The organism is Brasilonema angustatum (assembly GCF_059505445.1).
This window is the reverse complement of record NZ_JCACKO010000132.1, coordinates 1-55255: the sequence shown is the minus strand read 5'-3', so window position 1 is coordinate 55255 and position 55255 is coordinate 1. Positions and strand designations below refer to the sequence as shown.

At 42.6% G+C, this 55255-nt stretch carries 45 protein-coding genes and 2 pseudogenes; 27 read left to right on the top strand and 20 right to left on the bottom strand.

The features are described from left to right. Positions 1–206 (bottom strand): annotated as a pseudogene (locus tag AC5JM2_RS22955) (hypothetical protein); the annotation flags it as partial. A gap of 234 nt (positions 207–440) precedes the next feature. Between AC5JM2_RS22955 and leuB the strand changes: the two are divergent. The 4 genes from leuB (at position 441) to accD (ending at position 5048) form a co-directional block, all read left to right on the top strand. Continuing rightward, entirely contained in the window at positions 441–1529 is a 1089-nt protein-coding gene (leuB, locus tag AC5JM2_RS22950; RefSeq protein WP_495837134.1) for a 3-isopropylmalate dehydrogenase, read from the top strand. A 91-nt stretch (positions 1530–1620) separates the two neighbouring features. Beyond that, positions 1621–1881, top strand: coding sequence for a hypothetical protein (locus tag AC5JM2_RS22945; protein WP_495837229.1), 261 nt, complete (start codon positions 1621–1623; stop codon positions 1879–1881). A 244-nt stretch (positions 1882–2125) separates the two neighbouring features. After that, positions 2126–2971, top strand: coding sequence for a prepilin peptidase (locus AC5JM2_RS22940; protein ID WP_495837133.1), 846 nt, complete (start codon positions 2126–2128; stop codon positions 2969–2971). A 1117-nt stretch (positions 2972–4088) separates the two neighbouring features. Continuing rightward, a complete protein-coding gene (gene accD / locus AC5JM2_RS22935; RefSeq protein WP_495837132.1) occupies positions 4089–5048 on the top strand; it encodes an acetyl-CoA carboxylase, carboxyltransferase subunit beta in 960 nt (319 codons plus the stop codon). 513 nt (positions 5049–5561) lie between these two features. Here the strand turns inward: accD and AC5JM2_RS22930 are convergent. Continuing rightward, complete coding sequence (locus AC5JM2_RS22930; protein ID WP_495837131.1) at positions 5562–6926, bottom strand: pentapeptide repeat-containing protein; 1365 nt, start codon at positions 6924–6926, stop codon at positions 5562–5564. Positions 6927–7722: 796 nt separating this feature from the next. On the opposite strand from AC5JM2_RS22930, the gene AC5JM2_RS22925 reads away from it, so the two are divergent. From AC5JM2_RS22925 to AC5JM2_RS22915, 3 genes are all read left to right on the top strand, one after another. Further along, positions 7723–8040 (top strand): zinc ribbon domain-containing protein, encoded by a 318-nt coding sequence (locus tag AC5JM2_RS22925; RefSeq protein WP_495837130.1) that lies wholly within the window; start codon positions 7723–7725, stop codon positions 8038–8040. A 229-nt stretch (positions 8041–8269) separates the two neighbouring features. Next, the gene (gene ssuE / locus AC5JM2_RS22920) at positions 8270–8836 is read left to right on the top strand and encodes an NADPH-dependent FMN reductase (RefSeq protein WP_495837129.1); all 567 of its coding nucleotides are present in this window, start codon (positions 8270–8272) and stop codon (positions 8834–8836) included. Positions 8837–9206: 370 nt separating this feature from the next. Continuing rightward, positions 9207–9800, top strand: a complete 594-nt coding sequence (locus AC5JM2_RS22915; protein WP_495837128.1) for a beta-class carbonic anhydrase — start codon at positions 9207–9209, stop codon at positions 9798–9800. A 564-nt stretch (positions 9801–10364) separates the two neighbouring features. On the opposite strand, the gene AC5JM2_RS22910 is transcribed toward AC5JM2_RS22915, so the two are convergent. Both AC5JM2_RS22910 and AC5JM2_RS22905 read right to left on the bottom strand, forming a co-directional pair. Next, a complete protein-coding gene (locus AC5JM2_RS22910; RefSeq protein ID WP_495837127.1) occupies positions 10365–11519 on the bottom strand; it encodes a sulfate ABC transporter substrate-binding protein in 1155 nt (384 codons plus the stop codon). A 1287-nt stretch (positions 11520–12806) separates the two neighbouring features. Continuing rightward, on the bottom strand, positions 12807–12941 hold the full coding sequence (locus AC5JM2_RS22905) for a hypothetical protein (RefSeq protein ID WP_495837126.1): 135 nt from the start codon (positions 12939–12941) through the stop codon (positions 12807–12809). A 33-nt stretch (positions 12942–12974) separates the two neighbouring features. Here AC5JM2_RS22905 and AC5JM2_RS22900 point away from each other — a divergent pair, with 33 nt between their 5' ends. The 4 genes from AC5JM2_RS22900 (at position 12975) to pstB (ending at position 16816) form a co-directional block, all read left to right on the top strand. After that, positions 12975–13964 (top strand): PstS family phosphate ABC transporter substrate-binding protein, encoded by a 990-nt coding sequence (locus AC5JM2_RS22900; protein ID WP_495837125.1) that lies wholly within the window; start codon positions 12975–12977, stop codon positions 13962–13964. Between the two features lie 113 nt (positions 13965–14077). Then, positions 14078–15019: a phosphate ABC transporter permease subunit PstC gene (gene pstC, locus AC5JM2_RS22895; protein WP_495837228.1), complete on the top strand. Its 942-nt coding sequence runs from the start codon at positions 14078–14080 to the stop codon at positions 15017–15019. 5 nt (positions 15020–15024) lie between these two features. Then, positions 15025–15927 carry a phosphate ABC transporter permease PstA gene (pstA, locus tag AC5JM2_RS22890; protein WP_495837124.1) on the top strand — a complete coding sequence of 301 codons (903 nt, stop codon included), beginning with the start codon at positions 15025–15027 and terminating at the stop codon, positions 15925–15927. Positions 15928–15985: 58 nt separating this feature from the next. Continuing rightward, entirely contained in the window at positions 15986–16816 is an 831-nt protein-coding gene (gene pstB / locus AC5JM2_RS22885) for a phosphate ABC transporter ATP-binding protein PstB (protein ID WP_495837123.1), read from the top strand. A 136-nt stretch (positions 16817–16952) separates the two neighbouring features. Here the strand turns inward: pstB and AC5JM2_RS22880 are convergent, their stop codons facing one another. Both AC5JM2_RS22880 and AC5JM2_RS22875 read right to left on the bottom strand, forming a co-directional pair. Beyond that, positions 16953–18014: an NAD(P)/FAD-dependent oxidoreductase gene (locus tag AC5JM2_RS22880; protein WP_495837122.1), complete on the bottom strand. Its 1062-nt coding sequence runs from the start codon at positions 18012–18014 to the stop codon at positions 16953–16955. Next, on the bottom strand, positions 17995–20232 hold the full coding sequence (locus AC5JM2_RS22875; RefSeq protein ID WP_495837121.1) for a hypothetical protein: 2238 nt from the start codon (positions 20230–20232) through the stop codon (positions 17995–17997). The genes AC5JM2_RS22880 and AC5JM2_RS22875 overlap by 20 nt, the downstream gene beginning before the upstream one ends. Positions 20233–20681: 449 nt before the next feature. Here AC5JM2_RS22875 and AC5JM2_RS22870 point away from each other — a divergent pair, with 449 nt between their 5' ends. The 4 genes from AC5JM2_RS22870 to AC5JM2_RS22855 all read left to right on the top strand — a co-directional run bounded on the left by AC5JM2_RS22870 (position 20682) and on the right by AC5JM2_RS22855 (position 23515). Next, the gene (locus tag AC5JM2_RS22870; protein WP_495837120.1) at positions 20682–21239 is read left to right on the top strand and encodes a 1,2-dihydroxy-3-keto-5-methylthiopentene dioxygenase; all 558 of its coding nucleotides are present in this window, start codon (positions 20682–20684) and stop codon (positions 21237–21239) included. A gap of 11 nt (positions 21240–21250) precedes the next feature. Continuing rightward, positions 21251–21919 (top strand): methylthioribulose 1-phosphate dehydratase, encoded by a 669-nt coding sequence (gene mtnB, locus AC5JM2_RS22865; protein WP_495837119.1) that lies wholly within the window; start codon positions 21251–21253, stop codon positions 21917–21919. Between the two features lie 130 nt (positions 21920–22049). Then, positions 22050–22349, top strand: coding sequence for a putative quinol monooxygenase (locus AC5JM2_RS22860; RefSeq protein ID WP_495837118.1), 300 nt, complete (start codon positions 22050–22052; stop codon positions 22347–22349). A gap of 128 nt (positions 22350–22477) precedes the next feature. Beyond that, positions 22478–23515, top strand: a complete 1038-nt coding sequence (locus tag AC5JM2_RS22855; protein WP_495837117.1) for a zinc-dependent alcohol dehydrogenase family protein — start codon at positions 22478–22480, stop codon at positions 23513–23515. Between the two features lie 106 nt (positions 23516–23621). Here the strand turns inward: AC5JM2_RS22855 and AC5JM2_RS22850 are convergent, their stop codons facing one another. Together AC5JM2_RS22850 and AC5JM2_RS22845 are read right to left on the bottom strand one after the other, a co-directional pair. Next, the gene (locus tag AC5JM2_RS22850) at positions 23622–25325 is read right to left on the bottom strand and encodes a tetratricopeptide repeat protein (protein WP_495837116.1); all 1704 of its coding nucleotides are present in this window, start codon (positions 25323–25325) and stop codon (positions 23622–23624) included. Positions 25326–25478: 153 nt separating this feature from the next. Beyond that, positions 25479–26879, bottom strand: coding sequence for a PPC domain-containing protein (locus AC5JM2_RS22845; protein WP_495837115.1), 1401 nt, complete (start codon positions 26877–26879; stop codon positions 25479–25481). Positions 26880–27700: 821 nt separating this feature from the next. Here AC5JM2_RS22845 and AC5JM2_RS22840 point away from each other — a divergent pair. The 4 genes from AC5JM2_RS22840 to AC5JM2_RS22825 all read left to right on the top strand — a co-directional run bounded on the left by AC5JM2_RS22840 (position 27701) and on the right by AC5JM2_RS22825 (position 33324). Continuing rightward, on the top strand, positions 27701–29740 hold the full coding sequence (locus AC5JM2_RS22840; RefSeq protein ID WP_495837114.1) for a protein kinase domain-containing protein: 2040 nt from the start codon (positions 27701–27703) through the stop codon (positions 29738–29740). A gap of 72 nt (positions 29741–29812) precedes the next feature. After that, positions 29813–30094, top strand: a complete 282-nt coding sequence (locus AC5JM2_RS22835; protein WP_495837113.1) for a 4a-hydroxytetrahydrobiopterin dehydratase — start codon at positions 29813–29815, stop codon at positions 30092–30094. 707 nt (positions 30095–30801) lie between these two features. After that, on the top strand, positions 30802–32613 hold the full coding sequence (locus AC5JM2_RS22830) for an iron uptake porin (protein WP_495837112.1): 1812 nt from the start codon (positions 30802–30804) through the stop codon (positions 32611–32613). A 135-nt stretch (positions 32614–32748) separates the two neighbouring features. Then, positions 32749–33324: a 2'-5' RNA ligase family protein gene (locus AC5JM2_RS22825; protein ID WP_495837111.1), complete on the top strand. Its 576-nt coding sequence runs from the start codon at positions 32749–32751 to the stop codon at positions 33322–33324. A gap of 122 nt (positions 33325–33446) precedes the next feature. On the opposite strand, the gene AC5JM2_RS22820 is transcribed toward AC5JM2_RS22825, so the two are convergent. From AC5JM2_RS22820 to AC5JM2_RS22795, 6 genes are all read right to left on the bottom strand, one after another. Continuing rightward, positions 33447–34349, bottom strand: coding sequence for an MBL fold metallo-hydrolase (locus tag AC5JM2_RS22820; RefSeq protein ID WP_495837110.1), 903 nt, complete (start codon positions 34347–34349; stop codon positions 33447–33449). A gap of 12 nt (positions 34350–34361) precedes the next feature. Further along, positions 34362–34745 (bottom strand): aspartate 1-decarboxylase, encoded by a 384-nt coding sequence (gene panD / locus AC5JM2_RS22815; protein ID WP_169266591.1) that lies wholly within the window; start codon positions 34743–34745, stop codon positions 34362–34364. Positions 34746–35187: 442 nt separating this feature from the next. Then, positions 35188–35706 carry an inorganic diphosphatase gene (locus AC5JM2_RS22810; RefSeq protein WP_495837109.1) on the bottom strand — a complete coding sequence of 173 codons (519 nt, stop codon included), beginning with the start codon at positions 35704–35706 and terminating at the stop codon, positions 35188–35190. A 745-nt stretch (positions 35707–36451) separates the two neighbouring features. After that, positions 36452–36640: a TLTLP motif-containing protein gene (locus tag AC5JM2_RS22805; RefSeq protein ID WP_495837108.1), complete on the bottom strand. Its 189-nt coding sequence runs from the start codon at positions 36638–36640 to the stop codon at positions 36452–36454. 1200 nt (positions 36641–37840) lie between these two features. Beyond that, positions 37841–38812, bottom strand: a complete 972-nt coding sequence (locus AC5JM2_RS22800; protein ID WP_495837107.1) for an Npun_F2552 family protein — start codon at positions 38810–38812, stop codon at positions 37841–37843. A 71-nt stretch (positions 38813–38883) separates the two neighbouring features. Continuing rightward, entirely contained in the window at positions 38884–40320 is a 1437-nt protein-coding gene (locus AC5JM2_RS22795; RefSeq protein ID WP_495837106.1) for an aspartate ammonia-lyase, read from the bottom strand. 165 nt (positions 40321–40485) lie between these two features. On the opposite strand from AC5JM2_RS22795, the gene pgsA reads away from it, so the two are divergent. After that, on the top strand, positions 40486–41007 hold the full coding sequence (gene pgsA, locus AC5JM2_RS22790; protein ID WP_495837105.1) for a CDP-diacylglycerol--glycerol-3-phosphate 3-phosphatidyltransferase: 522 nt from the start codon (positions 40486–40488) through the stop codon (positions 41005–41007). Positions 41008–41036: 29 nt separating this feature from the next. Here the strand turns inward: pgsA and AC5JM2_RS22785 are convergent, their stop codons facing one another. Together AC5JM2_RS22785 and AC5JM2_RS22780 are read right to left on the bottom strand one after the other, a co-directional pair. Continuing rightward, positions 41037–41528, bottom strand: coding sequence for a DinB family protein (locus tag AC5JM2_RS22785; RefSeq protein ID WP_495837104.1), 492 nt, complete (start codon positions 41526–41528; stop codon positions 41037–41039). A gap of 280 nt (positions 41529–41808) precedes the next feature. Beyond that, entirely contained in the window at positions 41809–43146 is a 1338-nt protein-coding gene (locus AC5JM2_RS22780) for a MurT ligase domain-containing protein (RefSeq protein WP_495837103.1), read from the bottom strand. 105 nt (positions 43147–43251) lie between these two features. On the opposite strand from AC5JM2_RS22780, the gene AC5JM2_RS22775 reads away from it, so the two are divergent. Together AC5JM2_RS22775 and AC5JM2_RS22770 are read left to right on the top strand one after the other, a co-directional pair. Next, a complete protein-coding gene (locus AC5JM2_RS22775) occupies positions 43252–43473 on the top strand; it encodes an element excision factor XisI family protein (protein WP_495837102.1) in 222 nt (73 codons plus the stop codon). Next, positions 43395–43559 carry an element excision factor XisI family protein gene (locus AC5JM2_RS22770; RefSeq protein WP_495837227.1) on the top strand — a complete coding sequence of 55 codons (165 nt, stop codon included), beginning with the start codon at positions 43395–43397 and terminating at the stop codon, positions 43557–43559. Before AC5JM2_RS22775 ends, AC5JM2_RS22770 begins: the two co-directional genes overlap by 79 nt. An 83-nt stretch (positions 43560–43642) precedes the next feature. Here AC5JM2_RS22770 and AC5JM2_RS22765 read toward each other — a convergent pair whose 3' ends face one another. From AC5JM2_RS22765 to AC5JM2_RS22750, 4 genes are all read right to left on the bottom strand, one after another. Further along, positions 43643–45097, bottom strand: coding sequence for a hypothetical protein (locus AC5JM2_RS22765; protein ID WP_495837101.1), 1455 nt, complete (start codon positions 45095–45097; stop codon positions 43643–43645). A gap of 261 nt (positions 45098–45358) precedes the next feature. Then, entirely contained in the window at positions 45359–46276 is a 918-nt protein-coding gene (locus tag AC5JM2_RS22760) for a methylenetetrahydrofolate reductase (RefSeq protein WP_495837100.1), read from the bottom strand. Positions 46277–46338: 62 nt separating this feature from the next. Beyond that, positions 46339–47349, bottom strand: a complete 1011-nt coding sequence (trpS, locus tag AC5JM2_RS22755) for a tryptophan--tRNA ligase (protein ID WP_495837099.1) — start codon at positions 47347–47349, stop codon at positions 46339–46341. 142 nt (positions 47350–47491) lie between these two features. Beyond that, positions 47492–48712 (bottom strand): RNA-guided endonuclease InsQ/TnpB family protein, encoded by a 1221-nt coding sequence (locus tag AC5JM2_RS22750; RefSeq protein WP_495837098.1) that lies wholly within the window; start codon positions 48710–48712, stop codon positions 47492–47494. A gap of 291 nt (positions 48713–49003) precedes the next feature. Here AC5JM2_RS22750 and AC5JM2_RS22745 point away from each other — a divergent pair, with 291 nt between their 5' ends. The 5 genes and pseudogenes from AC5JM2_RS22745 to AC5JM2_RS22725 all read left to right on the top strand — a co-directional run bounded on the left by AC5JM2_RS22745 (position 49004) and on the right by AC5JM2_RS22725 (position 55096). Next, a complete protein-coding gene (locus AC5JM2_RS22745) occupies positions 49004–49753 on the top strand; it encodes an SDR family NAD(P)-dependent oxidoreductase (RefSeq protein ID WP_495837097.1) in 750 nt (249 codons plus the stop codon). A gap of 64 nt (positions 49754–49817) precedes the next feature. Continuing rightward, positions 49818–50046 (top strand): annotated as a pseudogene (locus tag AC5JM2_RS22740) (IS701 family transposase); the annotation flags it as partial. 24 nt (positions 50047–50070) lie between these two features. Beyond that, a complete protein-coding gene (rppA, locus tag AC5JM2_RS22735; RefSeq protein WP_495837226.1) occupies positions 50071–50760 on the top strand; it encodes a two-component system response regulator RppA in 690 nt (229 codons plus the stop codon). Further along, positions 50761–52149 (top strand): two-component system sensor histidine kinase RppB, encoded by a 1389-nt coding sequence (gene rppB, locus AC5JM2_RS22730; protein ID WP_495837096.1) that lies wholly within the window; start codon positions 50761–50763, stop codon positions 52147–52149. It begins immediately after the preceding gene. A 355-nt stretch (positions 52150–52504) separates the two neighbouring features. Further along, a complete protein-coding gene (locus AC5JM2_RS22725; RefSeq protein ID WP_495837095.1) occupies positions 52505–55096 on the top strand; it encodes a chloride channel protein in 2592 nt (863 codons plus the stop codon). Positions 55097–55255: the final 159 nt, after the last annotated feature.

Here is a 55255-nt window from a genome sequence, read left to right as displayed (position 1 = left end):
TCTTCTGCAGCTTCTCGGCTCTTCTCTTGTAACTGCCTATCTTCTTCAAAAGACTGCCGCTGCTCCTCTGAGGTTTGCCGCTGCTCCTCTGAGATTTGCCGTTGCTCCTCCTGAGCCTGTTGTCGAGCCTGTTCTTTCCACTGCGCCGCCTCCTGTTGCCTCTTTTGCTCGGGCGAGTCCAGCTTATCACCCAGGTGTTCACTCATTTCCTTGGCGTTCCTTAATTTTTTATATCAAGTTCTTTGAATCACATAATAATAAAATTACCGCACGCCGCTTTGCGGCGTGCGGTGTAACGGATGTCAACACCAAATAAGGATTACAGGCTTTACCCAGTTTTTTGCTCGATTGCTACTCATGGGCGTACACTTGCTAGGTATGATATTTAATCTGCAAGAAATTCTGCGCGATTAAACATTTACCTACCACCAAAACGAACTATGACCCAGAACTACCGGATTACCCTACTCCCTGGCGATGGCATCGGACCCGAAATTATGGCAGTTGCGGTAGACGTGCTGAAAGTCGTAGGGAAAAAGTTTGATATTCAGTTTCAATTCACTGAAGCACTCATCGGTGGTGCTGCAATTGATGCTACAGGCGAACCCCTACCAGCGTTCAGCTTAGATACGTGTCGCAATAGCGATGCTGTTTTACTAGCAGCCATTGGCGGTTATAAATGGGACACCCTACCATCCCATTTACGTCCAGAAGCAGGTTTGTTAGGACTGCGTGCAGGGTTGGGATTATTTGCCAATTTGCGCCCAGCGAAAATATTGCCTCAGTTGATTGATGCTTCTTCCTTGAAACGGGAGGTTGTGGAAGGTGTTGATATTTTGGTAGTCCGCGAACTCACCGGAGGAATTTACTTTGGCAAGCCCAAAGGAATTTTTGAAACAGAAACGGGTGAAAAGCGCGGTGTCAATACGATGGCTTACACCGAATCAGAAATTGAGCGCATTGGGCGGGTGGCGTTTGAAGCTGCACGTAAACGCGGAGGGAAACTCTGTTCGGTGGATAAGGCGAATGTGTTGGAAGTTTCTCAACTGTGGCGCGATCGCATCACCAAACTTGCCCAAGAGTATCCGGATGTGGAACTCTCTCACATGTATGTAGATAATGCAGCCATGCAGTTGTTACGCGCTCCCAAGCAGTTTGACACTATTGTCACAGGCAACTTGTTTGGTGATATTCTTTCAGATGCAGCTGCTATGCTAACTGGCAGCATCGGAATGTTACCCTCTGCAAGTTTGGGTGCTTCTAATCCAGGAGTTTTTGAACCCGTCCACGGTTCTGCCCCAGATATAGCAGGGCAAGATAAAGCAAATCCTTTAGCACAGGTTTTAAGTGCTGCTATGATGCTTCGTTATGGTTTAAATGAATCAACCGCAGCAGATGAGATTGAACAAGGAGTGTTAGAAGTGTTACAAAGAGGCGATCGCACAGGAGATATAATTTCCCCAGGTATGAACCTTTTGGGTTGTCGCGCTATGGGCGAAGCACTTATCCAAGTTCTGGAAGCAAAATGAGTGCATATGCTTAAAGTGGAAATTTTGGCAACTTTAAAGAAAATTTTCGGATAAACTATTAACACAAACCTACAACAATACTTCGCGAGTGGTGTACGCTTTAAAAAAAGGACAGGAAAACTATACCAATCAGAAGAGCCAGCCAGCTTTGATTGATCCAACCGTCATCAGAGCTGCTGGGCAAATCTACCACACTTACTGTGAGGTACATCCCGAAATCACTGGACAAGCTTCAGGAGTCGCAATTAATCGGTCTAATCACCGAGGTAAAGTGATATTTACTCACCAACCAATTCTCTTACCTGAAGAATGCTTCGTTCCTTTGAATCAGATTGAGTCGTATATGTATTAAGCCATAAAGACTGGTCATGAGTCATCAGTCATGAGTTAAGGTTATAACTTTTGAGCAAATGGCAAAAACCCTCTGGGTGAATCCTTCGGGTATGACCTTTGGTCACGCTGCGATAGCCCAATGGCGTAGCCGTTCCCACTAGAGCGCAATCGCCGTGAGAGTGGGAGAGCCTCCTGCATAGCCCTGTCTCACCAGCTGTTCATGGGGAAAGCCCAAACACCCAACTAACTCACAATTGACTTGAATGTTCATCTTGATCATAGTCCAGACAAGTTTGATCGTCTTTGCTTTAGGCACATCTATTGGCAGCTTTATTAATGTAATAGTCTATCGGTTACCAATTGGACTTTCGATTCTTTTTCCACCCTCTCATTGTCCCCATTGCTTAAACCAACTCAAACCCTACGAGAATGTACCAGTGTTGGGATGGCTATGGTTAAAAGGGCGCTGTCGCAATTGTAAAAGAAAAATTTCTATCCGTTATCCTGTGGTAGAGGGGGTAACGGGTTTTATTTTTTTGTTCGTTTTTTGGATACTGAAATTTTCACTCTCTACAGTAGGGTACTGGGCGTTTTGCAGTTGGTTATTGGCACTATCGCTGATTGATTTAGATACAATGACACTACCAAACTCACTGACTAAATCAGGTTTGTTAGTAGGAATTGTTTTTCACATAATTTGTGGCTTTCTACCAGAAGCGAGTTGGATCGGATTGGTAGATCATCTGAAAATGGCGATAGGAGGAGCAGTGCTGGGCTTATGGCTATTTGATGCGATCGCCATAATTGGTTCAATTGTCTTTGGCAAAACTGCTATGGGTAGAGGAGACACCAAATTAGCAGCCATGATCGGAGCATGGCTAGGATGGAAGTATTTGTTGCTTGCTAGTTTTCTTGCAAGTCTTATTGGAGTAATAGTCGCTGGCGGCAAAATCATACTATCACAGCACAGCAGTCGCACAGCGCTGTCTCAAAAATGGGGGCAAAAGATACCTTTTGGTCCTTTTCTTGCTTGTGGAGCAATCATTGCTCTATTTGGCGGCGAGGCGATTTTGTCTTTTTATTTACGATTATTTTTTCCAATCAATTGAATAACTGAATTTGAGCAAGCCCCTCCGGGGCGGGTGTAGGGGAGGACAGTGCCCTATGGCTGATGACCTGAGCCCTATGGCTAACGCCTATCGGGCACGGCCCCGTGCCGAACGGTCACGCTAGCCCCTAAGGGGGCCGGAGCTAACGCGCTCCGCAGTCGCCGTGAGAGCGGGAGATCCTCCAAAGAGCGCTGTCTCACCGTGGGCGGGTCTCCCGACTTGAGGCACCTGTCCGCCCTTGCCAGTACTGGTGTATCAGGCATATCGTGAAATGGTATTACCCCCGCACCCGTTGGGGCATTGACACTCTCTACTTGGAGATACACTATAATTGTAGATTTCATCACCCTATCTATCTTTAAGCTTTTGATAACATCATCTTGTGAATTCAGCCCTGCAGCCTGGTTTTCCACACCCTGCACACTGGTATTCACCACTCAAAGCAGCGTGTCCGTATTTCCTGCACAACACGCTTGTTTGTTGGCGGAAGCTTCCAGAGAACTTGGGGGCGATAAGCCCGCTTGCTTGACGCTTTGCGTATCGCGTAGCACGCCCTAGCCCCCAACCGTTCCTTCAGAACGCTTGCTCCGTCTCTAAAAGAGACGGGCTATACGGGCGATCGCCATAGGTGTGCGTACCTCTTTCAAAGAGACTGCGCGTGCGCTGTCACAAAAGCTGTAGCCTTAGCCACAGACAAACCCTAAGGGTGAGTTGGATGATCCTCTTAATAACGGGTACCCTTTTGACAAGCAAAATTGATGCAACAACTGCTTGGTTCTCATAACATACCAACAAATATTATTGATTTAGGGGGTGAAATCTTATTTGGGGCAGCTTTGTAGGTACGTTTACAAAAGAAATGGACTGCTTTGCTACTTTTTAAGTTTCTCAGAAGGCGAGCAACAGACTTGAATTGGTTTACGTATTTTCGTTAAGCTGGCAACCAAAGATCTAAAATATGGTCTTTTACAGCTTACAAGACAATTTTGAATATGTTGTCATTAGTTATGAGTCATTCATCCTTAATATGGACAAAGGAATGATGATAAAAAACTAAGACAAAGACAGCATCGGTTTGATCTTTTTTCAACATACTATCGACTTAGATAAGATACAAATGGCGAACAACGAAGAATCACGCGGTTTAAAGTCTTTATTAGATTGGTTTGCAAATCGACGGAAATCAGGATCTACTATCCTAGAACGCCAAGAGCGTGAGATTGCTGATGGACTGTGGCATAAATGTTCTAACTGTGGTGTGTTGACATATGCCAAAGATTTAAGAGCAAACCAAATGGTTTGTGTTGAGTGTGGACATCATAATCGGGTTGATAGTGATGAGCGCATCCGTCAATTAATTGATGTGAACAGTTGGAGATCGATAGATGAGCATTTGTGTCCCACCGATCCACTGCAGTTTCGCGATCGCAAACCTTATATTGATCGCCTGCGGGAAACCCAGGACAAACTGAAGTTAATAGACGCAGTTAAAACTGGTTTTGGTCAAATAAATGGTTTATCCATTGCTCTTGGCGTTATGGACTTCCGGTTTATGGGAGGAAGTATGGGTTCGGTTGTCGGAGAAAAACTGACGCGCCTGATTGAGCAAGCCACTCAACGACGATATCCTGTGGTTATTGTTTGCACCTCTGGTGGAGCGAGGATGCAAGAAGGAATGCTTTCGCTCATGCAGATGGCGAAAATTTCTGCCGCTTTGCAGCGTCATCAAGAAGCGCGGTTGCTGTACATTCCCGTTTTGACAAATCCCACCACTGGTGGTGTGACTGCTAGCTTTGCCATGTTGGGCGATATTATCATAGCAGAACCAAAGGCTACTATTGGTTTTGCTGGGCGGCGAGTGATCGAACAAACCTTACGGGAAAAACTTCCAGAGGAGTTTCAAACTGCGGAAGATTTACTCAAGCACGGCTTTGTGGATGATATTGTTCCTCGTACTCAGCTAAAAGGAACATTAGCACAGTTGATTGCCTTACACCAGCCACCTGCACCAACGTCCACTCATAATAATATGGTTGTTTGGGAGACAAGGACTTTGAGTTCTACCGCTGTTGAGTAATCATTGTTTCTCGGACACTAAACTTCTTGCAAAAACAGGGTAAGCGCATCTAAATAAGTGTTGACAAAAACATGTGTTTGTGTTTTAAGGAATGATCACAGTTTCTCGTTTTGTATGTTTCCCAAGGGTCAAAGCGATACGTCTTCCCGCAGCATGCGCTTTGCGCTGAGGCGTGTGTTGCTTTTTTGCAATCGCCAAAAATATTATCAATAAGCAAGAATTACTGCGACGATTTTCGGCTTGATTGACTCTGAGACGTTCTGATTGACAAGATGCGCTTACCCTGCTTGCAAAAATCGAAAATTTGGATTTCCCTATGGAGTGTGGTGATTAAGTCTTTAACCCGACACGATATAATTGGTAGCTGCAAAAGAATTTTAGTCAGGTCAGTCAGTTTGGGTGTATTGAAAAGTAGGGACGCACCCTGTTTGCATATGAAATGTAAATGAATTATCAGTCAGTTAATTGTGCTTCCAACTTGCTGTTAGTTAATTAATCGGCGTGCGATCCTCGCTATGATGGAACATTATCTGTCAGGTGAGTTCCAACATCGTCTTGTGTAAATGTCACTTGATGCAGTTTCAGGTTTTTGGCTCCTGTTAAAATTGCCCCTTCCAGTTTTACATGGCTTAGATTTGTCATGTTAAGGTTGGCTCCCATGAGGTTTGCCCCACAGAGGTTTGCTTCATGGAGAATTGCCATTTGTAGGTTGGTTCCCATAAGGTTTGCTCCGCAGAGGTCAGTTTCTCTAAGGCTTGCTTCAGAAAAATTAGCAAAAAACATTTCTGTGTTTTGCAGTTTGGCTGCATTCAGGTTTGCTTGTTGCAGGTTTGCCCCATTCAGGTTTGCTTGTTGCAAATTTGCTCCAATCAAACCTGTTCCTTGCAAGTTGGCTTTACCCAACTTTGCTCCTTGCAAATTAGCTAAAAACAGCTTTGCCTCTTGTAAGTTCGCAGCTTTTAAATTAGACCCTTGCAAATTGGCTTTGTATAAATTGGCTCTTCGTAGATTGACTCCACGCAAACTTGCTCCTGTAAGATTTGCTGCACGTAAATTTGCCCCAGAGGCTTGAGCACAATTAAGGTTTGCTCCAGAAAGGTTCGCATCAGTTAAGTTAGTTGATTGCAAGTTGGCCTCATATAGAATTGACCCAGAAAGTTTAGCACCTTCCAAATTTGCCTCACACAAGTTAGCTCCCTGTAAATTGGCTTGACAGAGGTTAGCTCCCCGCAAATCTGCTTGCTGGAAGTTGGCTTTATGCAAGTCTGCTGTGCTCATATCAGCATATCGCAAATCAATTTTCTGATTTGGCTGGTCTTTTTGGATCTGACGTCTGGCGATGACATTCAAGGCTGCTTGAATATCTGTAGGAGTTCTTGCAGTTTCTTGAGTTTGCTCATTTTGCGGTTTTCCAGCAGCATTCTCTCGCACAAAAGCTGTCAGAATTTCCATGATTGTCCAGTATTGCTGAGGAGAATCTTGAGCAATTCTTTCCAAAGAATAAATTGCACCGGTCCGTGTCGCAGCACTTTCATGCCCAAGCTGGGTAATTGCAGTCATAAAGCGTTCTGTAATCAACCTTTCTTGGGCGATACGGACATTCTTAATTGCAATCTCATTACTCTTGTGCGCTGCGATCGCACTTTCTTCAAGAGCTTGGGCGCGTTTTGCTGCCACGTATGCATGAATCATCACTGCTAATCCTAACAAAAGGGTAGCAGTTGTTGAAAATACTTGAGTTCTATTTTCGATTTTTGGTTGATTTGACCACTCCTCCATTTTGGAAAATGTGAAGAAAAATACTATTGGTGATAAAATAGACGTGAGTGCTACTACTATCAACCAATTTTTGAGTACGTCTGTCTTTTTCGCAGACATAATGGTTGTGTCCCTCAAAACACACAAATTTTAAGTAGATTACAGAAAAAAAGAGTATAGCATTTGTCTGGTAAATTTGAACATCTGACGAGAATGAGGTAGATGCAGTAGCTTGTTATTAAAAATTAATGGCAGCCTATAGTGGTTCCATTTTTTAACAAACAGTTGTTTGATGACTATCCCTGAAGTTGGTTTAAAATACTTATTATTAATTTAGTTTGATAAAGAATACAACCCTCTCAAGAGAGAGTTTTTTATCCCTATTTTCACTTATTTTAATGTTTTTCCTTACTCTATAGGTGAAGCGAGAATTGCAAATCAGGTCTTGAATAAGTAAGTAGTAATCCTTGATACTTTGATACAAGTATATGCTTTTGATATAATTTTCAATTATAAAGATTGTATAAAAATAGCAATTGTATCTCATTTTTAAACTTGACTTTTTTGGCGAAAAAGGCGGAAAGACGAAAGTATAGAAAAAGTTAGGAACTCATATGAGATTGGAGTATTTTTTTACGGCTTGGGACTCACAGTTGGTGCATTTTGGGTGAGGGTTCAGTCCCACTTGCTATGCTCAAATGACGCATTCAAAATATGGCGTACTCGTACGCACTTAACAAAGTTCAAATAACTAAAGCTGAATAAGTAGGTCGGTACAAATAAAGTTAACTAGTTTTGGCAGTCATTAGTCATTGGTCATTAGTCATTAGTAAGGGTTTGAGGCATTTTTACATTTCTTAACATAGTTCTGTTTATTTCCACCTATCTACTTATCAAAGGGCTTGCTAAATCAAAATTGGCAAAATGGGTAAATGACGCTGGATGGGGTCAATTCCTGCAAATTCTCTCAATCAAGGCTCAAAGAGCCGGATTGCTGACAAGAGCGGTGAATCCAAACGGCACTTCTCAAAACTGCTCTGGATGCGGTACGAAAGTCTTGAAACAACTGAAGGATACGCTTCATGTCTGTCCTGAATGCGGACTGACGCTTGAGCGTGACCATAATGCAGCAATCAATATCAAACATTTGGCGGTAGGGCATTCCGTCAATAAAGCTCATCTAACGTCCGAAGCAATAGCTGGAGTCGATGAGAAGCCCGCTCTGTATACGTAAGAAGCATCACAGTCGGGAGTATGTCACATACAAACCTCTTTTTCAGAAAAGAGTCTTGCTAGACTTGATAGGACGTGCAGCAATTTTATCTTAAAATTCCATAAATAACGGTTTTTTGATATAATTGCCGTAGTATAAATACGAGATACGCAGTTTCTTCGCTGAAGATAACTCTCAGCTTATATGTTTGTTAACAAACGCGATTCCCAAAAGTATCGGTTCAAAAAATATGGCTAACATCATAGCAATTGCTGGCAGTCCATCTCATCCTTCCAGAACCTACACCCTTCTGGAACACTCCACTAAAATTTTGCAGCAAGAGGGATTCCAAACGGATATTATCTCTGTTCGTGATATCCCTGCTGAAGTTTTAGCCTATGGACGTTACGATAGCCCAGATCTAGAACAACCAAAAGCACTCATAGAAAAGGCAGATGGTATTATTATTGCCACTCCGATTTACAAAGCAGCCTACACGGGAGTTCTCAAAGCGTTTTTAGACTTGCTACCTCAAAGAGCGTTGTCAGGGAAAGTCGTGTTACCTATCGCGACTGGTGGGACTCTAGCTCATTTGTTGGCAATTGATTATGCCCTCAAACCCGTCTTGTCAGAGTTAAAAGCACGATTCATCTTGGGCGGTGTTTATGCAGTAGATAAACAACTGCAAATACAACAAGATGGCAGTCTTCAATTTGATGAGGAAATTGATCAGAGATTGAAAGAAGCTCTCAATGATTTTGCACAATCTGTGAAGAGTTTGCAACCCAATGTCAAAGAATTGGCTTCCGCAAATTAATTTATATCCTCCCCAACTTAGGCTGCCGTTGAGGTTGGGGATTCCTAGAGTCGCTTCTTTGACTTACTGCTCTATCCCCTAGAATCAATGTAATGTTGAAAATTCATTATTTGAGCTACAAAAGGAAAAAAAGAAAAGTCAAGACTCGAACAGAGTGCCGCAAAAATAAAGATTAGAGCAATATTAGGATATCCCAAGTTTGCCGACAGTGCTTGTACAGAGCCTTTTAGGTAGATGAGCAAAGTACAGTAATTGTATTGTTTAACCGTGGTATTCTTTTAACAGAATGGCTGACTGCTAGAAAATAACATTCCTTGCTCAGCAAGCTATCGGACGATACATCGTATTTATTGTTAGAGGTAAGAAATTCATGAGCCAAGTTGTCAATGAAGTCTTAGCAGCCAATACTGCTTACGCTGCAACCTTTGGTGACAAAGCGAACCTTGCGATACCTCCAGCTAAACACTTTGCAATTCTCACTTGCATGGACGCTCGACTCGACCCTGCTAAATATGCAGGACTGTCTGAAGGGGATGCTCATGTGATTCGTAATGCTGGTGGACGTCTGAGTGATGATGCGATTCGTTCGCTGGTGATCTCCCACAAACTACTCGGTACTCAGGAGTGGTTTGTGATTCACCACACCAATTGTGGCATGGAATTCTTCACAGACGACATCATCAGTAAATTGCTGGGGAATGATCTCGATACCGCAACTCTGAATGCAGACGGTACTTTTACTCCTGCAGGGCAATCAGGAACGGGATCAACCGAAGGATACTTCATGAAATGGTTGACTATCAGTAACCAGGAAGAAAGTGTTGCAACAGACGTCAGACGGATTCGATTCCACCCATTGGTACCGGGCTACATTGCTATCTATGGCTACATCTACGATGTCAAGACTGGGAAATTAAATGAGGTTCATAGAGCAACGGAAATTGGCAAACCAATACGACGGTGAGTGCGTCTGTTTTTAGCTGTCACATAACGGTCATGGCAAAGATGAAAAGAAACCTTAATTGGTCTTCCAAACTGATTTTTCCTGGTCTTCCTGGTTTCAGTTTCTTAGAATTTAGCGATCTTAGAAGTGAGTTCCGAACTTAAAATTTTTCTTTTGAAAAATTCAGAACTTAAAATGACAAACGAACTATAGCGTCAAATCTCTACAAGTGAGTACTGGCAAGCATTGGCAATTGACCTCGGATATTTGAGATCCTCTGTGCTCCAGGCACACAGCAAAATTCGCTGGATTAGCAGTAAAAATACTCATTAATCCGGCGATACGCGGAGCGTGACGCCTGGATGCGTATCGCACTTGTGACGCAGCATGGGTAGGAAGTGCCAGACTTGCGGACTACCGAGAATATTGATCGAATATCAGATGAAGATGATAAATCTGAATAATTCTCTACCAATTGCAATCTTGCAAGAACTCCTTGGCTTTTGTGCCAAAGAATAAATTCAATTTATGCTTTGGCTGCCCCATTTGTGCAATATTAAGAAATATGCGGGCAATGTATAGCTATCACGTCTTTTTGTTGGCACTCTGAATATTGTCAAAAATCGCCCCATCGGCAAAAAACTTCTTCTGGATATTATCCCAGCCCCCCAGATATTGAGCATTGAAAATATTTTGAATTTGAGGATACTTCGACGCCATCTCTACTGCCAAGTAGGGGTTAACCGGACGGTATCCTAATTGCGCAAATTCTCGCTGGGCTTCTGGTGTGTAAAGATAATTGACAAACGCTTCTGCTATTTTTCTAGTGCCATGCTGATCAACGTTTTTGTCCACAACAACGACAGGGTTGTCGATGGAAATGTTAATCTCGGGTACTACATAAGACAGTTTCTGACCATTCTGAGCGGCCAGAATTACCTCGTTTTCGTAGTTGATTAAGACATCTCCCTGATTTTTCTGGAAAAATAAATCGGTAGCTGCACGCGCACTTTCAGGTAGCACGGGGGCGTTTTGATAAACTTTGCTAGCCAACTCCTGTGCTTGCGTCTGCTCACCCCCTTTTACTATTACAGAACCCCAAATTCCAAGGAAGTTCCACCTCGCACCGCCAGAGGTTTTGGGGTTCGCTGTAATTACGCTCACGCCATTATTAGCCAGATCTGCCCAAGTCTTTATACCTTTGGGATTGCCAGGACGAGTAACAAAAGCTACTACAGATCTAGTGAGAATGCCACCAAGGGGAGCTTTTAATTCCCAATCCGGTTTAATGAAACCTGCTTGTTCAATTTTATTGACGTCAATGCCAAGTGATAGGTGTACCACATCTGCCTGTAAACCCTTAATCACAGCATCTGCTTGGGAACCAGATGCACCATAGCTTTGAGTGAAAGTGACGTTTTGGTTATGTTCTTTCTTCCACTTTTGGACAAATTTAGGAATAATCCGCTCGTAAGCTGCTTTAGTTACCGAAAAAGAAACCAGCGTTAGCTTGACATCACCCTGAGAAACTGAATTGCTTGCTGAGCAGGCGACGATCACTACGCTCAAGCTCACTCCTACTAAAAATAGGGATGCTTTGCCCCTGATGGAACTGAAACTCGGCCAACTTTTTATTGTTTGGCACCACTGTGTAATAAGCTGTAAAACCTGAACAATATATGTTTGAACTTGCTTAATCAAATGTGCCCCAGGTTTGTTTGTATTTTGCCACTTACTCATCAAAATCCCCCCGATGAATCTTTGGTATCTTGAGCGAAATACAGTAGTAAAAGGATATTATAGGGCAATAGCAAACAAAACATAATCTTTTGTTAACCTAAACTTAAACAAACTTTTGCACGTTAAGCGTTCTTCTAAAACAACTCATTAGCCAACATATTGCTGATTTCACCTTGCATGCCGGTGCGGGGATCATCGTATATTGTCAAAGTTTCCAGCTTCGCGTGACGACTTAACTTTTATCGCTATTGCTAGTATCGAGTGCAGTGGTGATGCTTGAGTGCCGCAGTCGCTTATTTTCTTTGTAATTCCGAATGCCTTACAGTACTTTTCGACTAATTTTGATACTATTAGGACTTACGCACTCGTGAAAAATAAGGCTTTGCGATGCTCCAGCAGGGAGCCACCCAAAGGGTGATCGCTTCCTTTTGGTCGCAATAACAACAATTGCGTTATTTTTGCATAAGTCCTAACTATGTCTCCCGTCACGCTATGCCGGAAATTGTGGAAGTCTAGCCTTTTTTGCAGTGACGTGTACTTAGCTACTTTTGGCAAAGTTTCAGATCTCGTAAGTTAGAAATATAGCAACTGACGCACAAAATACGGCAGAATAATATTTTTAAAGAACTAGAGAAATTTTATAGATTTTAAATAAGATATATTACACAATCTTAATACTTACTAATTAATAGTATCAAGTATATCTTTTTTTCTTAAGTACAGGCAAAAAAATGATCAGCAATGCACTTGTCGTGACATTAGAATCTTTGCATTTCTGTGCAGAAGAGCAAAGAGCTTTGCTGTATCAAGTTTAGATGTTTGTCATCAAAATATAACAAAAGTTATATTTTATATAGTAAAACTATGATAATCTATAATATAAATTAATAACTACGGTAAACGGACAAGAAACTAGTACAATTTTTTAAGTGAGATAGAAAAGCTATTTTCCTAAAGATTTTATATGAGGAAATCGTTGTCTCAATAATTTGAGGAAACTCATCCATTTGCTTATCGCTAATAGTCACAATCCTCTGCACAGATATTCTTTTAAGATTGTGATTCATTCATTGTACTAAATTCGACTGGCTAACTGAAATGCATTGTTATTTATTATGGTCTGTTTGATAAATATATTTTATGATAATCCAAATATGAAAATGCTAAAATTCTTACAGGCTAATTTTTTCCAAATAAGTAACTCAACCTAATTAAACATCAAATCTCATCACGTAAGCGCAAAGCGTGTTGCTGTTCGCTACGCACAGCTTCCCTGAAAGGCATAGATCACGAAGCAAAATCAGCGGTGTACCGAGGTTTACCCACACAGAGAATGATATCTTCAGTTGAAATCTCCCGTTGAGTGAAGCAAAGTAATCGCCAAAACTCTATGTTACGTTTTTCAAAGTTGACGTACTTCATGGTGCTATTTTTTTAAATTTAGTTTTTGGAAAAATGCTAGAGCGTAATCAAGTTATTCCAACATTACTATTAGTTATTGCCTGGAGCCTGACTTCATGCAGCAGTGCTGAAGAGAAGAAGAGGCAGGTGAGTATCGATGGTGGAGTTGTGGGTTATCCTCTCCATCAAGCAGTTGCAGAGGAATTTAAAAAGGTTAAAAGTGATGCTCAAATTAGTGTTGCTGCTAGTGGCACTGGTGGTGGAATGAGTAAGTTTTGTTCAGGTCAAATTGATATTGCTGGTGCTTCACGCCCCATCAAGAAAGAAGAAATTAAAGCTTGTAAGAAGAGCAAAATTGATTTTGTCGAGATACCTATTGCTCTTGACGGAATTGCTGTTATAGCTAACCGTAAAAATAACTTTGCTAGCTGTTTATCTATTAAGGAATTAAACAAAGTTTGGAGTCCAAAATCAACTAATAAAGTCAGAAACTGGAATCAAGTGAACTCCAAATTTCCCAACAAACCTCTGAGTCTTTATGCCCCGGCATCTGATACTGGAACGTTTGACTATTTCACACAAGCAGTCAATAAAAAAGGCAAAGCTAGCCGTACAGACTACACTGCTACTCAGAATCAAAACGTTCTTGTGAATGGAATTGCAGGTGATGATGCTGCATTAGGATATGTGGGAATTTCTTATTACTTAGCAAACAAGGATAAGCTGCAACTGGTTGGTGTACAAACTCCTGAAGGAAAATGTGAAACGCCAGATCCGCCGGAGAAAGTTGCTAACAACATCTACAAACCTTTGTCTCGTCCTCTGTTGATTTATGTTAACAAGACGGATTTAGATAGCAAGCCAGCAGTGAAGGATTTTGTTAGTTTCTACTTAGACAATTCCAAAAAGTGGGTGAGACAATCTGGCTATGTTGAACTAACCGATGAGGCTTATGCTAAGGCTAAACAAAGATTTGTTTCTGAGAAAACGGGTTCTAAGTTCAAAGATGCAAAACCAGGCGAACCAGTGACAAAGTATCTCTAAAAAAATTTGGATTTAGGAAATTCCTCCTGAGAAATTCGGAAAATCCAAAAAATGCAAAGAAGCCTGCAAATAGGCTTGATGACAAACCCTTGATAGACCTGTTTATAGTTATTATGCAGAGTGGGAATTATCAGAACGGTTTCAATCAGGAACCCAGAGAAACGCTGGAAAGACAAGCATCTGACGATATCCAAGACAAAATCGTCGAAGTGATTTTATTTTGCTGTGCTTTGGTTTCTATCCTGACGACGATTGGAATTGTCTTCATTATCTTTCAAGTGACGTTTGAGTTTTTCCAAGAAGTTTCGTTTGCTCAGTTCTTTCTCGATACTCAGTGGACTCCTTTGTTTGCAGAGCGACATTTTGGAATTTGGCCCCTTATAAATGGCACTTTTATGACTACGGCGATCGCCATGTCTGTTGCCATTCCTCTGGGTTTATGTTCTGCCATCTACTTGAGCGAATACGCTCAACCTAAGGTAGCATCAATTTTACGTCCAGCAGTGGAATTACTAGCGGGAGTGCCTACGGTTGTTTACGGTTACTTTGCACTTTTATTTGTCACACCGTTGCTGCGCAATATTCTTCCACTGGAAATCTTCAACGCTTTGAGTGCTGGTTTGATGATGGGAGTGATGATTACCCCCACTGTTGGCTCTATTAGTCTGGATGCCATACAAGCTGTACCACGTTCTTTGCGAGAAGGAGCTTCTGCATTGGGATTAACTAAACTCGAAGCTATATTTCGAGTTGTTCTGCCTGCTGCTCTTTCTGGAATTATCGCCTCGATTATTTTGGGAATTTCTCGAGCTGTTGGTGAAACAATGACTGTCCTCATCGCTGCAGGACAACAACCAAGACTGACTGTTAATATTATGCAGTCAGTAGAAACAATGACAGCTTACATGGCTCAGATTTCTGGTGGAGATAGTCCTCGTGGCAGTCTCAACTACAAGACTTTGTACGCTGTGGGAGCAGTTCTATTTTTGATAACTTTGGCTTTAAACATTTTTAGTAATTGGATTGCTAAACGCTTCAAAGAAAAGTACGAGTAATAGATATGGCTACTTCGATTGATGCCGATGATTTTCGACAAGAAAATGAAGAATTTACTGACAATATAGACGCAAGGGAAAAACGTGGCAAAATTTTTGAAATCATCTTTTTACTTGGATTGCTCGTTGGTTTATTCGTCCTCGGACTTCTGGTTTTTGACATTTGTAAAGACGGATTAGTCAGATTTTTTACACCTGGTTTTATTACGGAAACACCTTCCCGTTTTCCTAATGAAGGTGGCATCCTTCCTGCTATTGTCAGCAGCCTTATGTTAGGACTCATCACAATTTTGGTTTCCGTACCAATCGGCGTAGGAGCAGCTTTGTATCTCGAAGAATATGCACCAAAAAACTGGTGGGCTGATCTGATTGAGATTAACATTAGCAATCTCGCTGGAGTCCCTTCTATTGTCTATGGATTGCTGGGTTTAGGAGTTTTCAATTATTTTTTGGGCTTCGGTTCAGCTTTAATTTCTGGAGGGCTAACTTTGTCCTTGCTGTCTTTACCAGTGATTATTGTCACATCTAGAGAAGCAATTCGAGCAGTTCCAGATTCTCTAAGAAATGCTTCTTACGGCTTAGGCATAACCAAGTGGCAAACCATCAGTAATCATGTTTTACCTTATGCCATCCCTGGTATTCTCACAGGAGTGATTATTTCAGTCTCTCGTGCCATTGGTGATGCAGCGTGTCTGATTGTAGTTGGTGCTGTTAGTTTCTTAACATTTAACCCTGGTTTGTTTCAACGATTCATGGCATTGCCTATCCAAATTTACTCCTACATCTCTCGTCCAGAGCCAGGTTTTTCCAATGCAGCAGCAGCGACAATTATTGTCTTACTTCTTTTAATTTTGGCTCTGAATGGCGTGGCAATTTACATTAGACAACGCTTCTCGCTATCTAAATAAAAGAGTTTCCAAAATTTCAACAAACATTTACAGTAAATCACAGATTGGAAAAACTAAAATGACTTATAACAACGCCAAAGGAAAATTCAGTAGCGCCACCCAAAGTGAACATGACAGTACCGTTTTCAATGTTGAAGGGGTTAAGGTTTACTACAATGGATTGATCGCGCTTCAAGATGTTTATATAGAAATTCCTGAAAAGAAAATTGTTGCTTTTATTGGACCTTCAGGCTGTGGCAAAAGTACCCTGCTACGCTGCTTTAATCGTATGAACGATTTAATTCCAGGAGCGAAGGTTGAAGGTCGCCTGCATTACCGCAATAAAAATATTTATGATCCTAAAATTAATTCAGTAAAATTGCGGCGTCAAGTAGGAATGGTTTTCCAAAGACCAAATCCTTTTCCAAAGTCTATTTACGAAAACATCTCCTTTGCACCACGTACGAACGGTTATAAAGGTAATATTGATGAACTCGTAGAGCAATCATTACGACAAGCTGCTCTTTGGAATGAGGTGAAAGACAAACTCAAGGACAAAGGTACAGCATTATCTGGAGGACAACAGCAACGTCTTTGCATTGCAAGGGCCATCGCCATGAAGCCAGATGTCCTATTGATGGATGAACCCTGCTCTGCATTAGACCCTATTTCCACTCGTCAAGTTGAAGAACTTTGCCTGCAACTCAAAGAGCAATACACCATCATTATGGTAACCCACAATATGCAGCAGGCTTCGCGAGTTGCAGACTGGACTGCTTTCTTCAACACCGAAATCAGCGAGCATGGTAAACGCAGAGGAAGATTAGTCGAATTCAGTCCTACCGAAGAAATGTTTAGCACTCCTGCAACTCAGGAAGCAGCAGAGTACATTAGCGGACGTTTTGGGTGAACTACCTACACTCCCCTTACAGGTGGGTGTAGGCTTCTGGCACGTCTTAACGTTTCCAGAACTTCCTTAGAGTCACCCACTACTGGATTTTGTTTACGGCGTTTTATCATTGGGGACAATTCCAGCCCAACGCGCTTTACGTTGATAGGGGTGTTAACGTCGCTATCAACCCAAAGCTATTCTTTGGCAGGATGGCATAGAGTTTGCTCAGGTTCTCTACATCGTGCTCAAACCAATTATTAATCCACTGACAATAATGCTGAGTCGCTTGTGCGGGAATAAGATCACCCAATAGTTCAGCTGCTATCAAATGCCCTGCCATGATCCCAGACATGATTGCTTTGAGCACCCCATGACTTGATGCGGGATCAAGAACCATCGCCGCATCCCCAACCATGAAATAACCAGAACCCGCAGGTTGCGAAACAATGCGCCAAGTGACATCAGCCGCCTGCATTTTGCCATGAATATTGAGTCCGTGGAATTCATCCGGGAGCCAGTCTTTTGGGATTTTCTGATCAACTAATGATAGGCGCGTCCACTGGTAAAGTTGAGGTTGCACTCTAGCAGTCCAGGTCCAGCCACCAGAGTCCGCAACTATCGCAGGAGCATCATCCCGCATTGGACATTCTCCAAAAGCGTAGCCATAGTATACAATTCTACGCGGAGAATGATAGTTGATTTGCAGTTGCAATTGTCGAGCTAACCAATGATGACTTCCTGTTGCATCAACCACTTTAGATGCCCTGAAAGTTCCAAGGCTTGTCTCAACACCAACCACTCTATCCCCATCCACAAGTACACGCAAAGCTTGGCATGGCTGCAAAACCTCAACACCCAAAGTTTTTGCCCGATTCAGCAAAATGGTATCAAAATCGGCTCTCCACGCTTGAAATCCCAGCCATGCCCCCGAATCGTCTTCTCCAAAGGGGACAAAATACCTCTCGGCTTCCCACTGCACCCAGTTTCCAGTGTGGCGTAGGAAGCCAGCGGCTAGCACTGGCTCGATCATACCTAACTGCTTCAAAAGTGGCTCTATACCTGGGTGCAGAGTTTCGCCGGGGTGGTAGCGTGGAAATTGATCGCGCTCAATCAGGACAACTCGTAAACCTTTTTGAGCGGATGCAATCGCAGCAGCAGACCCTGCAGGTCCGCTACCTATAATCAGTACATCACAATTAGACACGTGTCCAAGCATTATTGTTACGTTTCAACAAAATGTTGAGGGGTGTGACAAAAAGCGTTGCGGTTTCTTGAATTGGAACCAATTGTTTGCGAAAATCATCTGGATTTGGCAAAGAATTTCCAGGACGATAGATTTCAAACCGATAAATGCTGCTAACAAGTGTAGTTCCTGTTTGAGTTTGTGCCTGTTTCAATTCTGAATCAGTTGGCTGCACTTGACGGAATGAAAATACGCTCCACTCTCCTCTCTGGTCAGGAGTGATGTTTAAAACTCGATAAACATTTGCCATTGCCAAAACTCTGGCTTCATATTCACGCACATCAACTTTACCTGTTAGCGACAACGAGAATTTCTTTTGCAAAGAACTTTCTACATAATCCCCATGAGCAAAATCTGCATATTCTATGAAGTCTTTACCATTCCTCGTCACTCTTTTTGGACCGGGGATACCATCCCAAGGTAAGTTACCACTCTGACCAATTTCTTCATCTGTCAAAGGACTGACAGTGGGCCATAAGGGATTTGGCTGAAATGTCCGTGCTGCATCGGGAGCGACTGCGGGCCAAAATGTACTCAGTGCAGCACACAGTTTGGAGTCTTCTGGAAAAGGACTGCCTAACCCATAAGCTGCTAAATGATCAACTCCATTAGCGCGATCACGACTGACATCCCAACCAGGGGCAAACACTCCAGCTGCCCCATCTGGAAGATAGGCATGTCGCATTGTTGGGGAACCGCTCAACGGCATTTGTCTTACCGAACCATTTAGGGATAAACAGACAATTGCAGTTACGGTTTTATCTTCTGGACGGAAATTAGCGTTCTTTAACTGAAGGTTAGGAGCTAAGCGAGTGTCAGATAACGTTTCTGGGGGAACTTCCCAAAGATTCTGTCTCAGTGCGGTAGGTACCGACTGCTGAGTCCATTCCAATAGCTCTCGCTGATCGCAGTTGGGAAAGAAATCCGGTGCTGTTACAAGGGAATAAGCAGGAACACGGCGCGGAATTGCCACTGCTAACTGTGGACACACTGCTTCAATCGATCCATCACCTGTGAAGTCAACGTAGTGAAGGGCATCATAACCACCTTTTTGTACAGTTTGTGTGACATTTGAGAGATTATTGAGATTTTCGATTTGACCATTGGATAGTTTGTGACGGGCGTGAACATATTCTGGTGCGCGTCTTGCCTCTGTATTTGCAGGAATGCTTAGGCTGGAGGATAGAGTTTCACTGTTTGGTGGAACTTTAAAAGTGAGTGGTTTTCCTTGATAAGTCGCAGCTTCAACTAGATTCTTCTGAACGACTGGAACTAGAAGTCCTGTGCCAAATTCTGGCTTAGTTGTCAATTCAGCAATCCCATCTGAAAAAATGAATGGCGGATTACTAATGTCTGGTTCACCCCATCCTGCGTTTTTCAAAACTAAGTGAATCCGCCGCAGTTTTTCATTGATATGGCGAGCATTCAGTGTCAGCTGTAAATCTAAATTGCGGATACATTCTTTGCCGTTGAACAGCTTGTGCAGAGGAACCCAGAAAAGTCTGCTATCATCTCCCGCTCGTGTTCTGTCATCTCCTTGTGGAACATTATTATTTTGAACCTGAAAACGCATGGGAACAAAGGTGCTTTGATCACCTTTACGTTGAACAGCTATATAGGCAGAATAGCGAGCTGGTAAAACCCGAAAAGCTTGTGAATCTTCCTTAACAAAGGGTAAAAATCCACGAAGTTTCCCGTCATACAGTGCTTGGGCTGTTCCTACACGCGCCACACCAGTACGCGAAAAACATAAATCAGCATGCTTGCGCTGAACAGTTTCAGATGCAGGACGATACTCACTAGCAAATACAACAATCGCTAAAAGTTCCCCTTGTGCCCGAGCTCGCAAATCTTCCAATGAAGGGGGCTGGACGCCGTAAACATAATTTTCTATAACTTCAATTTCCGCTAGCGTCGGATATTCCTTCAGGTTTTCACTTACAACATTGGGTGAAGCAAAAGCATGAAAAAGTAAACTCCGAGCCGGATTTCCTGACTCTATTGCCCTTTTTCCTTCAAAAGCAAAATCTTCAAATCCTTTAATAGTTCTGTTGATATTTGGCAGTTCCTTTGCTAATTCTTGCTGAAGATTGGCTGCAGTGATATCAAGTCCATGAGCCAGAAGTAAGTCGCGCCACCCAAGAGGAGCCAGGCGATCGCACACTTTTTTGACATCTTCAATTAAGGACATAACTTAAATAAACTCCTTGTTTTCAGATATGGCGAGGACTTAGGTATTGACAAAAATTTCATTACCTGCGCTAGTCCTACTTGATTTATGGAAGAAAAGTTAACCAGGGAAAACTTTGCTTTGACTTATTAGATGTAAACAAAATCAACTTATGCACTTTCGAATAGAAATAAGAAAAACGCCAGAAAAATTGCAAAGATAAGTAATTCTTAGGGATTTTAAAGGTGAAGCTCCAATTTTTACAGATAAACTATCTTGGCAACACAGTTAAACATGAATGCAAGTTTATTGGCGATACGCGAAGCGTCAAGCCTCCGGCTTATCGCCTTATTCGCCTGGAGAGTTTTCTGGAGAAAAACCCTCTCACAAATCGAATATTTAGGGCAAACGGACGCGCTCCGTCCCTCGATAAGATACCCTAGAATATATATCTTTGCGCGAGGTGAGATATGGCGATTCTACAATTAGAAGATGGGACACGATACACTGATTTGCAAGATATTTCCCGCGAACTAGCACCCCTAAATATTCAACTTAATCGCTGGGCTGTTGGAGAAAGTCAACAGTTGCATGAACTATTATCACAAGATAGCCTCAATGAAGATGAAAAAGAACAAGTCTTAAAATCTCTGGATAGATATTTCCAGCAACTGCAACAAACAGCAGGCTATCAAACCCGCGATTTAATTGTCCTGCATCCAGGAATGCCGAACCTTGATGCCATGATGACAAAGTTTGACAAAATCCATACCCATTCAGAAGACGAAGTTCGTTACATCATTGATGGAGAAGCCATTTTTGGTTTTGTCCGACCAGATGGTAGCCAAGTAGAACTCACAATACAACCCCAAGAGTACATCAATGTGCCTGCGAGGACTGAACACTGGTTTTATCTAACTCCAGCACGGCGAGTTAAAGCAGTGCGTTATTTCACAGCAACTGAGGGTTGGACTCCCGAATATACGGGTAAGGAAATTCACACTCGCCAGGTTATCAGTAAAGTATAAATGAAGACGCAATGAATAGCCCAAAGCTGATTGATCCTCGTCTTGAACTGATCTGTGCTGCCCGTCATTTCTACCAACAAGGATGGATGGTGGGGACTGCGGGAAATCTCTCAGTTCGTTTACCTGATGACAGCTTTTGGATTACAGCTAGTGGTCGGTGTAAAGGAGAATTAGAACTTGCTGATTTTGTACGTATCTATCCAAATGGCAAGGTAGAAAAATCCTCGCCTGATGTCAAGCCTTCAGCTGAAACTGCCATTCACCAAGTTCTTTATACTCTATTCCCTGAAGCTACAAGCTGCTATCATGTTCACTCAGTAGAAGCAAATTTGGTTTCTCGTTTTGTAAAAGCAGATACCTTGCCCCTACCACCGTTGGAGATACTCAAAGGACTGGGAGTCTGGGAAGAGAATCCTGATTGCGCTATGTCGATCTTTGACAATCATTCACAGGTTTCCTGCATTGCAGATCAGATTAAAGAGCGCTTTACAACAATTCCTCCACAATTAAGCGCTTTACTTATCCGTGACCACGGTGTTACTATTTGGGCACCTTCTGCCAAAACTGCCCGCAATTATATTGAGTTAGTGGAATACATTTTCCGCTATATGGTCGCAGCCAGAGGTGTGGGTGTTTGGAGTGTAAGTGAGCCAGTACTTGATGAGGGTTTCCCTCCGTAGGTATCTGGTGAGACCAGCGCTGCAGGAGGGTTTCCCTCCGTAGGCGACGGGCGTTCCCGATAGCCGTAAGGCGTGGCGTTAGCCATAGGGCGTGAGAACAGAGAGTGGGCAAAGTAGAGGAAGAAAAAAAATGACTAATCAAAATATTCGCGTTGTTGCCCGGATTATTGCTTTACCTGAAAAAGTAGAAGCTGTGAAAGCTGTGCTGTTGGGGATTATTGAGCCAACTCGACAGGAAGCAGGGTGTATCAGGTATGAATTGCTGCAAAATGAGTCTGATCCCACAGACTTCACTTTTGTAGAAGAATGGGCTTCTGATGATGCTCTTGATACCCATTTAGCGACACCCCACTTCAAGGAAGTAGGCGCTAAACTGGCGGGTTTGCTTGCTGCAGATCCTGATATCCGTCGCTATAGTGTTTTGGCTTAGCGGATTACAGGATGCGGAATGTGGCTTAACTATAGACTTAAGTCTGAAGATGCATATCAAATTGGGCAAGCCTTCACTAAAATTTGGAGTGTCTTGAGCAATAAAAAATAATTTCCAAGGAGTTTCTCATGCGAGCAACCATTTATCAGGGAATTGGTGATGTGCGAGTCGAGAACGTTCCCGACGCGAAAATTCAGCAGCCAACTGATGCGGTTGTGCGGATTACCCATGCCTGTATCTGTGGTTCTGATTTGTGGTTTTATCGTGGGTTAGATAACTGGAAATCTGGCTGGCGCACTGGTCACGAGTGGATGGGTATAGTTGAGGAAGTTGGTTCCGAAGTCCGCAATATCAAAAAAGGCGATCGCGTACTTGCTCCCTTCGCTTTTTCTGACGGTAGCTGCGAATTCTGCGGCAAGAATTTGCAGACTTCCTGTGTTCAGGGCGGTTTTTGGGGTGGAGAGTCCAATGACGGCGGACAGGCGGAAGCTGTGCGTGCACCATTTGCTGACGGTACTCTCGTCACCATTCCCAAGGAAGTTGAGAATGACGATGCGATGCTCACGAAAATTCTACCGCTTACCGATGTCATGTCAACCGGTCATCACGCGGCGGTTTCGGCAGGAGTACAGCAAGGAGGTACAGCAGCAGTCATTGGCGATGGTGCTGTTGGGCTATGTGGCGTACTGGCGGCAAAGCGATTGGGAGCAGAACGCATTATCATCCTTGGTCGTCACCAGAACCGTTTGGAAATTGCGCGGCGCTTCGGGGCTACCGACGTGGTGACGAGCAAAGATCAGCAGGCGGTAGATGAAGTGTTAGAGATGACCAAAGGCGGCGCAGAGTCTGTGCTTGAATGTGTTGGTAATGAATCATCTATGGATACGGCGATCTCAATCACTCGTCCTGGTGGAGCGATCGGTTATGTCGGAGTACCCCACGGTAGCGAAACCATTAATCTGTCGCGGATGTTCTTCTCCAATATTACGTTACGCGGCGGAGTTGCACCAGCCCGTGCCTACATTCCCGAACTACTTACCGACGTAGTGGCGGGTAAAATTGATCCTTCCCCCGTTCTGGATCTCACTGTTGATCTCAATGGTGTCCCCTCTGGCTATGCAGCGATGGATAAAAGGGAAGCGATTAAGGTGATGGTGCGACCATAATATCGGTGTTGCTGATCTCGTATGAAAATAATTTTTTGATTTGGTAGTCTTCAATCAGTAATGAGTTAAAATCTCCTACTGATTGCTTCTGACTTTTGAATTCTCTTCAAAAGTTTAAAATATCTAAGGATTCTTCTATTTCTAAATCTAAAATTCTTTCCCGTGTATTTTTCTGCTCCTCTAACTTACCTTCTTTGCGATAAAGATCTGCTGCTTTTTGAAAATCATCAACAACTCCCTGCCTATCTCCTAGCTTATAACGAGCATGACCACGGTTGTAATATGCGTCTGCATCGTTGGGATTTGTCTTAATCACCTGTGTGTAATCTTCAATCGCCCCCTGATAATCTCCTAAGTCACAACGAGCCTGACCACGGTTATAATATGCATCAATATCATGAGAACTTTTTTTAATCACGTGTGTGTAATCTTCAATTGCTCCCTGATAATCTCCTAAATCAAAACGATAATCTCCACGATTTTTGTAACCATTTATGTCATTAGGTTTCACTTCTCTTGACTGAATAAAAAGCTCAATAGCTTCTTTTGAGTTTACCAAAAGAGAACTATTTGGATTAATTTTGAGTGCCTGATTATAATCCTCAATTGCACCCTGATAATCTCCTAACTGATAACGAATATCAGCACGACTTTTGTAAGCCACTGCATCATTAGGATTCATTTTAATTGCCTGAGTATAATCTGCAATTGCTCCCTCGTAGTCTCCCTGCTGATATCGAGCTAAGCCAAGTTTAGTGTAAACTTTACCGTAATAAGGATTAATTTGTATTGCTTGAGCGTAATCAGCAATTGCTGCCTTGTAATCTCCTATATGATAACGAGCAAAACCACGCTTATAAAAAGTTTCAGCATCTTGAGAGTTCAGCTTTAAAGCTTGATTGTAGTTATTAATGGCAGCGTTGTACTGTTCTTTTTCAAAGCTTTCATCACCCAGTTTGATAGAAAGCAGACTCATATCTCCATTATGGAAGCGGAGATAATCATTTTGCTCCGGAGAAAAGTTACTTTTGATAGACTGTTTTTGATGTTGCGGATAGCTAGGTTGCTGTTGTTGAGAAGGAAAGTTTGTTTTAGCCAAGTTTTGCTTTTCTTGCTGATAGCTGTGTTCCTGCTTAAGGTTATATTTACCTAGTTGAGATGTTTGATGAGAGTTTACTGGTGTTTGATGAGAGTTTACTGGTGTTAAAGATTCTAACTGTTCTAAATAGCACCGTAAACCACTGCCATACAGTAATTGTTCTATCCCAAATGAAATCTTTCCAGTCTTCAGCTTAATCATTTGGGTGGGAAGAAAACCAGCAAAGAAGAGGTTATATTCAGGTTGTGCCTCATTGACTTCTTCCTGAATAAATATGCAGACAACAACGGCATTTTTTTGAACTTCTTCTGAATTAATTGACCATCTAACTTTATTCAGACTGCCATGACGTGATTTAACGGCAATGCCAACGGATGGATCAAAAGTTAGCGTAAAATCCACTTTGCCATCGCCAATGCCAAATCGTTTTTCATAATCTACTTCAGTCACGAAAGCAGCCAAACGTTCTTTGACAACTTCTTCACCTAATTTGCCTTTCAAATTACTGATAAAAACATCACGGACTGGTGAAGTGCGCTTATATTTCTCAGCCATCTGCCAGCAAAATTCCCGTAGTGCTTTTAACCTCTCGCCTGAGATGACTGTTAACTCGCTATATTGCCCTTCTGTTTCACAATGCAGCAGACAACCAGATGTTAACCTCTTGATGAAATCAGATTGTAGCGATCGCAGTAGGGTAATCCAGTCCATTTATAATTCTGCGAATCTTTTTGTTTATTGTATTAAAATAGCAAATCAGGGAAAACTTGTCGAAGTTGTATATAATGCAACATACAGTTATAGAACCTCAGCCCCAACCCCCTTCTCTATAGCCGCCTCTATTTACGCCAGTTTAAAATCCTGCTAGAAAACTGTCAATCGGTATGTCCCGCGTTCCTGTGCATTAGCTGAAATCACCACTATATAGTATGTGTCATCTGCAGGCAGTTTAGCGCGATCAATCAGCGCACTGTACCTACCATCTTTGTCACTATCTGAAGCAACGATTTGTCCCTTGGAATTGAGCAAAACAACATAAGGAGAAAATTCCTCAAAAATACTATCCGCACGGATACTAACCAGTTGGTCTTTCTTACCTTGAAACTTAGAAACATTGTAAGGGCTTTTATTTTGTCTCAGGGTCGAGTTCTTTAGTGTCAATTCACTAGATTGATCTAAACTGTAGCTGGCTCTATCATTCCTGAGAGCTAGGCTGTAGCGACCTTTCTCCCTTGGATTTTGACTAGTGACTGCAATTGTATAAGTACCTTTGGCTGGTAATCTTACAAATATAAATGCATCTTTGACTCCGCGACTATCTGCAGCTCCGCCTGTACCTCTTTTTAAAAGAACTTGATTATTAGGGTCAAGTAGAAACAAGAAGGGGTTTAGACTTAAATTGTTTGAGCGACGTTGATCTGCACTACCTGTAAGTCTGATTTGAATCAGTTGGTTTTCTCTGCCTTCAAATTGATAGAAATGAAAAGATCTACCTTGCGACTGATAGTCAGATGGAGCAAGAACACCGAACGCAATATCTACAAAATCAATCTTTCTAAAACTAGGTGTTATGGAAGTAGAAATAGGGGAACCTCCAGTGACTGGCTGACGAGTTCTTTGGCGTCCAGAAGTAGAGAGACGATCTGAAGATTTCGGTGTGGGAGTGATTCTAGTTGCTGTGGGTGCTGGCGTGGTTCTAGTTATTGTAGGTGTAGAAGGAGTCGTCGCAGGTTTCGGCGTGGGAGTGGTTGTGCCTGTTGCTGTGGATGTAGAAGGAGTCGTCGCAGGTTTCGGTGCTGGGGTTGTACCTGTTGCTGTGGGTGTAGAAGGAGTCGTCGCAGGTTTACGTGTGGGAGTGGTTGTGCCTGTTGCTGTGGGTGTAGAAGGAGTCGTCGCAGGTTTACGTGTGGGAGTGGTTGTACCTGTTGCTGTGGATGTAGAAGGAGTCGTCGCAGGTTTGGGCGTGGGAGTGGTTGTGCCTGTTGCTGTGGGTGTAGTAACAGGCGGTAAAGGTGACTCAATAGGTTCTTTGCGTTGTTGAGATACAGGGGGTTGAGCTACAGGGATTTGCTCGATTCCTTTTTCTACTGCTTCTGGTTGTCTCTCATCTGGTGTTTTGGCAATGATGAAGTGTCTAGAATGTAGGGGACTTGCCAAAATACTAATAGGCAGAGCATAACTCGTTATTAATAAACTACTGCTCATACAAGAAATTAAAATCAAGTCTAATTTCTTCTTGTAGTGTTTATTATTTTTTCTTGCCATAATTCACTCCTCATTTTTTATTTCTCAATTCAATTTAATGGTAGATGTACATTTTCTACCTGACTGGTGTATTCCGATCTGCTTATCTGCTTGTTGTTTCTTAAACTAAACTAAATATTTGCTTAAGTAGGTCAACATCGAAAAAGGTAAAATAGAGTCGTTGCGATTACTTGGCTTCACGGAAATTACCCTTTGAGCAAGCGCATTGGATTTTGATCGTAATGAGATTTTACATTTCCCGAATTTGAGCTACTTTTCTGTATAAATTTTACTTAAGGTGCTGGAATATTACCGTTATATTTGCTAGAAAAAAATAATATTTCAGTACGCTTTATAGATATAATATGACAAAAAATACAAAATTATTGCTATTTACATCAGCAGGGGAAATGTTCCATAAGTTGTTGAAGTTATCAAAGGCTGACTTCAATTTTAAAAATTCGTGCGTAAATTTTAACGAATACAGGTGTTGCATTTATGACTTATACCTCAGCTTGCCTACACGACCCCTCTTTTCACTACCACCACCAGACAATGGGGGGTGAGGTGATTGACCCGCAACTAGGTATAAATCTAAGAATCCGGAGAACAGGCAAATTAAGATGAAATAGGTAACTGGTATAATTCATACTCACAAAAAAATCTCAACGTATTGTTCAAGCTGAATCCCCTAAAATCACTTAAATTATAAGATAGCTAATTAAGAACTAAGTACTAGGTTGATAAAACATGACAAGATTACTCACTCACACAGCAGATCGTAAAAATATACGCGATCGCATAATTTTAAGATACACTCAAGCTGCAAATTGATTCCCAGTATGTTGTGCTGCCTGAATCCCGATTGTCCAAATCCTGTAAATCCAGACGAGAACGAATTCTGCTCAAGTTGCAGTACACCATTAATTCCTTTTTTGAGGGGTCGTTATCGTGTTATCAAGCTACTATCTAATGAAGGAGGATTTGGCAGAACTTATTTAGCAGAGGATATAGACAAGTTAAATGAACCTTGCGTTGTCAAGCAATTAGCACCCAAAGTCCATGAAACATTAGCTTTAAAAAAGGCAGTTGAACTGTTTAAAGAAGAGGCAAAACAATTACAACAACTGGGACAACACCATCAAATCCCCACGCTTTTGGCTTACTTTGAGCAGAATAATTATCTTTTTTTGGTGCAGCAATATATAGATGGCCAGAATTTACTACAAGAATTGCATCAACAGGGAATTTACAGTGAAAGTAAAATACGAGTTTTTTTGCTAGATTTACTGCCTGTTCTTGAGTTTATTCACAAACGTGGAGTTATTCATCGAGATATCAAGCCCCAGAATATTATCCGCCGTAATAGTGATGGGCAATTAGTGCTGATTGATTTTGGAGCTTCAAAGCAGCTCAGTGCCACAGTACAGACTAAAATTGGTACGAGTATTGGTTCGCACGGTTACACGCCAATGGAACAGATGCAGGATGGAAAAGCTTATCCAGCTAGTGATTTATTTAGCTTGGGTGCGACTTGTTTTCATCTGCTGACTGGGATTCCCCCGTCTAAACTATGGATGCAACATGGCTATAGTTGGGTGACTGATTGGCGGCGATATTTGAATCAACAAGGTCAGGGTGGAACAATTCCAGACCGTCAAAAATTGGGTAAAGTCTTAGATAAGCTGTTAAAAATTGATGTCCAACAGCGTTATCAATCTGTTCATGAAGTTCTCAAGGATATATCGCCTCAGTCCTCACAATCATTATCCTCAACGATTATTTCAGTCGCCTCATCATCTCAGTTCTCACTTCCATTATTACTAGATCGTCCGCTCAAGAAACATCTATTAGCTAGCGCTGGTATTGTACTCTTAGGATTGGGAGGAGTTTGGTATTCATACTTTGCTGGTCGATTCATTACCAAGCCTTCCAACCTGAGTCAGCCTACAAACACAACCTCAGAAGATTCTTATTCACCCAACACCTTAAAGGGGCATTCCAGTGATGTGAATTCTGTCGCCTTCTCAGTTGATAGCAGAACTCTTGCTAGTGGCAGTGATGATCAGACTATCAAAATATGGAATTTGGCGAATCAAGAAGAAATTCGTACTTTGAAGGGGCATTCGGGATGGGTTTGGGCTGTCGCCTTCTCTGCGGATGGCAAAACTCTTGCCAGTGGTAGTGCAGACAAAACTATTAAACTGTGGAATCTAGAAACAGGACAGGAAATTGCCACTCTGATTGGGCATAATGCTGGAGTCTCTTCTATCGCCTTTAGTCCAGATGGCAAAACTCTTGCCAGTGGAAGTTTGGATCACACGATTAAACTTTGGAACCTGGAAACGGGTAAGGAAATTTACACCTTCAAAGGACATTCCAAAGCAGTTGCCTCTATTGCCTTCAGTCCAGATGGCAAAACTCTTGCCAGTGGAAGTTGGGACAAAACGATTAAACTTTGGAACTTAGCTACACAACAAGACATTCGCACCTTTGTAGGACATTCTTCTATGGTTCTTTCTGTCGCTTTCAGTCCTGATAATGTCACTGTTGCTAGTAGCAGTAAAGACAAGACAATTAAACTTTGGAATCTGGTGACAGGAGAAGCTACCCACACGCTGAAGGGACATTCTGACAAAGTGAACTCGATCAAATATCTGCCAACCACAGGTAACGATAACACTTCCAATAAAGTCATTCTTGTCAGTGGTAGCAATGACAACACAATAAAACTTTGGAACCCGGTAACAGGAGGCGAAATTCGCACCCTAAAAAGGGATTCAGGCTATATTTATTCTGTCAGCGTTAGTCCAGATGGAAAGATGATTGCTAGTGGCGGCAGTGCTGATAATATAATCAAGATTTGGCAAGTGCCTCGTTAAGTGGTGGCACCTGAGAGCCAATCAACGACTGAACCTTAGATTACTATTGAAATCAATTTGAGATTTGTTAATATGACACAGCTACTTACTGAGGAAGAAATTCAACAAAAAGCAAGCCATTTGCAAAATTGGACAGTGGAAGCGTCAACGTTAAAATGTACACGCAAATTTAAAGACTTTATCCAGGCTATAGAATTTGTAAATAAGCTTGTTGAACCTGCTGAGTCAGCACAACATCATCCAGATATTGAAATTTCTTACAACAAAGTCAATATTTCACTCACAACCCATGACGCAGGTGGGTTAACACAAAAAGACTTTGATTTAGCAAAGGTCATTTCGGAAATTAATTAAGTTAACCGATTTGCTTCTATAGCTATTTTGATAAAAAAATGACTAAAGAAGTAGTCATGAACCACGATTGAGAATGGTGAGTGTGCAAGTAATATACTTCGTGGCAGTTGTCGGGAAAAGGGGAAGGCGGGGTTCCCTATGGGGAAAAGAGGAAGGTGGGGTTCCCTATGGGGATAAGGGGCAGGGTGGAAAAGGAAATTTTGGTTTTTTCCCTTTCCCGTTTAACCTTTAACCTTTTCCCACCAATGCACAAAAAGCACTTTTGCGCATTGAATGAACCAGTACTACTAGGTATAGCAGGGAGCAGGGAACGCTTAACAGGAAACAGGGAACAGGGTTGAAAGTCTCGTGGTGTCCATATTTTCTCATTAGTTCATGTCCTGATCTACCGGGCAACTGCTATATATAATACTCAGAGCTGCGTCTCCTAGTGAGACAATGAGATGTGTGACAGTTTAGAAGGCGATCGCTTCGACCTTGTCATCTATTTTTCCTAAATTACAATTGCAAGTAAATAGAAATATGTTTTTGCATAAGTTAATTGGATTATTTATTTAGCTAAAACTAACTGTTTATTTAGCTTGGCAAAAACTAAGGCAGTGTATTGGGCAAGTTTGTCTAATCCACAAGTCTCAATAAAACTTGCAACTTTGAGAATAGTTGCAGCAAAAAGTGATCTATACAAAGGTGTGAGGAGAACAGGAAAGATGTCTAATATCTTGCGGAAATCTTTAGTCATCAGTCCAGCAGTTTTGGGAGCAACGTTGTTGGTATCTACAGCGGCGATCGCAGCTCCAAACAACATCAACAATCAAGTTGTGACAACAGAAGTTTCACAAACAAGCAATAATCAACAAGCTTCTAGTTCAGTCTCAACAACTTCAACGACAACTGCTACTGAAGTTTCCCCTAAGCCAGAGACGTTAACTCAAGTACAACAAACAGATGTTAACGTTCTGCAGCAAGTGAACAGCTACACGAACGATGGGAAAAATAATTCTCAGTCGCAAGTGACATCGGTTTCCCAGTTCTCCGACGTACAGCCAACTGATTGGGCTTTCCAAGCGCTACAGTCTTTAGTTGAGCGTTATGGTTGTATTGCTGGTTATCCCAATGGGACGTACCGTGGTAACCGTGCTTTGACTCGTTATGAATTTGCTGCAGGTTTAAATGCATGTCTGGATCGAGTTAACGAACTGATTGCGACAGCAACATCTGACTTAGTAAGAAAAGAAGATCTGGCTACTCTACAGCGCTTACAAGAAGAATTTTCTGCAGAATTGGCAACTCTACGTGGTCGTGTAGATACATTAGAAGCGCGCACTGCAGAATTGGAAGCCAACCAATTCTCAACAACTACCAAACTCGTTGGCGAAGCAATCTTCGCCCTCAGTGATGCTTTCGGCGATACAGCAGGCAGAAACAATAACACTGTCTTCCAAAACAGAGTACGTTTAGACTTGCAAACCAGTTTCACAGGTAAAGATGTTCTGCATACGCGTTTGGCGACTGGTAACGCCAGAAGATTAAACACAGGTGGTAATGTAGACGTCAATAGAAATGGAACTATAGACGCCTCAGAGCAAAGTGCTGGAGGGTTTCAAACGTTTAACCTTAGTGGAGATAGTAGCAACAGCAATGACGTTATCCTTGATTGGTTGGGTTACTACGTCCCTGTAGGACCTGCCCAACTTTACGTTGTAGCTACTGGTGGTATTCACAGCGATTATGCTGCTACCAATAATCCCTACTTTGAAGACTATGATGGCGGTAACGGCGCTTTGACTACCTTCGCTTCTGAAAACCCCATTTATCGGATTGGTGGGGGTGCAGGTGCAGCGCTCAATATTCCTTTTGGTAAGGGTGGTGGGGTCCTCAAACCAAGTTCGTTAACTGTGGGCTACTTGGGATCTGAACCGAATGATCCAGGTATCGGTTCAGGTATATTCAACGGTAACTATGCTGCCCTAGGACAGTTGAACTTTAATCTTGGTCAACGGTTTGCATTAGCAGCCACCTACGTTCACGGATATCACGGTGCTGGTGGTGCATTATTTGATGCTGGTGGATTCCAGGGAGCAAACACCCCTGTTGTAGGTACTTCACAAGCTAACGCTCTGAGTTCGACCAATGCATCTTCCAGTAACTCCTACGGTTTGTCAGCAGCGTTTAGACCGAGTGACAAACTCTCTGTTAGTGGCTTCGTTTCTTATCACGACGTCACAGGCTTTGGTAGAAATGATGACTATGAAGCTTGGAGTTACGGACTCGGAGTTGCCTTACCTGACTTTGGAAAGAAAGGTAACGTCTTGGGTGTTTTCGGAGGCGCTCAACCTTATGCCCTTGGCAGAGTAGCTGGCGCTAACGCTATCCCATATCAAATCGAGGGTTTTTACAAGTATCGCGTAAGTGATAATGTCTCCATCACTCCTGGCGTTATCTATCAGATGTCTCCTGGTCAGAATAGCAATAACGCTGATGCGTTTATTGGAACCTTAAGAACAACGTTCACCTTCTAGATAGTTGACAATACTTAGGATACTCTGTATCCATAAGAATTGCTCCGCAGATTGCAGCGGGGCTTTTTATATTTTTAGCTTAATCGGGCATTGATCTGATCACTAATCGCTTGCAAAAGGCTATCTTTTTCATAAATGCTGCAATCACACAGACTTTATTTTATAGCCCTCCTACCACCACAGGAAATTCAAGACTACGCCAACCAAATTAAGCAATACTTTGCGGATAAATATGCCAGTCGTCACGCGCAAAAATCTCCACCGCACATCACTCTCCAACCGCCCTTTAAATGGGCAGATGCTGACGTACCAAGACTAGAAAAATTCCTTGGAGATTTTGCCAGTTGTCGAGAGTCCGTGCCTATTACACTGAGTGAGTTTGGTGCTTTTGCCCCTCGTGTAATATACATCAATGTCGTCAGAAGTTTAGAACTGCTGACTTTGCATACTGATTTGATGCTGCATTTGGAAAGTAACTTGGGAATTATTGACAAGGTTGGGAAAACTCGTCCCTTTGCTCCCCATATGACAGTTGCATTTAAAGACTTAACAAGGCAAAATTTTAAGGCAGCTTGGTCTGAATTTGAGAAGCAACAGTTGCACTTTGAGTTTACTGCTTCTTACTTGAAACTGTTGCTGCACGATGGCAGGCGGTGGAATGTCAAGTCAGAATTTTTGCTACAAAAAGCGTACCTGCGGGGAGCTCCTTAACTGAAGTATCTGTCGCATTCTTTTGGTAAAATCGATATCAGTTTTAAAAAGATAAGTTTTGTGTATAGTTTTCTGTGTTGTTACATAAATTGAGATAAATTTTTATTTAGATAAATAACTAACTACACAACAGGTAAAACTAAATTTTCTTTAGCTAGTAATGTTTTCGGAAAGACAGATTTTACTTCAATCTGAACTTGGTCGAGAAAATCATCGTGGTCATCTGGACGATGATGAGAAATAACTAACTGGTTCACCTTAGCAGTTTTAGCCAAATTGACAGCAGTGCCCCAGTGAAAGTCAGGCTCGTTATGATTGGGTGCTGCGGGAGTTGTATAAGTGGCATTAGCAATTAGCAAATTAACGTTTTTTGCAAGCTGGGCTACGCATTTTCGATCCACTTCATTTGCGATCTTAGATAAATCTGTTAGATAGGCAACACTGTAGTCTTTCCAACTCACTCTATAACCTATTGATTTTTGCTCGTGATTAATGATTGCCGCTGTGATGGTAACATCATCTATCCTCACCACCTTACCTGATGTCAAATTATGGAAGTGTAATTCAGATTGCATGAACTGTAAAGGGTAAGGAAAGTGAGGCTGAAGCATTTGATCACACAAACATTGCTTAATGGATGCTCCATTTAAAGCGGCTGTTCCATAAATATGGAAGCAATTTTCGCTCTTGAATGCGGGAGCAAAAAAAGGAAATCCTTGGATACGATTTGATTGGGAGTTGGTAAAAAATAAATGGGCATTTAAGGGTGATTGCAGTTGCAGCCAATTTTTCCCAAGTAGGCGTAAACCAGTACCGCCATCAAAAACCAAGCGTTTTCCACCTATTTGCATTTCCACACAAGCAGTATTACCACCATAGTGGATGGTGTGGTTATCTGGTGTGGGAATTAAACCCCGTACACCCCAAAATTGCACTACAAATTCTAACCCTTGACTTAGAATCTGGGGTAGCAGTGGCTCTGGAGTTAGCTGCTTGTGGGAAGGCGACTGCTTAAAATTTGACATATTTGCTCGAAACTAGGTCTGACTAAGCAGGTCATCGTAGCGCCGCACTTCTAACAGTTGGTTTTTGCTGTCCACAATGACAACTGTGGGAGAGTATATTTTCAACTCTTCCGAATTAAACTGTGCGTAAGACATTATAATCAAGCGATCGCCACTTATACCTAGACGTGCTGCTGCCCCATTCAGTTCAATTGCTCCTGAATTGGGTGGAGCTGGAATTGTATAAGTGATAAACCGCTCGCCATTGGAAACATTCACTACGTGCACCTGCTCATACCATAAGATACCCGCTTTATCCAACAGAACTTGGTCTACGCTGATACTTCCTACATAGTTAATATTTGTTGCTGTGAGCGTGCAGTTATGAATTTTTGCCAAAAGAAGCGTGCGCTGCATTGGGTTTCAGTTATCAGTTATCAGTGAGACAGTAATCTTGAAAAGCTCTCCCTCCCTAGACCACTGGCGAGACTGGCGTTCGAGTGAGGTGAGACCAGTGCTGCGGGAGGGTTTCCCGACAGCCAGGCATTTGGCGTTAGCGTTAGCTCCGGCCCCCTTAGGGACTAGCGGAACCGGAGGTTCTCCCCGAAGGGGTTTACTGACACAGGCAACTGGCGTTAGTGTAAGCGCAAAGTGGATCGCAGGCATACAAAGCAGGGTTCCCTTTGCGACAAGCGCGTCTGGTGGATCTCCTCCGAAGACGCGCTCGTTGTGACCGCAAGCCTCCTGTTGAACTTGGGATTACCAGTTATGAGTTGAAACAATAACCAACGGATTGCTGTTCATGGTTGACTAGCTCTGGAGTCTTGGAAATGTTTCAAGTTACTTGTGAATCTGAGTCTTAACTTTTTCCCCTACCCGCTCTAATACACTTTTCTACTAAAGGCAACACCTGATCAACATCTTGCCACCCGAGAATTTCCGTCACTTTTTTTTCTAAATTTTTATATGTGCGGAAAAATTCAGCTATTTCTTGAAGTCGATGTGGTGCAAGGTCTTTTAAGGATTTTACCGAAGTGTAACGTGGGTCTTTATCAGGAACACAAAGGATTTTCTCATCGCGATCGCCACCGTCTATCATCTCTAGCATACCGATTGGTCTTGCTGCAATGACACATCCTGGGAAGCTTGGCTCATCTATAATGACCATACCATCCAAAGGATCCCCGTCATCAGCCAAGGTGTTTGGTACAAAGCCGTAGTCGTATGGATATTGTACCGACGAGTATAGTACCCTATCTAGGGCGAAAGCTTGAAGTTCTTTATCGTATTCGTATTTGTTTTTACTCCCGCCTGGAATTTCAATCAGAACGTTAATCAGACCTGGTTTAGGTTGGGCAGGAATACGGGATAAATCCACAACAAAACTCCTCAGCTAACAGTGAATTAGGGGTACTCTATGCTTAGCTCCCAGTGTATAATTTTAGATTAAAATGGGCTACGTTCTTTCACATTTTCACCGCTAAAAGCGAATGAGATTTTTGGTAAGCCCTGAGTGCACACTAATTTTAACATCGCGAGAGCCAGAATTTCCCATACTATCACTCAAACATTCAAATTTCACTCATTAGAAATTCAAAATTAATTTTGAATTTCTAAATGCTTGATAAAAATGATTGGGTCTTTAATTCTTTCCCCCTGCTAAGAGCCGAGTGCTCGGGTGCTCCCCATTTGTATCAACCTTAAAGTGACACGACATGAGCTAGCACAGTGACTTCAACACTGTGCTAGTTCATACCTGAAGGCAAGGTGAGTGGACATAAGCACAAAGCGGATGCCTAGGGTCTCATGCAGGAGAAACCCTTCGTTGAAGGGTTTCCCGTGCTTAGCGACTAACTGGTGTAAGTGCAAAGCGTGCCATAGGCATACGCCTATGTCTTAGAGAGAAACTTCGGATTCTTGAGCGTGTCGCAAAGTGACTCAGCATGTCTAAAAGATATACCCGGAGGGAGGTGACCTCCGTTGTTGTACATGGTATTGCTTTGTGTTTTTCATATTCCTTATTCTTTATCCCTCCAGGGAATCCCAAAGCCCTCTTGTGAAGTGCAAACTGCCGACGGCTCTGCCAACAGTCATGCAACTACCATTCAAGAGTCAAGTTTTCTCTAATCTACATCTGTCTTTATATTGTAGGTAATTGGTTGCTGGTGATCCTGAGCACTGTTTGAAGAGTAGTGACCAATAACAAACAAGGGTAAAGTTAGAGTCAAAAGACCGATCACAGTTCCTACAATATCTGCCAACGTATGGGAATATGTACTGGCAGGGTCAGCAGATTGGGTATTTGAATGCATAAAAAGTTGAAGTTTTTTACACTTATTATTTTGTGTTGACTCTTTGTAAAGAGTCTTACTTGTATTATAGCTATTTTTCAATATTATACTATCTATCAATAAATAATATCAATCATTTGTTAAGGTATCTATACTTGTTTTTGTAAATCAAACACTTGAGACAAAATGGAAGTTAAAATATGTACGTTTTACTTGGTCATTAATTTCACAGGCTAATTTAACTTAATTTCGTAAAAAGTTTAGGAATACACTGAAAAAAGTATTCAAAGTTACGTTATTTTGGTATTTCCTATCTCTTATACCTATAGCAGTCCTAAATGAGATTGTAAATTGTCCCATGAGGGCAGGGAACGCTTAACGCTTAACGCTTAACAGGAATTGTTTATAAATGATTTAGAATTGCTATATGATCCGTCTGCGTTGTATACGCTTTACGCTGACGTCAATCCCTAGAAAGTGGGAAAATCATTATTTTTCACATCCATATTCACCTTACGACTGACTCGTCTTGGCGGTATAAGTTTCTGGCGCACGCAGTCGCATATGCCTGCGACACTTGGCTTGGGCGAACGTTAAATAAGTGGTGGGACAGGAATATAGCGCTTCTCAGTTGCGTGCAATACACAGCTGTAGAGACGTAGCATGCTACGTCTCTACATTATTCGTGGTGGTGTATGTGATTCAAATGAGAACCGCTATAACCCTCTTCTGTCACTCTCCGAAATCAAAAATCAAAGGCAATGTTTAAACCTTAGACTAGGGTTGGGTTTGTGGCTTTCTTTTCTAATATGATAAACATCACCATCGCTTTAGACTAAAACTCTTGTGTAGCAAGGATTTCATGTTTTCATCTGGGGAAAGTGACAGAAGAGGGATAATTATTCACTACGCAAACATTTATGAGTTAATCATAGGACAATTTTTTTGTGTAAAAGTACTGTGTATAAGGAAAATGTAATAATTTCTTCTAGTTATCTTAATTTCAACCCAAAGAATGATTCCAAATTCAAACACAACTGAAAATGTGTTATTTCAAAGTGCTTGACTTGTGATAACGAATCCCTAAGCAATAAAAAAACCGCCACTTAATGAGGGCGGTTTGGTTAAGCAATCGGAGGGTATTTACAGCTTACTCTGCCAATGCATGAAATTGTTGTAACAGAATTGGCACTTGTTCTTTACAAGATGCGCGAAATGCAACTACCGTTTGGCATATGCATTCATAGGTTCTTTGATAAATCTTATGTAAAGATGTTTGAACGTAGATTTGAGGACGCGGGGCATTCCAAAATCGATGGGTATGAACTTGTCTGGTAGCCGCCAATCATCTATTTTTAGTAAGTCGGGATCTAGGTGAGGAAAGTTGATGTTGTTCAGTTCACCAACGAACCCCAGCCGGATTGATGCAGCGACAGTGGGTACTTGATCTGGTGGAACATTGAGGATTTCCACCATTGCACGATCTAAGGCAAAGACATCTGGTGATGCGGCTAAAATGCCCAGTGGACGGGGTTCACCACCACTTGGACCATTGCCTTCATGAGCAATCACGCCATCAAGTATAGTCAAGTCAGGATTAATTGTCCTGGCGGTTTCCACCAACATTTGAGCAAAACGATTTGCGTCTTTTCCCGCTTCCATGTGCCACCAAGCTTTCATCTTGCCTGGAACACAACCAAACAGGTTTTTGACTCCCAAAGTTAGTACCAATTGGGCATGGGATTTTACTTTGGGTAGGTTAATCACAACATCCGCTTCCATCGCCTCTTTGCACAGTAGCAGATGATCAAAGTCTTCGCTGACGGTTTGGTAGCGCTTGCCCTGAAAATCGACGATCGCAAGGTTCAGTTCTTCTAAAATAGGCTGATAACCATTTGCGAGTGCAACTCCCTTGGCGCTACCAAAAGCGGGACTATCCCCCAAAAATGGTTTACCCCCTGCTTCTATAACCATCTGGGCGACTGCATAAACCAGTTCTGGACGAGTTGTACATTCTTTGCCGGGACGTGCGCCTGTTAGCAGGTTGGGTTTCAGTAAGACGCGGTTTCCACTTTTGACAAACGCCGCCATTCCTCCTAAAGGTTCCAGCAGTGTTTCTAAAGATTCCCGGAGTGCTTCCTGTTCGTAGGAAGTGGCGCGAATTAAGCTGACGGATGGTGTTTGAGTCTGCATAGTTAAATCAAGAACGAATAAGAAAAACTAAAGAAGGAAGAGTTGTTTCTTTTATCTTCCTTCTTTGTTCTCTAATCCGATGTGCCGTCTAGTATATTTAGAGGCATAATTGCACTCATTTGTTCCAAGTTTAATACTTGGGCTAATTCTGCTTCACTCATGAAACCGCGTTCGGTGACAATCTGCCGCAAAGACTTACCAGTTTCTAAAGATTCTTTCGCCACAGCAGCTGCATTCAAATAACCGATGTGAGGATTTAATGCTGTCACTAAAGCTAAACTGCCTTCGGCGTATGCTAAACAACGTTCCTGATTGGCAGTAATGCCCTTGATGCAGCGTTCGGTGAGTGCGGCGATGGTGTTACCAAGAATTTCGATGCTGTGAATCAGGTTATAAGCAATCAGAGGCATCATCACATTTAGTTCTAATTGTCCGGCTTGTGCAGCAAGGACGATCGCACTATCGTAACCCATCACCTGGAAACACACCATTGATGTCATTTCTGCCATGACTGGGTTGTACTTTCCTGGCATAATCGAGGAACCCGGTTGCACTGGTGGTAGTTGAATTTCTTTTAAACCAGTTTTTGGTCCCGAATCCATCAGACGCAAATCATGAGATATTTTAACTAGGTCTTGAGCTAGGTTGCGTAAAGCACCAGAAACATGAACGAATGGTGCCATACTCTGCATTGCAGCCATCAGGTGAGGTGCTGGTTCCAAAGGGAGATTTATCAAATCTGATATCGTATCTACCACACGGGCACGATACTGAGGATGAGTATTCAACCCTGTACCCGCTGCACTTCCTCCCAAACCAAGCACCATCAAATCAGAAGAGGCGGTGTAGATGCGGTTTTGATGTTCAGTCAGAATGTATGCCCAAGCGTGAAAATTCTCACCCAAACGCACCGGTACAGCATCTTGCATGTGGGTTCTGCCAGATCTGACGACATCTTGAAATTCTTCGGCTTTTTCTTCTAATGCTGCAATTGCCTTTTCTAAAGCCGGATGTAGCGTTTTTGATAATGCCAATAAGCCACCAATACGAATTGCTGTCGGAATCACATCATTGGTAGACTGTCCGTAATTGACGTGGTCGTTGGGACTAACGCACTTGTAATTGCCTTTTTCTTCACCGAGAATTTCTAAAGCGCGATTTGCTAAGACTTCGTTAAGATTCATATGGTGAGAAGTTCCCGCACCAGCCTGGTAGACATCTACCACAAATTGGTTGCGAAACTTTCCAGCAAGCACTTCATCTGCAGCTTGTATAATTGCTTTGCTAATATCTTGGGAAATACAACCGAGTTCACCATTGACAATTGCTGTCGCTTTTTTAAGAATAATGCCAGCATCTACGTAAGTAGCTAAAGGTTTAATACCGCTAATAGGAAAGTTTTCTGTGGCTCGTAGTGTTTGAATTCCGTAGTAATTGGTACTAAGTAATTGGCGATCGCCCATCGAGTCGCGTTCTATTCTCACTTGAGAATCTATTTGTTGAGTCATATTATTTTTTAGAATTAGTCATCACTCAAGAGTGTATATTCTCCTAATCCCCTTGTCCCCTTATCCCCCTCATCTCATCTATCGCGGTTACACCTGTAGTTAGCAACTAGACGGATTATCAGCATAATCGTTTCCTAATTTTGAATTTTTAATTTTGAATTGTTTATGACTTTACCTAACTGGATTACCTTCTCTCGCCTTCTAGGGATACCATTTCTACTTTATGGCTTGTATAACCCCACACCTCAAGCCAGATGGATTTGTTTAGCAATTTTTCTTGTCGCCTCCCTGACTGATTGGTTAGACGGCTATTTGGCGCGGAAGCTTAACCAAATCAGCGACTTGGGTAAATTTCTTGACCCCTTAGTTGATAAATTGCTGGTACTTGCGCCGTTACTAGCTTTAATTGAACTAGGAAAAGTCCCTGCTTGGGGAGTGTTTCTAATCTTGGGACGAGAGTTGGCTATTGCAGGTTGGCGCGTCAGTCAAACCAAGGTTACGGGGGCGAATATTTGGGGGAAACTTAAAACAGTTAGTCAAATTGTGGCGATCGCACTTTTGATCGCGCCTCTACCCCAAGTATGGCAATTACCTTCCATAATTGCTTTCTGGATTTCTGTTGTTTTCACAATCATTTCTGGAGTAATATACCTTTTACCGGAAAAAGATAGCCAAATTACTCAATAACTTTCATAAGAATTCATCGTTTTCCTGTACTACGGTCGGAGAATCCGGTGCATATCCAAAACTGGTGGAGCAATTTCGGTTTGGGTTAGCATATCGTGAATTTGACCGCGATGGTGTGTTTGGTGGTTAAAAAAATGTGCTAGCAATAAGTTAGGCGGATCAGTATAAAGCTTACCCTGACTATTCACGTAGCTGATAGTTTTGGTCAAGAAATCCTGACTTAACTTAGACATGAAAGCTTCTATGCGCTCATCTTCTAAGACACGAACTGAGCGCAACTCATCAAAGTCCCCATACAGGATAGCATCGAGATTGGTAGAGGGCATTTGTTTGCCTTCAAAGCGTCCCATCCAGATGCGATCGCCCACCATAATATGATTCAGCGTCCCATGAATACTTTTGAAAAAAGCTTGTCTAATTCGCTTGCGTTCTACATCCGAAAGTTGGGAACAAACTTCATAGACTTTTCGGTTTGCTAAAGTGTTGTAATTTGCAAGCATTTGAAAGTGTTGAATAAGCATAGAAAAAATTCCCTCAAGGACTACGTCTGGCTACGCTAACAAAATTCAAAATGATAATAGGTTCGTAGTAAGGGGAGCATCCCAATTTGGCAAAAATACCTCTGTTTGTCATTCTGAACGTAACGAAGTGAAGCGAAGAATCTGGCGAGATGCTTCACTACGCTACCCTTCGGGAAGCCGCCTTCGGCGTCTACGCTTCGTTCAGCATGACAGTAAACTTGCACATTTGGGATGCTCCCGTAGTAAGTGCTTAAGTACTCACTACAAGCCTATAACCAATTTAGAGAATTTTTCTGCCTGTTAGCACTTCTCGCACTTCCAGCATGGCAGAATAGGTGGGTAATATATGCAAGGTTTCATTTTCTGGTGTGTGTTCTAACGCCGTTGCAATTGCTTGCCGTAAATCTTCTTCGACAATTAAATTGAAGTCACTTTCAGGAGTCTTTTCGCTGTAACGCAGACGTAGCGCCATGTCATAGAGACGATCGCCACTCACAACTAAAGTCCCTCCCCGTTCTACCAATTTCTCTGTATCGACATCCCAAATCCAAGATACATCAGTTCCATCGGGTGTTCTGTCATTCAACACAAGCAGCGTCGTTTTGTCAAGACTTTGAGTCACAACGCGAATTGTTTCATTCGTCCCCACAGGATTTTTTGATAACAAAATTCTTACCCGTTTACCATTAACTTCTAATTCTTCAGCCCGACCAAATGCAGCTTGAAAGTTGTTAATCGTATCCAGAATAGTCGCTTCATCAACTCCTAATTCTATCGCAGCGGTAACGGCTGCCAAAGTATTATATTTGTTGTATAAACCTACAAGTATTTGTGGAAATTCGCGGCTATCAAGCGCGGGTTGACTTCTATTAAAGCCACACTTAGGACAGTGAAAATCTCCTAAATGAGACAAGTAAACACCTTTGTAATCTAGCGAGTGTCCGCAATTAGGACAAAATATAGAATCAACAGCGTGAGGAATTTCATCTAAATAATTTTCTGGCTCATTCAAGCCAAAGAATAACACCCGTTGGGGTAACTGTTGACCAAGATAAGATAAAGTTGGATCATCAGCATTCGGAATGACTACTGTTTCTGTTGGAAGGGTAGAAATAACTTTTGTCCAACGCTTACTAATTGTGTCAACTTCTCCATACCTATCGAGTTGATCGCGGAACAGGTTTAAACAGAGGATTATCTTAGGTTGAATTGGTGCGAGAATCTTCGGTAGAATATTTTCATCGACTTCTAAAATCGCGTAATCAACATCTAGTCCGCCGACTAAGTTAGTGTTTTCCAGCAGTGCTGTCATCAAGCCATTTTCTAGATTTGCGCCTGTAGAGTTGTGAGCAACACGATACCCTTTGCGTTCTAGAATTGAGCATAGGAGCAGCGATGTGGTTGTTTTGCCATTAGTACCAGCAATTAAAATGACTCCGTTTTTGACTTGTTGAGTTAATAACTGCAACAATCGGGGTTCAATGCGACGCGCCAGAGAACCTGGTAAAACACTCGCCGCACCCAAGCGCAGCGATCGCACTCCAAAAGTAACGCTTTTTGCGACTGACACAGCAAAAGCCAGTCGTATCCTGTCTATCAGTTGAATTTTGTTTCCCACATCAGTACCCTAGTTAAGTGTTGCTGGTTTGCAGCCCTGAGTCTCAAATTTAATCATGTGAGTTTAACTAATTCTTGCCAAAATAGCCAGTTCCGGAAATGATAGGTGATATGTGCTGCTGTTCCTTACGCTTACGGTGAGATTCAAACCGAAGTCGTCTTTGATCGCAAGAACGACCGATATTTACTGGTGAATGTGGGATGGCGAATGCCTGCGGCACGCTGCGCTAACGCCGAGTTCACGGCTGTATTATTCACATCGACATTATCAACAACAAACTCTGGATTCAGCGGGATGGTACTGAACACGGTATTGCCAAAGATTTGACAGAAGCTGGAATCCCTGAGATTCACATTGTCTTAGGATTTCGAGAACCGGAACTGAGACAGTATACGGGATATGCTGTGGCGTAGTCTTGATGTATGAAGTTAAGTTTTGCCGCTTCCTCAGTAACTTGTTTAGTACAAACAATGAAAGCTGTGAGTGAGCAAACTTACTAACTTAAATCACGTAAACTTAGGTCATAACGGGGAAGTGTAGATGACTCCCACTGTTGTGTACGATCCAAGTATTTGCCGCTATAACCTAATCGCCATAGCAAAACTTCATCAATCCATTGAATTGCTTGTTTTATAAACTTCCAGCGCTGTTCAATTGTCATGCTGCCAACTCTAGGGTGAACTGCATCATTTCGCACTTCAAGAAACGAAGGTACATCGTCTATGTCGTTATATCCTTTACTCTTAGTTAAACCTATGCGTTCGAGTAACAATCTTAGACGTTTGCCAGTTACAGTAATATTCTCCTGTCCCAGATTTTTACCCAAATTCCAGCGTCGTTGTGCCTCTTGACGTTGTTTGTTTTCTGTAGCAAAGAGTAACTCGCAATCAGTCTTTCTTGCGGCATTAGTTTCTTCCTCAACCAGAATGATATAACTTAACCGCTCAAGGGCAGCCCCTACAGCACTTGCTACAACTTGCCAACGCATTCCTGGTCGCGTTGCTTGAAAATACTGAGTGAGTGTAAAGTCAATAGTTTCTCTCCATGTTAGGTTTTGCATCATGCGCTCAAAAGCCGGGAAGCACTCCATGTACACTTTCAAGTCGCTGTCTACAGTCACCCATGAATAACACAATTGTTTTAGTGGAGTCGTTTGAAATGTCAGAGCAACTGCACAAGAAGTTTGAATGGGATGTGATCGGTTTTGAGTATACTCGTAACCTTCAATCAAAAGAGGATCAATATAGCCGCCGTTGGGATAAGACACAAACAAGCAAAGATGTTTGAGCTGCTCTAAAGCATTGCTGAGTGTAATAGTTTGAAGTTCAGATAAGGTTTCAGGTTCTATCGACTTATCTTTTGGTTGGTAAAGAGTTCCAACTGTAGTAATGAGGCTACCTGTGTTCCGATTTTGGGGGTTAAGCCAATTTAGTGCATCAGTCCGTATATCTAAGCGAATACTCCAAATATTATCTATAGCTGATTGTACGTACCTACCTCCGTTATCCCAACCAACTTCTGTATCACTGCCAACCTCTTTTAGGGTTTTTATTAATATTTCTTGGCGGACACTCTTGTACTGAAAGCGAGTATTAGGCAGGTAAAAGATAAATTTATGTGCTGTATCCTCCATGTCACCATAAACAGCCTGAGTCGTATTACCCCTTATAGCTCTGAGTGGTCCAACAGCATTCCAAGAGTCGTCAGTACATATCGGCTGTTCTATGGAAAAACAGTGTCCAATCAACGGATTTTTTGTGTTTGAGTCAAGTGAGAGTGAAGGAAAATTACACTGAACATTGCCAAGGATTTCAAATTCCCAAATAATGCGTGGCGTGGGATAAATTTCCAATGATGCCAGTAGGCGACCTTCACAGTCGTTTATCTTGGCAATATTGTTATACAGTTTTACTTTTTCTTTGAGGATAAAATCTTTCTCTTTAGGAAGCATTTTTTAGCTATTTATAAAAACTTAGTTTACATTTTTTTCCTCGTTCCTTGGCTGGAGGCAGGGAATGCATAACTTGAGGCAGAGCCTCAATATAATCATTGGGAGACGGAACTTCCTTCCTTTGAGGCATTCCCATGAGTCGCATGGAAACGAGGAACCTGGAAGGTGATGTCAAGAATGTATTTTGCTCGTATTATCTCCCCAAGTTGTAGAGACGCGAAATCTCGCGTCTCTACCAAGCGTCTACTCCGGCTTAGACTATCATTTGTTCACTACCCCAACACCCGCCATATCCAAAATTGGCACAATCAAATCTTCACGCTTCACTGCCATCATGTGCACACCTTGACACAATTGACGTGCGATTTGGACTTGTTCAGCAGCAATTTTCATTCCTTCTTCAAGTGGATCTTTTGCTTGCGCTAACCTATCAATTATGTGGTCAGGAATATTCACACCTGGTACACACCGATTGATAAACTGAGCATTTTTCGCTGATTTCAACAGAAAAATTCCTGCCAAAATTGGTTTATCACAGCCTGCAGCTATTTTGTCCATAAACTTTTCTAGCCGCTCAAAGTCTGTAATCAATTGACTTTGAAAAAACTGCGCCCCCGCTGCTAATTTGCGCTCAAATCGACTTTGTAAACCAGACCAACTTGCACATTGCGGATCGACTGCTGCACCTGGAAATAAATCCAGCGCACCATCAGTCAGAGGTTTTTCGTTGCAGTCAATGCCTTGATTGAGTTTGTGAATCAGTTGCAGCAGCCGCACTCCTTCCAAGTCGAACACGCCTTTAGCGTCGGGATGGTCACCTGCCTTCACAGGATCGCCAGTCAAAGCTAGGATGTTATAAATACCTAGAGCATGAGCGCCCATAAGGTCGGCTTGTAAGCCAATACGGTTGCGATCGCGACAAGCAATCTGACAAATCGGCTCAACGCCATTTTGTAACAAAATTGCCGATGCGGCTAATGAACACATCCGTAATACTGCGCGGCTACCATCAGTAATATTGACGGCATGAACCCTCCCCTTAAGAGTCGCCGCCATTTGGATCATGTGTTCTGGATTACCGCCTTTGGGTGGTGTCACCTCGGCGGTAATCAGGAATTTACCTGTTTTCGCAGCTGTACGAAAAGAAGTTAAAGCTGTTGGAGTTATCGTATCCAGCATAAAAAACGACCATTTCTGTCTAATGGTACAGCTATAACACAAGACAACCTGATGAGAAAACCTTATAGGGGTATAGAGTAACCCATCGCAGCTTTGACTTCATTGAGAGTTTGGTTGGCGATCGCCTCTGCTTTTTGCTTTCCATCCCGCAACACAGACTCCAGATAACCTTTGTCGTTCATCACCGCCTGATACTTTTCTTGGATGGGTTTGAGGGCTTCAATCGTCGTATCCGTTAACAAAGGTTTAAATTGCCCCCAGCCCATATCCTGACACTCAGCCGCTACCTCTTGCTTCGTTTTTCCAGAAAGCAGCATATACAGAGTTAACAAATTGTTACTTTCTGGACGTTCTGGATTGTCAAACTCCAAACCGCGAATCGGATCAGTTTTGCAGCGCTTAATCTTTTTTGTAATCTCATCAGGTGAATCTAGCAAGTTGATCCGACTCAACTCAGACGGATCGGACTTCGACATTTTCTTAGTACCATCCGTTAAACTCATCACCCTTGCACCTTCTTTACGAATCAAAGGTTCTGGTAACTTGAGCACAGGTTGCTTCGGTTTGGCAAAGAAGTGATTAAACCTGTTGACGATATCCCGCGTCAGTTCCAAATGTTGCTTTTGATCTTCACCAACTGGCACTTTATCTGGTTTATAAAGCAAAATATCAGATGCCATCAGCACTGGGTAGTCCAACAAGCCAACATTCACATTTTCTCCTTGTTTGACTGCTTTTTCCTTGAACTGGATCATGTCTTGCAGCCAATTGAGGGGCGTGATGCAGTTAAACAACCAAGTCAGTTCACTGTGGGCAGAAACATGAGATTGCACAAAGATAGTAGAGTGGTTGAGATCAAGTCCGCAAGCCAGATATAAAGTAGCTAGAGTATAGGTATTAGCTGCCAGCGTTGCTGGTTCGTGGGGCACAGTAATCGCGTGTAAATCAGCTATGAAGAGAAAATTGTCATACTGGCTTTGGATTTCTACCCAATTGCGAATTGCACCCAAGTAGTTGCCTAAATGTAAATTGCCAGTTGGTTGAACTCCGGAAAGAACTCGTTGCCTACCCATAAACTCCAATTATAGTGTTTTTAAATCCGACAATAGCGGCTTTACAAGTGATTTCTATTGTTGCAGAAAATTTTTGACATTTCTTTATATTTCACGCAAAGATAGGCGACGGATGTTCTAGATGGTAAAAGCGAGCAGTGAACTACCCCGCCGCATAGGCGGACGGGGCTTCTGTACTCATAGGCGAATGCCTTAGATTAGACTTTCGTCCAAGCTTTGGTCTTACTTCCCCTCCTACAGCAGAGACGGCTGAACCTTCCGCCTTTAGCATTCTGATTCCCTCTGCTCTAATATTGATGGCTGCATTTCCATCACGGTCATGATGAGTGCCGCAGTGAGGACAAGTCCAGTCCCTTACATCTAGTGGCATTTCACCCATCTTGTAGAAACAATTAGAGCAGAGCTTAGAACTAGGGAACCACCTATCAATCTCAACTAACTTTGCACCTTTGCGTTCCAGCTTATAAGCTAGAAAGTTAGTGAATGTTCCCCATCCACAATCAGATATTGCTTTTGCCAAATTGTGATTACGAACCATGCCTTTAACATGAAGATTCTCTACTATGACAGCTTGGCTATCGCTGACCAACTTATAACTAAGTTTATGCAGAAAATCTTGCCGCGAATTGCTAACCCGTTCGTATACTTTGGCAACAACTTTTCTATACTTGAACCGTGAATTACTTCCCTTGACCTTACGTGCTAACTTTTGCTGCTTGCGTTTGAGATTCCTTTCATGTTTAGCAAGATGTTTGGGATTATCATATTTTGAAACTTTTTCGCCATCAGTAACAACAGCAAAGTGTTTCAATCCCAGGTCAATACCGTAAATCTTGCCCTCCGAGATAATTGGATTTTCACCCTCTGTCTCAGTCAGGATAGAACCAAAGTATTTTCCTGATGGAGTTTTGCTAATTGTGACGGTTTTAATAGCCCCTTCAATAGGTCGATGTATTTTGGCTTTGACAACTCCAATGTTACCTGGAAGCTTGACGTTACCATTTACAATTTTGACGTTTTGAGGATACTGAATTGACTGTTTACCGTTTTTAGATTTGAAACGAGGAAATCTCGCCCTACCTGCAAAAAAGTTTTTATATGCTGTAGTTAGATTCAGCGTTGTAGCTTGTAAAACTTGGCTATAACATTCAGCCAACCATTCCGTATCTTTTTCTTTTTTGAGCTTAGGTAGAAGTGCGTTGAGTGCTACCTGACTAAGCCCTTTACCCGTTTCTTTATAAACTTCAATTGATTTATTCAAAGCATAATTCCACCACCAACGCGAACATCCAAATGTTTGAGCTAGTAGTATTTGTTGCTGTTCAGACGGGTATAGACGAACTTGTACAGCTTTGTGTAGCACTCAATATCACCTCCTTGATTTATATATCTTACTACTATCTACATTTACTAGTAAAGTTATTCTGGACAAACATGTAAATTGCTCGGACATCCATAAAGGATGTACCTCACAATTTCCCGGCTATCCATCCCCACCGCACGGCGGATGGGAAATTCCGCCGAAATGCGTTAAAACCCTTCAGCCACTGAAAGAAAGCGCGGTCAGTGGTGCTCGGCTGAAGCTGGTAGTGATGGGCTACAGTTACTAGAGAGTGAGTTCAATCATCAAGCATCAGAAAATTATCAGGAGGAAATGATGGCAGGCAAATTAGACGCAAAGGTGGCAATTATTACAGGTGCATCTTCGGGAATTGGGGCGGCGACGGCGATCGCTCTTGCAGAAGAAGGCGCACAGGTGGCGATCACGGCTCGTCGAATCGAGCGATTGAACGAAGTTGCACAAAAAATTGAAGCGGTTGGTGGGAAGGCTTTACCAATTGTCACGGATATCAGCGATGAAACCCAAGTGAACGAGCTGGTGCGTCATGTCAACACAACTTTGGGACGAATCGATATTCTTGTGAATAATGCGGGCATGGGAGCATTGGGAACGATTGAGGATGGCAATCCAGCAGAGTGGCGGCGACAGTTCGACTTGAACGTTTTGGGATTGTTGTATGCGACTCATGCTGTTGTGCCTATCTTCAAAGCACAGGGCGTTGGGCATGTGGTCAATCTTTCATCCGTTGCCGGACGGATTACACGGGCGGGCATGGGTGTGTACAGCGCCACCAAATGGGGCGTAAATGCGATTTCAGAAGCTCTGCGGCTGGAAGTTCACAAACACAATATTCGCGTCACGATTATTGAACCCGGTCTGGTTGCCACCGAATTTGTTGACAACATCAGCGATCCGGCTGCGAAACAGGCGCTCGAAGCCAGGTTCAAAGCCGTCACTCCACTGCAACCGGAAGATATTGCACGGGCGATCGCCTATGCCGTTACCCAACCGCCTCACGTCAACGTGAATGAAATTTTGATCCGACCAACGCAACAGGAATAGGACTTACGCATTGACAAAAGCACAAATTTATGTAAAATATGTCTCTTGTCCTCTGTACGCAGGTATCGAACGCTTCAGTTTAACCACCAAGCCCTCTGCTGCTGAATGTGACCTAAACACCTACACCTGGTTTGTGATCGCTGAACCCAAGTATGGGGGCTGCTGTCGCGCGCGCAGAGTTATTTGAAGGTTTGTCCCATGACAGTGTCAACCGCTTCCTGCTAGGAGAAAGATATGAACCCAAAGATTTGTTTGATGAGGTAAGACCAGACATTAATTTGATAGGTAGCACCGCCGCGTGGAGACGATATTCCTATATGAGATTGCTATTAGTTGAAGATGAACCAGATTTAGGCTCCGCAATTAAACAAGTTCTGAATCATGAAGCGTATGTAGTAGACTGGTTTGTTGATGGTTCTCAAGCTTGGGAATATCTGCAAAGCAAATGGAGTGAGTACACACTGGCGATTGTTGATTGGATGCTGCCAGGATTGTCAGGTTTAGATTTGTGTAAAAAGCTACGTCAGCAAAACAATTCTCTTCCTGTCTTGATGTTGACTGCAAAAGACCGACTCGAAGAAAAGATTATCGGACTGGATGCAGGGGCGGATGATTATCTGATCAAGCCTTTTGACATGGCAGAACTGCTGGCAAGGTTACGAGCATTACGGCGGCGATCGCCTGTGATCCAACCTGATCATTTCCAGGTAGGTTGTCTCACTTTGAACTATAGCACCCATGAGGTGACTCATGAATATCCTAACGGCAACAAGCAGATAAGTTCCTTAACCTTCAAAGAATTTCAACTGCTGGAATACCTGATCAAGCATCATAACCAAATTGTCACCCGCGACCAAATTATCAATCAGCTTTGGGAAATTGGTGTAGAACCAGTTAGCAATGTCGTAGCTGCACAAATTCGTTTACTCAGACGTAAACTTGGAGAAGTAGAAAGCGAATCTTTGATTGAAACAATCTATGGTGTGGGCTATCGTCTGAACGCTTAAATGGAACGCAATCAACTCTTTCGCCTAACTCGCTTGCGACTAGCTGCCTGGTATGCGCTTGTTATGGGATGTATTTTGGGTGCATCTGGTTTAGGAGTGTATCATGTAGTTGCTCATGCTTACCGGGAAACTATAGACCAAGGGCTGGAGTCGGTAGCAAATACACTACATAAAAGTATTGAACCTGTTTCGCAGCAACCCGAACATTTACAACAACTTGCTAAGCAACTTTCTTTAGAACTGTGTGTGACTCAAGCAGATTGCTTGACTCAAACAGTCGTCATGAAAAACCAGATTTCAGAAGCAGCAGATAGTGTTCATTACTATATGCGCTTGTTGGATCGCGCAGGAAGAGCGATCGCCTTAGCAGGGACGCGCCTTGAGGAATTGCCAGTAACTTCACCAACAAAACATTGGCGATACGCGCAGCGTCAAGCCTCCGGCTTATCGCTAAAAAACAAATCAGGCATTCGCTATCGTCAAATAACTTTACCACTGTACACTCACAACCAGCTTTCCGGTTACATGCAAGTGGGGCGAAGTCTCAAAGATTTAGATCAGCATTTGGCAGCCTTGAGATTAACTTTGTTATTAGGCTGGCCTATTACTATGATTTTAATTGCTATTTGTAGTTGGTGCTTAGCAGGTTTAGCAATGCAGCCTGTTTATAGCTCTTACCACCAAATGGAACAGTTCACCGCCGATGCAGCCCATGAGTTTCGCACGCCTTTAGCGGCTATGCGCTCAACTATCGATGCTGCTTTTAGATTGTCTGGACAACAGGACTTTAAGTCTATGTCTCCACAAGCAACTGGTGATATTCTACAAGTCCTCAAGCGGCAAAACACCAGGCTATCCCAATTAGTGGGAGATTTGCTGCTGTTGGCGAGACTAGATCAGCAACAACAAACAAGAGAATATCAATCTTGCTGTCTCAACGATTTAATCAGCGACTTAGTTGAGGAACTGGCATTTCTAGCAGTCGAGGCGCAAGTGAAGTTGACGCAGGTGCAGACGCAAGAAAAACTTTACGTTTTCGCAAACGAAGAACAGCTTTATCGCTTAATTTCTAACTTAATTGTGAATGCAATTCAAGCTACGCCAAAGAATGGAAGCGTAACAGTTTCTCTGGAACATAGCGAACGCTATGCCTTAATTCAAGTGCAAGATACGGGAATAGGTATTGCCAAAGAACATCAATGTCGGATTTTTTACCGCTTCTACCGAGTCAATAAAGATCGCTCTCGTACCTCTGGCGGTTCTGGATTGGGATTGGCAATTGCTGGTGCGATCGCAAAAGCGCACAAAGGCAGTATTTCCGTACAAAGTCAGTTGGGAATAGGTACTACATTTGCAGTGCGACTCCCTTTGCAACAAATAGGGGTGTAAGGGGGTAGGGGGGGTAGTGGAAAGAAAGTAATTTATACCAAGTTGCAATCAAACGTAGCATCTGTCATTGCGTTAGCGCAGCGTGCCCGGAGGGCATACGGAACACAGTGGAGCGAAGCAATCTCCCCTAACCACAAATTACTACAACATAAGGCAACTTGGTATTACGGTTATTTTTCTCCTTACCCCCATACCCCCACACCCCCACACTCTCACACCCTTGCTTTCAAATAAATATCTATCTTTTGAAAGATAAATTTTTCATCTTGTTTTCATTTTTTCGTGAGAAGCTCAGGATAACAAACAGTGAATTTCAAATTCAAACTTCTGTATATCAGAAGTAATTTTCAACAAGATGCTAATCAGGGGAAAAATTCTTTGGCTCAGGCTTTATCGGCAACTTTTGCAACCTAAACGCTTTGCTATTTTTCAAGCTTGTCTGATTGGTTTAGTGTCAGCGTTAGCAGCAGTTTTGTTAAAGCAAGGTGTGGGTTTTTTAGGTGGCTGGCGAGTCCATATGACTCATGTATTACCAGCTTGGTTAGTACTACCAGCAATTGGCTTAGGCGGCGGACTGCTGTCTGGTTGGTTGGTGGAACGAATGGCTCCTGAGGCTTCTGGTAGTGGGATTTCACAAGTTAAGGCAGTACTTGCCAAGGTGCCAGTGTCGCTGAATTTGCGAGTAGCAATAGTTAAGCTATTTAGCGCAATGATAGCATTAGCTTCGGGTTTGCCTTTAGGTCGGGAAGGTCCAACGCTACAGGTGGGAGCTGCGATCGCCAATCAACTCAATCGCTTGTTTCCAAGTTCCCCTGATTACCGTCGCCAAATTATTGCAGCAGGTGCGGGAGCTGGTTTAGCTGCAGCTTTCGATGCCCCAATTTCCGGTTTTCTGTTTGTTGTCGAAGAACTGCTTCAAGATGTCTCTGGCTTTACTCTAGGTACAGCAATACTCGCTTCTTTCATTGGTGCGGTGATTTCCCGATGGCTGGGAGGACATAGCTTAGTCTTAGAGTTAACTGCACTACAAACCAATTTTTCACTTCCAGAAATTCCTTTCTACCTGGCTTTGGGAGTATTAGCAGGGTTGTTCGGTGGACTGTTTAATAAAGGAATTATCGCTTCTATAAAATTTAACAACCGTTGGTTACGGTTTGGATTACCTCTGCGAGTGGGGTTAGCTGGGTTAATTTGCGGTATAATAGCCGCTCTTTTGCCAGCGCCTTTTCGGGATACAGCGGGATTACGGGAAACTTTGACTGCGGGTGAACTCAGCGTTGGTGTAACTCTGGTCGCTTTCGTTTCTCAGTTTGTTTTGGTATTAATAGCATACGGTTCAGGAGCTCCGGGAGGGTTGTTAGTTCCCCCGATGCTTTTGGGAGCTGCTCTTGGTTATTTAGTGGGAATCGCAGAACATAGTTTATTAGGAATTACTTCTCCCACAACCTATGCTTTAGCAGGGATGGGGACGTTTTTGAGTGCTGTAGCTAGAGTCCCAATCACAAGTATCATCATCGTCTTTGAAATGACGACAGATTTTAATTTGGTATTACCGCTGATGATTGGTGCGGTTATTGCTTATTTGGTGGCGGAAAAGGTGGCGGCTGGTTCGCTTTACGATCATTTGTTAGAGCTTAGTGGTATTCACATAGAACAAGAGCCAAAAAAAGAGGGATTGTTATCGCAGCTCAATGCAGTAGATGTGATGCAGAATCGTGTGGAAACATTATCTAGCCAGATGAGCGTTGAGGAAGCACTACAGGCTTTTTCTCATTCACAGCATCGCAACTTTCCTGTTATTGATGGTCGCAAAGTTGTTGGTATGGTAACTCAGAAAGATGTCGCAAATATTGCCTCACTTCCATCAGGTGGAAATACACCAATCAGCGAAGTCATGACACCCGAACCTGTAACAGTGAGTCCACAAGATACGCTGGCTTATGTTCTACATCTACTCAACCGTCATAACCTCAACTGTCTACCAGTAACAGAAGTCAGCAAACTAGTTGGAATTATTACACGTAGCGATATCATTCGTGTAGAAGCAGAACAATTGAATGGCAAGACTTTTAAGGTGCGATCCAAAGCGAAACCTTCGTACGTCGTTTACCAAACCCGTTCTCCAGCAACAGGCAAAGGACGATTATTAGTACCACTTTCGCATCCTAGCACCGCACAAACTCTACTTGAGATGGCGCTGGCAATAGCTAAAGAGCGTAATTATGAATTAGAATGCCTGCAAGTGATTCTCGTGCCGCGCGGTTGCAACCCGGCTCAAACACCAGTGCAAACGACTGATAGTCATCATCTTTTAGATCAAGCGCTGCAACTTGGGCAAGAAAAGCAGATTCCCGTTCATACACAGATACGAGCTGCTGATAATATCGCCAGAGCAATTTTAGAAACTGTCAGAGAACGACACATTGACTTAGTTTTGATGGGTTGGAAAGGCAAGACTTCTACACCAGGACGAGTATTTAGCCGAGTGGTAGATACTGTCATTCGTCAGGCTACTTGTGATCTTGTCTTAGTGAAGTTGAATGGCACAATAGCTTTTAACCGTTGGTTATTATCAGTAGCTGGAGGTCCTAACTCCCGTCAAGCCCTTCAACTTTTACCTGCGCTTGCTTCTTTAAGTTCAACGCCGGAAATTAAAGTCTGTCAAGTCTTCCAGCCGAATGGCTCTACTCCTGATACAAAGCCATTAGAAACATCTGTCCGCTTTCTCAAGCGTAAAGTCGGTGCTCATGTCATGGCAACTCCAGTTCGCGCCGATTCTGTGTGTGAAGCTGTCATTGAGTGTGCCGAAAAAGACCAAAGTGATGTTATTGTTCTAGGGGCTAGCCGTGAAAAGCTTTTGCAACAGGCAATCAAAGGAAATATACCAGAGACAATTTCTCGTAAGAGTCATTGCACTGTGATTTTGGTGCGTAGTGCTCTTGGATAATTATAGCGCTTCTCAGTTGCGTACAATACACAGCTGTAGAGACGTAGCATGCTACGTCTCTACATTATTCGTGGTGGTGTATGTGATTCAAATGAGAACCGCTATAGCCCTCTTCTGTCACTTTCCGGGTATTCTGAATAAAAGAATCATGGATAGAAA

What these genes read in the sequence shown, in the direction of transcription:
- AC5JM2_RS22820 (WP_495837110.1), bottom strand. Translation starts at nt 34,349, where the DNA reads ATGTCAAATTTTAAGCAGTCGCCTTCCCACAAGCAGCTAACTCCAGAG.
- AC5JM2_RS22855 (WP_495837117.1), top strand. Translation starts at nt 22,478, where the DNA reads ATGCGAGCAACCATTTATCAGGGAATTGGTGATGTGCGAGTCGAGAAC.
- rppB (WP_495837096.1), top strand. Translation starts at nt 50,761, where the DNA reads ATGGAACGCAATCAACTCTTTCGCCTAACTCGCTTGCGACTAGCTGCC.
- AC5JM2_RS22880 (WP_495837122.1), bottom strand. Translation starts at nt 18,014, where the DNA reads ATGCTTGGACACGTGTCTAATTGTGATGTACTGATTATAGGTAGCGGA.
- AC5JM2_RS22910 (WP_495837127.1), bottom strand. Translation starts at nt 11,519, where the DNA reads ATGAGTAAGTGGCAAAATACAAACAAACCTGGGGCACATTTGATTAAG.
- AC5JM2_RS22905 (WP_495837126.1), bottom strand. Translation starts at nt 12,941, where the DNA reads ATGAAGTACGTCAACTTTGAAAAACGTAACATAGAGTTTTGGCGATTA.
- AC5JM2_RS22785 (WP_495837104.1), bottom strand. Translation starts at nt 41,528, where the DNA reads ATGCTTATTCAACACTTTCAAATGCTTGCAAATTACAACACTTTAGCA.
- AC5JM2_RS22940 (WP_495837133.1), top strand. Translation starts at nt 2,126, where the DNA reads ATGTTCATCTTGATCATAGTCCAGACAAGTTTGATCGTCTTTGCTTTA.
- leuB (WP_495837134.1), top strand. Translation starts at nt 441, where the DNA reads ATGACCCAGAACTACCGGATTACCCTACTCCCTGGCGATGGCATCGGA.
- AC5JM2_RS22825 (WP_495837111.1), top strand. Translation starts at nt 32,749, where the DNA reads ATGCTGCAATCACACAGACTTTATTTTATAGCCCTCCTACCACCACAG.
- pstB (WP_495837123.1), top strand. Translation starts at nt 15,986, where the DNA reads ATGACTTATAACAACGCCAAAGGAAAATTCAGTAGCGCCACCCAAAGT.
- mtnB (WP_495837119.1), top strand. Translation starts at nt 21,251, where the DNA reads ATGAATAGCCCAAAGCTGATTGATCCTCGTCTTGAACTGATCTGTGCT.
- rppA (WP_495837226.1), top strand. Translation starts at nt 50,071, where the DNA reads ATGAGATTGCTATTAGTTGAAGATGAACCAGATTTAGGCTCCGCAATT.
- AC5JM2_RS22725 (WP_495837095.1), top strand. Translation starts at nt 52,505, where the DNA reads ATGCTAATCAGGGGAAAAATTCTTTGGCTCAGGCTTTATCGGCAACTT.
- AC5JM2_RS22860 (WP_495837118.1), top strand. Translation starts at nt 22,050, where the DNA reads ATGACTAATCAAAATATTCGCGTTGTTGCCCGGATTATTGCTTTACCT.
- AC5JM2_RS22875 (WP_495837121.1), bottom strand. Translation starts at nt 20,232, where the DNA reads ATGTCCTTAATTGAAGATGTCAAAAAAGTGTGCGATCGCCTGGCTCCT.
- AC5JM2_RS22845 (WP_495837115.1), bottom strand. Translation starts at nt 26,879, where the DNA reads ATGGCAAGAAAAAATAATAAACACTACAAGAAGAAATTAGACTTGATT.
- pstC (WP_495837228.1), top strand. Translation starts at nt 14,078, where the DNA reads ATGCAGAGTGGGAATTATCAGAACGGTTTCAATCAGGAACCCAGAGAA.
- AC5JM2_RS22850 (WP_495837116.1), bottom strand. Translation starts at nt 25,325, where the DNA reads ATGGACTGGATTACCCTACTGCGATCGCTACAATCTGATTTCATCAAG.
- AC5JM2_RS22900 (WP_495837125.1), top strand. Translation starts at nt 12,975, where the DNA reads ATGCTAGAGCGTAATCAAGTTATTCCAACATTACTATTAGTTATTGCC.
- AC5JM2_RS22800 (WP_495837107.1), bottom strand. Translation starts at nt 38,812, where the DNA reads ATGCAGACTCAAACACCATCCGTCAGCTTAATTCGCGCCACTTCCTAC.
- AC5JM2_RS22835 (WP_495837113.1), top strand. Translation starts at nt 29,813, where the DNA reads ATGACACAGCTACTTACTGAGGAAGAAATTCAACAAAAAGCAAGCCAT.
- AC5JM2_RS22840 (WP_495837114.1), top strand. Translation starts at nt 27,701, where the DNA reads ATGTTGTGCTGCCTGAATCCCGATTGTCCAAATCCTGTAAATCCAGAC.
- AC5JM2_RS22915 (WP_495837128.1), top strand. Translation starts at nt 9,207, where the DNA reads ATGAGCCAAGTTGTCAATGAAGTCTTAGCAGCCAATACTGCTTACGCT.
- AC5JM2_RS22795 (WP_495837106.1), bottom strand. Translation starts at nt 40,320, where the DNA reads ATGACTCAACAAATAGATTCTCAAGTGAGAATAGAACGCGACTCGATG.
- accD (WP_495837132.1), top strand. Translation starts at nt 4,089, where the DNA reads ATGGCGAACAACGAAGAATCACGCGGTTTAAAGTCTTTATTAGATTGG.
- ssuE (WP_495837129.1), top strand. Translation starts at nt 8,270, where the DNA reads ATGGCTAACATCATAGCAATTGCTGGCAGTCCATCTCATCCTTCCAGA.
- AC5JM2_RS22870 (WP_495837120.1), top strand. Translation starts at nt 20,682, where the DNA reads ATGGCGATTCTACAATTAGAAGATGGGACACGATACACTGATTTGCAA.
- AC5JM2_RS22745 (WP_495837097.1), top strand. Translation starts at nt 49,004, where the DNA reads ATGATGGCAGGCAAATTAGACGCAAAGGTGGCAATTATTACAGGTGCA.
- trpS (WP_495837099.1), bottom strand. Translation starts at nt 47,349, where the DNA reads ATGGGTAGGCAACGAGTTCTTTCCGGAGTTCAACCAACTGGCAATTTA.
- pgsA (WP_495837105.1), top strand. Translation starts at nt 40,486, where the DNA reads ATGACTTTACCTAACTGGATTACCTTCTCTCGCCTTCTAGGGATACCA.
- AC5JM2_RS22830 (WP_495837112.1), top strand. Translation starts at nt 30,802, where the DNA reads ATGTCTAATATCTTGCGGAAATCTTTAGTCATCAGTCCAGCAGTTTTG.
- AC5JM2_RS22760 (WP_495837100.1), bottom strand. Translation starts at nt 46,276, where the DNA reads ATGCTGGATACGATAACTCCAACAGCTTTAACTTCTTTTCGTACAGCT.
- panD (WP_169266591.1), bottom strand. Translation starts at nt 34,745, where the DNA reads ATGCAGCGCACGCTTCTTTTGGCAAAAATTCATAACTGCACGCTCACA.
- AC5JM2_RS22805 (WP_495837108.1), bottom strand. Translation starts at nt 36,640, where the DNA reads ATGCATTCAAATACCCAATCTGCTGACCCTGCCAGTACATATTCCCAT.
- AC5JM2_RS22930 (WP_495837131.1), bottom strand. Translation starts at nt 6,926, where the DNA reads ATGTCTGCGAAAAAGACAGACGTACTCAAAAATTGGTTGATAGTAGTA.
- pstA (WP_495837124.1), top strand. Translation starts at nt 15,025, where the DNA reads ATGGCTACTTCGATTGATGCCGATGATTTTCGACAAGAAAATGAAGAA.
- AC5JM2_RS22765 (WP_495837101.1), bottom strand. Translation starts at nt 45,097, where the DNA reads ATGCTTCCTAAAGAGAAAGATTTTATCCTCAAAGAAAAAGTAAAACTG.